Source organism: Lactobacillus delbrueckii subsp. bulgaricus (assembly GCF_046938665.1).
Lineage (GTDB): Bacteria > Bacillota > Bacilli > Lactobacillales > Lactobacillaceae > Lactobacillus > Lactobacillus delbrueckii_C.
The window spans coordinates 171252-226501 of record NZ_JBKZCD010000001.1 but is presented as its reverse complement, the minus strand read 5'-3'; the positions used below and the strand labels follow the sequence as shown (position 1 = coordinate 226501).

Sequence of the window (55250 nt, the reverse complement as noted above, 5' to 3'; positions counted from 1 at the left end):
TTTAAGATGAATGGGGCCTTCTACGCCTTCCAGCTTCTGGGTGAAGAAGCCGGCATGGGCAAGAGCCTCATGTACATGTACGCCATCGTCTGCCTTTTGAACTTCATGGCCGACCTGGCCGCCTTGATCGATGCCGCCAGCCGGGTCTTTGCCTCTGACACTTCTGAAAAGTACATGCCAAGCTGGCTCAGAAAGAAGAACAAGGATGGCCTGCCAGTCAACAGTTACGTGCTGACTTGCAGCATCACTCTCTTCCTTTTGCTTTTGTCAGGGACCTTGCCGGAAATCAACGATATCTTCAACTGGCTCTTGAACCTGAACGGGATCGTATCCCCGTACAAGACTTCCGTAGTCTTCCTGGCCTTCTTAGCCTTCCGCTACCGGCACAAGACTTTTGCCAAGGATGACTTCGTCTTCATCAGAAACAACAAGGGGGCCCTGGCGGTCGGCTGGTGGTGCTTCATCTTCACCTTCATCTGCGCGACGATGGGCTTTTTGCCGCAGGACGTTACTTTTGACAGTCCGCAGTGGATCAAGCAACTTTGGATGAACATCATCACCGTTATTGTCCTCTTCGGGACTGGTTTCCTCCTGCCATGGCTCAGAAAGCTGGAATTAAAGCACCAAGCTAAGGCTAACAGCTAATGCATAACAATAAAATAGAGTAAAGAAATAAGGAATCAGGCTAGCTGATTCCTTATTTTTGTCGTATTTGTCTTATTCAGCTTTTTCCCGCCGCATTTCCAATCTGCGCAGAAGAGGCAGAACCAGGCCGGTGCCAAAGAGGAAGAGGACAACGACAATGTTCATCCACAACTGTTTGAACCAGTGGTCAGAAAATGGCGTCCCGTTTTGCGGGAAAAAGGCCATAGTGGCGCAGATAAAAGTCAAAAGGAAGCACCACCAGCCAACGGCTAAAGCACCTTTGCGGTTCTTGATAAAGACGTATTCGTTTTGAGCGAAGGTCTTCTTTTGGTAGCGCAGAAGGATAAAGGCTAAGAAAACAACCGAGGTCTTGTAAGGAGACACGATGGTGTTGACGTTTAAGAGCCAGTTAACGAAGTCATTAATCTCTGGCAGAGTGCCGCCCAGCAACACCAGGATCAAGGTCGTGGCGGCCGTAAAGATGTAGCTGTTAATCGGCTGGCCGGACTTGGTCTTTTTCCAGAACCAGCGCGGCATGTAGTCAGCGGTCGTGTCCGCGGCCAAAAAGCGGCTGGCGGCGTCGATCAAGGCCGCGATCTGGGCCAGCAGAGAGATCAGGCAGACGATTGAGTACATGTACATCAGGCTGTTGCCCATGCCAGCTTGCTGCCCCAAGAGCTGGAAGGCGTAGTAGTCACCATTCATCTTGAAGTCGTTTGGGATATGCTTGGCGTCAAATAAAACGGCCAGGCCCAGGGTTTCAAAGATAACCATGAAGGCGGACATGAAGAAGAGCAGCCACATGGCTTTTGGAAATTCCTTGCTTGGCTTTTTCAAGCGGGTAACATAAGGAGCGGCCAGTTCTGCCCCTGACATGGCAAAGATCAGCATAGAAGCTGAGGAGAAGTAGTGCAAGCTCAGCTTAGGCTTGATGTTAGACCAGGACAGGTCGGTCGCGATATGGCCCCCGTGGGTCAAGGACCAGATGATCATGATAAAGAAGACTACGACTGAGGCAAACATGGCAATCCCGCTGTAAAGAGAAGTCTTGTCTAAAGCATCCTTGACCGTGTTGTCAAAGATGATAAAGAGCAGGATGATGGCAAAAGTCAGCAGGCTGAAGGTCATAGGGGACATCTTGTCGCCTAAAGACTTGTTGCCCAGAATTACCCAGGACAGGGAAACGACTACTGAGCTGGCGCAGTCGATCAAGTAAGGAATTGTTTGAGCCCAGTACATCCAGCCAGTCGCGTAGCCCAGCAGGTCGCTGCCGGTGCCCTGCTTGATCCAGGAGGACATCCCGCCTTCTTCATCACCGGAATAAGACAGGCCCAGCTGAGTAGCAATTAAAGTATATGGCAATTGGTAGAAGATCAGCATGAAGATCCACATGACCAGGACGAAGAGGCCGTATTCCTGGTAAGGGTAGAAGGGGTCTTCAAAACTGATGACAGTCAAGTAAACGAACATGGACAGGGTCACCCAGCCCATGTAGTGGGGACGAGTTTTTTCTTCAGTCATTCTTTTATATTCTCCGTGTCAAAAAGCGTGATATTTTTCAGCTGCTTTTTGAACACGGCGGCTTGTTGCGGCGCCTCAAGAGTGTATGAGCCGGCACTGCACCACCTCCAGATTGTGTGATACAGTTAATTTTATTATGTTTTCAGAAAAAATACTATCTTCAATTTCATCAATTCAAAAGCAAGGGGATGCTGCAAGAGCCAAATGGTCAAGGGGATGATGGTTAGGAGCAAAAGGAGGCTGGTAATTCTTAAAATCCGCCGCGTCTTTTGCCCCAGGGATCTGTCAAAGGAGTAGACCAGGCTGAAGCCGGCTAGGATGATCAAGAGGCTGTCACCCAGGAGAGGAAAAATATTGACTGTCATAGTGTACCTCAAAATTGATTTATCGATTATTTTATGAAAAATTCGCCGCCTTCGCGCCTTTTTGCTATGATTAAGTTAGCAATTTGCTAAGGAGACTAGTATGCAGAAAATTAAAGTAATGACCGTTTTCGGTACCAGACCAGAAGCCATCAAGATGGCCCCCCTGGTGCTCAAGCTGATCAGTGACGACCGCTTCCAGGCAGTTACTGTGGTTACCGCCCAGCACCGGGAAATGCTGGACCAGGTCCTGGAGATTTTTAAAATCCAGCCGGACTACGACTTAAACATCATGCAGCCCCAGCAGACCCTGGCGGACATCACCACCCGGGTTTTGACTGCTTTAAGCCAGATTATCCAGGAAGAAAAGCCGGACATCGTCCTGGTCCACGGGGACACGACGACTTCCTTTGCCGCCAGCCTGGCTGCCTTTTACCAGCAGACTCCCCTGGGCCACGTTGAAGCGGGCCTCAGAACCTGGAATAAGTATTCTCCTTTCCCGGAAGAGATGAACCGGCAACTGACCGATGTCTTGTCTGACCTCTACTTTGCCCCGACCTCTGTCAGCCGGGCCAACCTTTTAAAAGAAGGGCACCCGGAAGAAAATATTTTTGTCACGGGCAACACGGCCATCGATGCTCTGGCCCAGACCGTCCAGGCTGACTACCAGCATGAAGTCTTAGACAAAATCGGCCAGGGCAAGCGGATCATCCTGGTCACCATGCACCGGCGGGAAAACCAGGGCGAGCCGATGCGGCGGGTCTTCAAGGTGATGAAGGACGTGGTCGACCAAACAGACGACGTTGAAATTGTCTACCCGGTTCACCTCTCGCCAAGAGTCCAGGAAGCGGCCAAGGAAGTTTTAGGCGGCGACCCCCGGATTCACTTGATCAAGCCTTTGGACGTGGTCGATTTCCACAACCTGGCCAAGCGCAGCTACTTCATCATGACCGACTCTGGCGGTGTCCAGGAAGAAGCCCCGTCTTTGGGCAAGCCGGTTTTGGTCTTGCGGGACACGACCGAGCGGCCGGAAGGGGTCAAGGCCGGAACCTTGAAACTGGTCGGCACTGAAGAAGACGCGGTTAAGGCAGCCATGCTGGAGCTATTGACTGACCCAGCTGCCTACCAGCAGATGGCTGAAGCCAAGAACCCATACGGGGACGGGCAGGCCAGCGACCGGATCTTAGATGATATTGCCTGGTATTTTGCCGGCAAAAAAGGCCCCAAGCCAGCCGACTTTTCTTGATTGGCCAACTTGCACGAAGAAAAAAGCAGTGAAGCTCAGCTTCACCGCTTTTTTAATTTCTTCTCCAGCCGCCTCTTCAGGCTTTTTTCCTGCTTCTCGAAGACTGACTTGGTGGTCAGGTAGTTGAAGATGCCGACCAGGATCTGGTCGATGACCTTGACGATCAAGGCCGGCCAGCCCAGGACGGTCATCCCCAGCCACATGATCAAGGTGTCCGGCAGCAGGCTGATGATCCGGTAGGCGAAAAAGGACAGCAACTTCTGCCACAATTTGTGTTCATGGTCCACGTTCTTGGTGAAGACCGCCTTGTGGTTGAACCAGAAGGAGGCCAGGTTGGACACGATAAAGGCAATTGTGTTGTCGATGACCAAGACGGTGTGCAAAACGTCATGCATGAACATGAAGACAACCGTGTTGATCAAGGCCGCGATAAAGCCAAAGAACATGTAGACCCATAAATTGCGGTGGCGCTTGAAGATCCGCTCGCCTAAAGCCCGCCGTCGGTTAAAATCTTTATCCATTTAATTTGTCCGCCAACTCCTCAGCAGCTTGATCGATGCGCGCGATATCGTCATCATCTGGGGCGTTTTCAACCGTGAGCGGGGGAATCAGTTCCTTGGCCCCGCAGGCCAGGAAGGCCTTCTCAAAGTCAAAAACGTTCTCGCAGTAGTGTTCCTTGTAGGTCTTATCGCCAGAACCCATGACGGCAAAAGACTTGCCGGTCAAGTCCAGCTCCTTGAGCTGGTCGTAAAAGTCGGCAATTTCGTCAGTCATGGCGCCTTCCCCGTAAGTGTAGGTGATAAAGATGCACAGGTCGCTGTCTAAATAATCGCTGGCGTCAGTGAAGCTGACGTCAGAAGAATCTACTTCCAGGCCTTGGTCCAGCAGGTCTTCCTCCAGGATTTCGGCCATGTCCTCGTCGTTGCCGGTCATGCTGGCAAAAACAATCTTTGCTCTCATAAGTTAAGCTCCCAAAAAATAATTTCTAGAGTATTATACACGATTTGCCCCGGCTTGGCGAATCGGGCGCATTGCTACTTTAGCAAACTTTTAAAAAAGGTTATAATGGTGAAGACAAACTACTTCATTATGAAAGGAAAAACAAATTGATTACTATTAAATCTGTTCGTGAATTGAAGGGCATGCAGGCTTCCGGCCACTTGCTGGCGACCATGTTTGAGGCTCTGCGTGACGTGATCAAGCCAGGCATCTCCACCTGGGACATTGAAGAATTCTGCCAGGAATTCGTTTCCAGCCGGGGCGGCCGCTTGTCAGAACAAGGCTTTGAAGGCTACAAGTACGGCACCTGCATCTCTGTTAATGACGAAATTGCCCACAACATTCCCCGCAAGAATGTCTTTTTAAAGGAAGGCGACTTGGTCAAGGTTGACGTAACTTGCAACTTGAACGGCTATGAATCCGACTCTTGCACCACTTACGGGGTTGGCCAAATCTCAGAAGAAGACCAGCACTTGATGGACGTGACCAAGAAGGCCATGTACATGGGGATCGACCAAGCCGTAGTTGGCAACCGGATCGGGGACATCGGGGCTGTCATCCAGCACTATGTGGAAGATGAAGAAGGCTACGGCGACGTCCGGGAACTGATCGGCCACGGCATCCAGCCATCTATCCACGAAGACCCGGAAGTTCCGCACTGGGGCAAGGCCGGCCACGGCCTGCGCCTGCGGGAAGGGATGACCATCACCGTTGAACCAATGGTGGAAGCCGGCGGGGACTGGCGGATTTTGCAAAAGACGGTTGACGACCCGAATGACGACTGGGTCTTCTACGCTACCCCGGACGGGTCCAAGTCAGCCCAGTTCGAGCATACTTTTGCCATCACCAAGGACGGCCCGAAGATCTTGACTTTGCAAAAGCCATACGACGGCCTGGAAAAGTACATCCCGCACTTTGACGAAATGGAAGACTAGGCATGGCGGAAAAAGTTGAGCCAGGACAAAAGGGGGTCCGGCGCTTTCTTACAACTCTTTCCTCGGTCGTTTCCCAGGGGGAGATTTTTCAAAGTTCCATCGTGATTGCCTACTACATCCTGTTTTCAATTTTTCCCATCGTCATCATTGTCGGTAACGCCTTGCCCTGGTTTCACCTGGACACGGGACCGATTGCTGATTATTTGGAAATGATCTTTCCAAGTGACGTGGCCCGCTATATCATCCCGATCGTTGACACCCTGCTCAAGTCGAATTCGACCAGCTACATCTCCTTCGGTGCGATCATGGCCCTGTGGTCCATGTCCTGTATGGTGAACGCGGTCAGAATCGGGATGAACCGCCTCTATGGCGTCCACAATAAGGAACTGAAGCTGGGCTTCTGGCACTTTATCTGGAACCGGACCTTGACCGTGATCTTCAGCGCTTTGATGGTCACTATGTTCATTCTTTTAGCCCTGGTCGTGGTCTTTGGCCAGGAGGTCCTGCATTTCCTGGCTCCGTACTTTAACCTGCCCCTGGCCTGGATTGATAAGCTTTTCAGCTACCGCTGGCTGGTTTTGCTGGTCTTGATGCTGATCAGTGTTTATTATTTAAACGCTGTAGCGCCCAATGTCCACTTCAAGAAGGCTCTTTTGCCCGGGACCATCGTGACGGTAGTCGGCTGGGAAGCCTTGTCTTATCTCTTTTCCTTCTACTTGAAAAATTTTCCAGTTAAGTGGGAAAATTATGGTATAGTTGGAACTTTTATCATTTTTATGCTCTGGCTCAACCTCCTGGCCATCCTGCTACTTTTTGGCACGGCGGTCAATGTCAGTTTGGACCAGCTGCGCTATGGGCCGGCGACCTATTCTAACGGCCCTTTGGCCGAATTTATCGCCAAGCGGAGGAAAAAGTAATTTTCCTTTTTTAGGAAGATTGGTCTAGGTCTACTAGATTCTTTTCTAGAAATATGTTATTATACGCTTGCATTTAAAATGCTTTCATTAATGTGCGAAGTTAAGAAAAGAGGATGTAAATACATGAAAGTCAGAAAAGCGATCATCCCAGCTGCCGGTTTGGGAACCAGATTTTTGCCAGCAACCAAGGCCATGCCTAAGGAAATGCTGCCAATCGTTGACAAGCCAACTATTCAATTTATCGTTGAAGAAGCCATGGCTTCAGGGATTGAAGACATTCTGATCGTTACTGGCAGAAGCAAGCGGTCAATCGAAGACCACTTCGACTCAAACACGGAACTGGAAGACAACTTGACTGAAAAGCACAAGGACGAGCTGCTCAAGCTGGTCCGGGAAACGACCATGTCCAACATGAAGGTCAACCTTTACTTCACCCGCCAGCCGCATCCAAACGGCTTGGGGGATGCCGTCAACCGGGCCCGCAGCTTTATCGCCGGTGAACCTTTCGTGGTTATGCTGGGCGACGACTTGATGAGAGACAAGACGCCATTGACCAAGCAATTGATCGACTGCTACGATGAAACCCACGCTTCCACCATCGCGGTTATGAAGGTGCCGCATGAAGAAGTTAACAAGTACGGTGTCATCGACCCAATCGGTGAAACTGCTCCGGACCTGTACAACGTTAAGGCCTTTGTGGAAAAGCCAGACGTTGACAAGGCCCCAAGTGACCTGGCCATCATCGGCCGCTACCTGCTGACTCCGGAAATTTTTGACATGCTGGACAAGCAAAAGGCTGGTGCCGGTGGTGAAATCCAATTGACTGACGCTATCGACGCCTTGAACAAGACCCAACGGGTCTTCGCCCACGAATTCAAGGGCCAGCGCTTTGACGTCGGCAACAAGGAAGGCTACATGGAAACTTCCATCCAATATGGTCTCCGGCACCCGGAAACCAAGGATGCTTTGCGCAAGTACATCATTGACTTGGGCAAGAAGCTGGAAAGCGAAGGCAAGAAGAAGCCAGCCGGCAAGTAAAATACGCAAAGAAAGAAGCTGTCTGAAAAACAGGCAGCTTCTTTTTTCTACGCTTTTTTTGTTACTTGCAGACGATCTTGCCCTCAGCTGGCAGGATCTGGACCCCGTAGACGGGAATTTCTTTTTCCTGCCAGCAGAAGCTGAGGGGGATGGACTTGCTCCCCTTGCCGGTCAGCTGGCGGAATTTGGCTAAAGTCATGGGCATGGCCCCACACAAGAGCTGGCAGTCTTCCCGGGCCAAGACAAACTTGCTGAGGGGGAGGGTCTGGTCTTTGACTTGTAGGTAGAGGACATTTTGCCCGCCCAGGCCAGCCAGGAGCTGTAAAAAATCTTCGAGCAGCATGGATAAACCTTTCTTTTTTTATTGTGGTATACTGTTCATATTACTTAAAATAAAGGAACAAAGCGATAAAAAAGACAGAAACTATAGATAAAGAGGGAAAGAGGAGAGGAAACTGGTGAAAAAGAAGAATAAAAAGAAAAACAATTACCGCCTGGTCAAAATTTTAGGAGGCCTTTTGGCCGTCTTAGCCCTGGCCCTGGCCGGGGCCGGCTACTACTTTTTCAACATGGCCGTGGTGCCGGGCAAGAAAAGCTTCGTGACCAATGGGACGGTGCAGTTGACCAAGTCCACCCCCCAGTACAAGCAGAAGCTCTGGTACAAGCAGGTGACAAAGCAGCACTGGCAGCTGCGGTCGGCTAAGAACAATTATCTCCTGCGGGCCAATTATATTCCAGCCAAAAACTCGGCTAAAACCGTGATTATCCTGCACGGATACATGTCCAACAAGGAAAATATGGGGGCCTATGCCCAGCTTTTCCACTCCCTGGGCTACAATACCCTTTTGCCAGACGCGGAAGCTCATGGGCAGAGCCAGGGCAAGTATGTCGGTTACGGCTGGCTGGAGAAAAACGACGTCAAGAAGTGGGTCGAGCAAGTGATCAAGAAAAATGGCCAAAAGAGCAAGATTGTGATTTTCGGGGTCTCCATGGGCGGGGCCACGACCATGATGACTTCTGGCTTAAACTTGCCTAAGCAGGTTAAGTGCTTTATTGAAGACTGCGGCTATACTAGTGCTAAAAACGAAATCGAGCACGAAGCCCAAGCCCTTTACAATATGCCGGCCTTTCCCCGTTTTCCCCTGGTGGAAATCTTGAGCGGGATTACCAAGTTAAAAGCCGGCTACTTCTTGGCCCAGGCCTCAAGCCTTGCCCAGCTGAAGAAGAATACCCGGCCCATGCTCTTTATCCATGGCAGCAAGGATACCTTTGTCCCAACTAAAATGGTTTATAAAAATTACCGGGCCAGCCGGGGGCCAAAGCAGCTCTTGATCGTCAAAGGGGCCCAGCACGCCAAGTCCTATGAGCACAATCCGGCTTTATATGCACGCACGGTCAAGCAATTTTTAGCAAAATACGTTAAATAATCTCTTGCAAGCGTTTGCATATCATGTTATACTGAAGGCGTGGAAGAGGTAGAAAACAACTGAACAGAAGTTTTTATCTCCAGATTGTAATTATTATTCGCTGTCTCTCTTATTGAGACCATAATAAAGGCTTGAAGCTTTTAACCAAGTGGCGATACACAATAGTCTAATTCATTTCATACGCTAGCACGTAAAACTCGAACAAGTGACTGTTTTATCTTAGCCGGTATTAGCCATTGGTGAATTCTTAAAATTGAATATCGTGACTATTAATTTGATGAGCTACCTCATCCACTTGGAAAGACTGCCGAGGGCAGTTTAAAGGCGAGAAGATTCGATCTTCTCGCCTTTTCTAATGCTTATTTTCTTTTTGTGCTTCCTACTTGCGCAGGGTCAGCTTGGCGATGCACTCGCAGCGCGGGGTTTGCGGCAGCATGTCGACGTTTTCGATGACCCGGACGTCGTAAGCCTCGCCCAAAAGGACCAGGTCCTGGGCCAGGGTGGACGGGTTGCAGGAAATGTAGACGAAGCTGGCCGGCTTGACTCTGAGCAGGGTCTTGATCAAGGACTTGGCCAGGCCGGTCCGCGGCGGGTCGACGATCAAGGCATCGATTGGCAGGCCGTCTTCTTTCAAGCGGGGAAGGAGCTTTTCCACGCTGCCCTGCAGGTATTCAGCGTTTCTGACATGGTTGAGCTCAACATTGTGCTGGGCGTCCAAAACAGCTTCAGGGATGCTTTCGATCCCGACCACCTGCTTGACCTGGTCAGCGGCTAAAATACCCAGGGTGCCGACCCCGGAGTAAGCATCGATCAAGGTCATGTCCGGCGTTAAGCTGAGCAGCTTCAAGGCTTCAGAATACAGGGTAGCCGTCTGGACCGGGTTCAGCTGGAAGAAGGCCCGGGGGCTCAAGGCAAACTTCTTGCCCATGATCTCTTCCGTAATCTGGTTCTTGCCCCGGAGCTTGCTGGTCTTGTTTCCCCAGACTTGCGGATTTTGCCAGTCAGTTTCGTTTTGGTAGACGGAAACGACCTTTGGCAGGCGCATGATCTCGTCAGCCAGCTGCAGCAGATTGTCCAGCTTGTGGCCAACGGTGATCAAGGTAACCTGCATCTCCTGGCTGGCTTCTGCTTGCCGGACCACAATCGTCTTAACGCCTGGCAAGTTCCGCCGGCGGTTGGCGATCGGGACGCGGAGCTTGATAATCAAATCCCGGATGGCCCGTTCAGTTGCCTGGGTGTCCTCGCTCTGGGTCGGCATTTCCGGCAGGTCGATCAATTGGTGGGAGTTAGGCGCGTACAGACCCAGGGAAACATGGTGATTTTCCCGTTCGATCTGGTACTGGGCCTTGGCCCGGTAGTGCCACTGGTCTGGGGCCGGGATGGTGTTCTTGATCTTGTAGTTCTTGTAGCCGCGCGGGTGGTACTTTTCAAGGGCGGAGACCAGGTTGTCCTTCTTGAACTTGAGCTGGCCCGCGTAAGAGAGGTGAGCCAGTTCCAGGCCCCCGATTCTCGGGTCAACGCCGGATGGGAAGGGAACCCGGTCCGGGCTGGCTTCCTTGATCCGGACCAATTCACCTTCCAGGTATTGGGGGTGGTCCTTGACGATCTTGGCCACCACGACTTCGTCTGGCAGGGCGCCGGGGATGAAGATGATCTTGCGCTTGTAGTAGCCGATCCCTTCACCGTTGATCCCTAGCCGCTTGATGGTGATGATGAAGTGCCGCTCTTTCGGAGCGTTTTTTGAAAAATGTTTTTTCTGCATGTGAGCCTTCTTCTTTGTCTATTCTTTCTACAATAAAAATAACTGGAAACTTTGCGACATACTATTATACAGGGCTTTTTAAAAGGGGCGCAAGTTTTTCGCAGCTTTTGCGGCAATTTGCTAAGATAGAGTTGCCAGATTTGCCAAAAAGGAGGAAAAAATGGCCATTATCACGAAAGTTAGTGCACAAAAGCGGCAGGGGCGCTACAATATTTTTTTGGACCAGGAATACGCCTTTTCCGTCAGCGAGAAGACCCTGGCGGAATTTGTCCTGCTCAAGGGCCAGGAGCTCAGCCCCCAGAAGATCAATGAAATCCTGGACTATGAAGCCAGCGCCAAGGCCAGCGACCTGGCGGCCAGATACCTGTCCTACCAGCCCCGGACGGTCAAGGAAGTGACTGACTACCTCAGCCAGCATGAAATTTCCCGGTCAGCGGCTAAACGCGCCGTTAACGAGCTGACCCAGCTGGGCTACCTGGACGACGCGGCTTATGCCCGCCTTTTTGTCAAAAACAACCTCCAGGTCGGCAAGAATGGACCAGGGGCTGTCCGCCGAGACTTAAAGAAAAAGGGCGTTGACGAGGACTTAATCGAAGCTGCCCTGGCAGACGTGACTGATGAGGAATGGGCCGGGGTTGGCAAGCGCCTGGTCAAGTCGCTTTTAGGCCAGCAGGGGAAGATTGCCAAGCGGGAAGTCGACCGCAAGATGCAGACTAAACTGCTCAGCCATGGCTTCTCCGGCTCCTTAGCCCAGACCGTGACCCAGGACCTGGTTCCGGAAGCTGACGAGGACCAGGAAAGAGCGGCTCTGGCCAAGCAAGGACTTAAGGCCTACAAGCGCTTCAAGCGCTATGAGCCAGGCGTAAGGGAGCAGAAGATGCGGCAGTACCTGTATAGCCACGGCTTTTCCGGGGATGAAATCAGCGCCTTTTTGGCCGGGGAAATCATTCCTTTAGAAGAACTGGAAGAATACTAGAAAATAGAAAGAAGCAAAGAGATGCAGACAGAAATCAACGAACTTACTTTTATCGGCAAGGCCTTTCCGGACCGGATGATGGACGCAAACGGGACCTTCGCGGCCGCCAACCAGGAACTGGAAGCTGACCCGGCCTTTCAAGCCTTTGTCAAAGAGGCCGGCCTTGCCGGGCAGCGGGCGTCCTTGATCGTTTTTGGCCCGGAAAACTTCATGTACTGGTACGGGGTGCTCGCGCCTAAGGGCAGTGAAGTTAACGGCCTGCTCAAGTTTTCCCTGCCAAGCGCCCGGGTTTTCCAAAAAGAAGAGCCGGCCAACGCGGCCTACTTCGACCTGCCCCTGAACTTTGAACTGCCCCGCTTTTTGGCTGAAGCCGGCGACTTAGGCAGCAACTTCCAGGCTCAGCTGGAGGAGAATCCTAACCCTTACATCCTCCGCCAGCTGGATTTAGGCAGTAAAAAACTGACCAAGAGCCTTTACCTCCCGGTCAGTCAGAATTAGGATTAATTTCTTTCAGCGTCAATGGACAAGTTGTCGTATTCGATGTAGGCTCCCAGGCAAGTTGAGATGAACATGACCAAGATGACGAAGCCCATGGAGGTGCCGACGATCCATTCCAGGGGCAAAAGCAGGCGGATCACGATCGTGGCCAGGGTACAGAGTACAAAGTCCAAGGCAAAGTTGGCTACTTGGAGGAGCGGCCGGCGGCGGATGCTGAAGAAGCGGAGAATCTGCTGCAGGAAGCTGTCATAGATGTCTCCGGCCAGCAAATTCAAGGGCCGCTGGATGGTGGCCTTGACGGCCAACATGATGATGGCCCCGACAAAGGCCCCTACAGCCGTACGGAAGGGGTCAGTCGAGTGCAGGACCAGGGCGTTAAAGCCGATCCCGATGATGGCCAGGCTGCAGATGTAGGGGATCAAGAGCAGGAAGACGAAAACTAACATAATGCGGCGCATTTTCATGGTAAAACACCTCTTTCTACTGGGCTATTTTAACATATTACCGTAAGGTCATATGCTATAATGTAAATATTTAAGGATTTTACGAAAGAGAGTTAAGAAAATGACAAGCGACCCTGCGACCGGCAGCCTGTTTGACAAACTGAGAAGCCGTTTTTCCAGCAACGAAGAAAGCGGCAAGAACCAGCTGCAGGCAGAAATTGACCAGCTGCATGCCGGTAATGTTTTGACTGATACCGAATATTCGATGATTGAGGGCAGCATGGCTTTCCACGACAAGGTAGCCCGGGAAGTCATGGTGCCGCGGACTGACGCCTTCATGATCGACATCGAAGACGACCTGGAGGAAAACCTGGATGACATCCTCCGCCAGCCTTATTCAAGAATTCCCGTCTACCGCCAGGACAAGGACCAGATCGTGGGCGTCATCCACATCCGCACCATTCTTAGAGAGGCCCGCCAGCACGGCTTTGACCAGCTGACTTACGACCGCTTGATCTCTCCGCCCCTTTTTGCCCCGGAAACGATCGAGCTGGATGACTTGCTGGTGCAGATGCAGACCAGCCAGCAGCAATTGGCCATCCTAACTGATGAATATGGCGGGGTAACCGGCCTGGCCAGCATCGAGGACTTGCTGGAAGAAATCGTTGGCGACATTGACGACGAGGTCGACAAGGCAGAAGTTTTGGTCCGGCAGCTGAATGACCGGCAATTTGTCATTTACGGCAAGATGCCTTTGACTGACTTCAACGACCGCTTTGGCACCGACCTGGAAATGGAAGACGTTGACACCCTGGCCGGCTATATGATCACCAAACTTGGCGTGATCCCGGGCAGAGGCGAGCAGCTGGAGGTGCCCCTGGACAACGGCATGGTTTTGACGACCAGAAGAATGCGGGGGTCGCGGCTCTTAACGGTCTTATTGACCCTGCCAGAAGAAAATTACGAGGAAGAAACTGAAGAATAATGAACAAAGAACTTTTAGACAAAGTAAACAAGCGGAGGACTTTCGCGATCATTTCCCACCCCGACGCCGGTAAGACGACGATTACGGAACAAATGCTGCTCTTGGGTGGGGTGATCCGGAGTGCCGGGACCGTTAAGGCCCGCAAGACCGGGAACTACGCTACCAGTGACTGGATGGAAATCGAAAAGAAGCGTGGGATTTCCGTTACCTCATCCGTGATGCAGTTTGAATACCAGGGCAAGCGGATCAACATCCTGGATACTCCAGGCCACCAGGACTTCTCAGAAGACACCTACCGGACTTTGATGGCGGTTGACGCCGCGGTCATGGTTATCGACTCCGCCCGCGGGATCGAGCCGCAGACCAAGAAACTTTTCAAGGTCGTGCGGCAAAGAGGGATCCCGGTCTTTACCTTCATGAACAAGCTGGACCGGGACGGCCGGGAACCCCTGGACCTGGTCGCCGAACTGGAAGAAGTCCTGGGCATTGAAGGCGTGGCCATGAACTGGCCGATCGGGATGGGGCAGAGCCTGCTGGGCCTTTACGACCTGGCCAACCAGCGGGTTGAACTCTACCACCCGGAAGAAGGGCAGGACCGCTTTATTGCTTTGGAAGACGGAAAGGCGCCAGCCGGCAGTTCTTTGGCCGATGACCCGCAGTTTGAAGAAACCTTGGGTGAAATCGAGCTTTTGGAAGGGGCCGGGGCCAGCTTTGACCGGACAAAGGTTTTGGCTGGCCAGCAGACTCCGGTTTTCTTCGGGTCAGCCTTGACCAACTTCGGGGTGGAAACTTTCCTGGAACAATTCGTTGACCTGGCACCAGCGCCGGGCGAGCACGAAGTCAACGGGGATGAAGAACTGAAGCCAGATGATGACGAATTCTCCGGCTTCATCTTCAAGATTCAGGCCAACATGAACCCTCAGCACAGAGACCGGATTGCCTTTGTCCGGGTCTGCAGCGGGGAATTCAGCAAGGGCCTGGACGTGACCTTGGCCAGAACCGGCAAGCCGGTCCGCTTGAACAATGCCGTTGAATTTGAATCCAGTGCCCGGGTCCAGGTTTCTGAAGCCGTAGCCGGGGACATTGTCGGCCTCTACGACACTGGCAACTTCCAGATCGGGGACTCCATCTACGCTGGCAAGCGCAAGCTGGAATTCCCGCCGCTGCCGGAATTTACCCCGGAACTCTTTATGCGGGTTTCACCAAAGAACGTCATGAAGCAGAAGTCCTTCCACAAGGGGATGAACCAGCTGGTTCAAGAAGGGGCTGTCCAGCTCTACCGCAACTACCAGACCGACGACTACATTTTGGGGGCAGTCGGCCAGCTGCAGTTTGAAGTCTTCCAGTACCGGATGAAGAACGAATACAACTCTGAAGTTGAAATGACTTCCATCGGTCACCGGGTAGCCCGCTGGATCAACCCTGACCAGCTGGACCCGAAGATGTCTTCCAGCCGGAACCTTTTGGTCAAGGACCGCTTTGGCAATCCTCTCTTCCTCTTTGAGAACGCCTTTGCTGAACGCTGGTTCCACGACAAGTACCCGGATGTGGAACTGACGGAAAAGCTGTAACAGAGAATACGCAATAAAAATATAAGAGCAAACAAGAAAAACGATGCCGCGAGGCATCGTTTTTTTGCGCATGATTGGTTTGACTGACTAGCATTCAGTCATTTCTGTTTTGCTCTTTGGCAAAAAGTAGTAAACGAGGTCAATGACCGCTTGGGCAAACATTACCCCGGCCATCCAGTACATGGCCATCATCATCTTGTCGGTAAAGGTGTAGAAGGCGACGATGCCGTACAGTAAGACCCATAAAATCTTCAAGTAAAGGTTGTTGTTCATCATAATTCTTTTCCTCCAAATTTTTTAGTGATGGCTGGCCCCGCTGGTCGCGTCGTGGTGGCTGGCGCCAGAAGCGGCGTCGTGGTGGCCTTCATGGCCGGCTCTTGAAGCGGCAGTAACGGCTTCGACCAAGCGGCGGCTGGTTTCGGCTTCAGCCGCGTGGAAGCAGGCACCCATATCCATGTCTTCAACGTCCATCCCTGGCATGAAGACTTCACCAGGTTCAACGCCCATTTCTTCAGCAAAGGCGTTGGTGATGGTTTCCATGTCCATCAGCTTGTAGGTCTTGTCTGGATCCTTTGGGTCAACAATTTGGATCTGGGCCATCATGCCGGCATCTTCGTGTTCGATGATGTGGCAGTGGTACATGAAGACCCCGGCGTTTTGGAAGTAGACCTTCAGGCGGACAGTTTCGCCTGGGCCGACTTCAATAGTGTCCTTGTAGACATTGATTTCGTTCGGGTAAGGCTTTTGTCCGTTGCGGGAAACAACCAGGAAGTGGGCCCCGTGGATGTGGAAGGGGTGCAGCATCCCTGAAGCAGAGTTGTTGGTGTTGGTTACGTCCCAGTATTCAACTGAGTTCAAGGTCTGCTTCATGTCGATTCTGTCCATGGCGAAGCGGAGACCGTTGATCTTGTCGTGGTCGTCCATGGTTACGTGGCGGACTGGCGCTTCGCTGTTTACAGCCGGGTCGTCCGGAGTGAAGATGTTGAATGGCAGTTCACGGTCGTCTTTTTCAAAGGCGTGGATGCGGAATTCAACCAGCTTGAAGTCGTCAGTGTAGAGGCTGACAACGTCGCCTTCCTTGTAGCCGGCAAAGTCAACGATGACTTGTTGTCTTTCCCCTGGCCCAATCAAAAGCTTCTTAACGTCAATCGGGTGTCTGAGGAAGGAGTCGTCCCCGCCGATTTGCGTCATGGTCAGATCGTTTTCAAAGTGCAGGCGCCATTCCCGGCGGTCAGACCCGCCCAAGAAGAGCAGGCGGACCTTTTGGGTCGTCACGTCAACGTAAGGACGGACCACGCCGTTGATCATAGGCACTTCACCAAAGACGCCCATCGGGTCGTAGTCAGCCCGGTAGTCGAGCTGGTTGTCGTGGAAGGTCCGGTCTTGCAGGATGATTGGGAATTCGTCAACCCCGTAGTTCTTTGGAATCGGCAGGCGGGCTTCGTTGTCGTCAGTAACCACAACCCCCATGGCCAGACCCATCCAGACTTGCATGGCCGTTGACGGACATGGGTGGGCGTGCAGCCAGGTCAGAGCGGCTGGCTGCTTGACCGTAAATTCGATGTCTTTTTCTTCGCCAGGGTAAACTGGGGCGTGGCAGCCGCCGTCAGTAATTGGTCCCGGAACTTCCATGCCGTGCCAGTGGAATGAAGTGAGGACAGGCAGGCTGTTCTTCAAACGCACGTGGACTCTTTGCCCGGTCTTGACTACCAGGGTCTGGCCCAAAAGGGGAGCGTTGTAGCCCCAGGTCTTGGTCTTCTTGCCTGGCAGGATCTGGCTTTCGCCTTCCTGGGCCTCGATGGTGTAGTAGATGTCATTGCCGTCAACCTTGTCCGGCGCCAAAAGCGGGGGAACAGCCAAAGGCTGGGCCTCAACGCCAGCTGGAATGGTCAGTGGCTTGTAGCCCATGTGGTTCTTGTCAAAGTCTTTTTCAGCATAAAAGTAATCCGGATAAACTGTCATGTTCAGTGCCTCCTTATTTTTACTAAATCAACAGTTTAAAATTGCTGCTTTTTACACATTCACTTTCTTTTCTAAAAGCGCTTTCCAGTGCTCAAAGCAGATTGTAGAACTATTTTTTAATAAAAAAATTGACATAGGTCAATTTTGACAATTTTTTTGAAAAAAAGGCTGTTTTTCGCAAGTAAATCTGCAATTTTGCTAAAAAACAGGTATTTTTTGAATTTTGCTGAAAAGAATAAGGAAAGAAGACAGGGAAGAAAAAAAGAGCCCGGTAGGGCTCTTTTTGCAGGGATTACTTGTCAACGTGGATTTCGACGACCCGGCGGTGCTTGTCAACCGTAAGCTGATAGCTGGTCTGGTCGGGAATCAGCCGCTTGATTACAAATTCGAGTTCTTCCTCACGGATCTTGCGGTGGTGGTTTTCCAGAACGATCCCGATGGCGATTGGGCTTTCGGTATAAACTACGGTAGTGTTGCCTAAGGAGTAAACTTTCACGTAGTTCACGCTCGTAGTATTTAGCTGACTGTGAACTAATTCGGCATAGCTATTAGTAACATCAATTAAGTGCATAAAACTTCACCCGTTTCTATTTATCTCTGATATTCCCCTCACTTTCATTATAACGCATTCAAGAAAAAAACAAGGATCCTTTTTGGATAATCCTTGTTTTTTCTGCTCAGAGATAGTTATTTTTCTTCGCTCGCTTCAGCAGCTGGCAGGGCAGGAACTTCTTCGGAAATCGTGATTTCCCCGTCCTTTAAGTCAGCCACCAATTGCTTGGCTTCAGTGTGGTCCAGCTTGTAGTCGGCCACCTTGTCTTCAATTTCTTCCTGGATGACCCGGCGAAGCGGACGAGCGCCCATTTCCGGATCGTAGCCTTCTTCAACCAGCTTGTCCTTGGCCGTGTCAGTAACCGTGATGTGCAGGCCCTGGTCGCTGACCATGGCGTTGGTCTTGTCCAACAGAAGGTTGACGATCTGCAGGAGGTTGCCCTTGCTCAATGGGTGGAACTGGATGATGTCGTCAAAACGGTTCAAGAATTCCGGCTTGAAGTACTGGCTCATCACCTTGCGGGTTTCTTCAGCTTCATTCTTGTTGTTTTCTGCCGCGAAGCCCACGCTGGCCGTCTTGATTCCCTGGCCGGCGTTTGAGGTCATGATGATGATCGTGTCCTTGAAGGAAACAGTCCGCCCTTGTGAGTCGGTCAAGCGGCCGTCGTCAAGAATCTGCAAGAAGAGGTTCAAAACATCCGGGTGGGCCTTTTCAACTTCGTCCAAAAGGATCAAGCTGTATGGGGTGTGGCGGACCCGTTCGGTCAATTGGCCGGCTTCTTCATAGCCGACATAGCCCGGGGCAGACCCGATCAATTTGGAGACGGAGTATTGCTCCATGAATTCGGACATGTCGAAGCGGATCATGGCGTCTTCGCTGCCGAACATCTTTAAGGCCAGCTGCTTGGCCAGCTCGGTCTTGCCGACCCCGGTCGGGCCAACAAAGAGGAAGGAGCCAATTGGCCGGCCGGATTTGTTGAAGCCGATCCGGTTTCTTCTGATGGCCCGGGCCACCTTGTCAACGGCCTCGTCCTGGCCGATAACCTTAGCCTTGAGGTCGCTGGCCAGGTTGGCCAGCTGGTTTTCTTCCTGAGCCTGGATGTCACCGACCGGGATGTTGGTCTTTTCTTCCACGATCTTGTCCATGACCTTGGCCGTAATGGTCGGGGTCTTGTCCGGGTCGACGTTTTGATCCTTCAGCTTCTCGTATTTTTCAATCTGGTCGCGGTAGTAGGCCGCCTTTTCGTAGTCTTCGTTCTTTAAGGCATCCTGCTTGAGTTTCTCAGCCGCGTCGATTCTTTCCTGGATCTTTTCCTTATCGATGTAAGGGATGGTCAAGTTCATTCTTGACCCGGCTTCGTCCAGAAGGTCGATGGCCTTGTCTGGCAGGAAGCGGTCCTGGATGTAGCGGGCAGACAGCTTGACGGCGGCTTCGATGGCGTCGTCAGTGTATTTGACGTGGTGGTAGTCCTCGTAGCGCTTCTGGATCCCCTTGAGGATCTTGAATGTCTCGTCGATGCTTGGTTCCTTGACTTCAACTGGCTGGAAGCGCCGGGCCAGGGCGGAGTCCTTTTCGATTTCCCGGAATTCCTTGATGGTCGTGGCCCCGACTAACTGCAGCTCACCTCTGGCCAGAGCTGGCTTGATGATGTTGCCAGCGTCCATACCGCCCTCAGAATTGCCGGCGCCGACGATTTCGTGGATTTCATCGATAAAGAGGATGATGTCCGGCTGGCTTTGCAGTTCCTTGAGCAGCTGCTGCATTCTTTGTTCAAACTGGCCCCGGATCCCAGTCCCTTGCACCATGGAAACCATGTTGAGGGAGATGATCCGCTTGTTTTGTAACTTGGCTGGAACTGACCCGTCCACGATGTCCTGGGCCAGGCCTTCTACAACCGCGGTCTTGCCGACCCCGGCTTCCCCGATCAGGACCGGGTTGTTCTTGGTCCGCCGGTTGAGGATTTCAATTACCCGGGCGATTTCCCGGTCCCGGCCGATAACTGGATCGATCTTGCCCTTCTTGGCCAAAGCAGTCAAGTCCGTCCCGAACTGGTCAAGCAGGGACTGGCCGCCGCCATTGCCGCCCCGGCCTGGGGTTGGGCCGGATGGATTTTGGTTGTTGTCACGGTTTGCGCCATTTGACCGCCCGTTCAAAGCGTTGAAGAGGTCGTCAAAGTCACCGAAAAAGTTGTCATTATTCATTTGATTGCCTTGTTGATTCCTTAACTCTTGGTAGCATTGCTGACATAAGTCGATTTCTTTGTTTTGGCCGTTGATCTTCGTGTAAAGATGTATCGAGGCCTGCCGTTGGTGGCAGTTTTGACACAACATGTTAAAATACCGCCTTTCATCAAAGTTCTGCCTAAATTATAGGACTTAGCACTCTGATTAGTCAAGTGCTAAGTCTCGGGGGAGAAAATAGCCGGCCTTTGAGACTTCTTCCTTTAATTTTGACAAAAAATTGCGCTAAAATAATGGACAGGAGGTTGTGACATTAATATGGACTATACTGATATTTTGGAGCAATTGGTCTCAGGCGACTTGCTGGAGTACCAGATCGACCCGCAGAAGGACCCGGAAGATGCGTTTGCTTTCCAGCAAAGCCTGCGCAATTACGGAAAAAACAAGAAAATCACCGGCCGGGCTGGCCGTGGCGGGGTTATTACCTATACTTCGATAGAGAATAAGCCCAAGTATTAATGAAAACATTTACAAATTAAGTTGTATTGACCTCGAAAACATGTTATTCTTTAAGAGAAACGGTACTTTGGTACCCAATTCTTGATTTTTAAAGGAGATAATTTACGATGGAAAAGAAAGAATTTCACATTATCGCTGAAACTGGTATTCACGCTCGTCCAGCTACCTTGTTGGTACAAGCTGCTTCAAAGTTTGGTTCAGACATCAACCTGGAATACAACGGCAAGTCAGTTAACCTTAAGTCAATCATGGGCGTAATGTCATTGGGTGTTGGCCAAGGTGCAGACGTAACTATCAGCGCTGAAGGCGATGACGAAAAGGAAGCTATCGCAGCTGTTGCTGAAACTATGTCAAAAGAAGGTTTGGCTGAATAATGACTGAAACTTTGAAGGGTATCGCAGCCAGTGACGGCGTTGCTGTTGCTCCAGCCTACCTCCTGGTCGAACCGGACCTTTCTTTTGAAAAGAAGTCCGTTGCCGACGCGGAAGCTGAAGTAGCCCGCTTTGACAAGGCAGTTGCCGAATCACAAGCTGAATTGGAAAGCATCCGCAAGGTTGCCGCAGAAAGCTTGGGTGAAGAAGAAGCGCAAGTCTTTGACGCCCACTTGATGTTCCTGTCAGACCCTGAATTCACTGGCCAGATCAGCGCCAAGATCAAGAGCGACGCTGTCAACAGTGAAGCAGCTTTGGACGAAGTTGCCCAAAACTTCATCACTATCTTCCAAAGCATGACTGACAATGCCTACATGCAAGAACGTGCTGCTGACGTCCGCGACGTTTCAAAGCGGATCATGGCGCACTTGCTAGGCAAGGAACTGCCTAACTTGGCAAGCATCGACCACGAAGTAGTTCTGGTGGCTGAAGACTTGACGCCAAGTGATACGGCACAATTGAACAAGAAGTACGTTAAGGGCTTCGTAACTGACCTGGGCGGCCGGACTGCCCACTCAGCCATCATGGCCCGGTCTTTGGAAATCCCAGCTGTTGTCGGGACTGAAAAGATCACCACTTCTGTAGAAAACGGCCAAATGCTGATTGCTGACGGTTTGGATGGGGTGGCCATCGTTGAACCAAGCGAAGAACAAGTGGCTGACTACCGCAAGAAGGGCGACGACTTCGCTAAGCAAAAGGCTGAATGGCGGAAGTTGAAGGACGAACCATCAGTAACTGCTGACGGCAAGCACTTCACGATCGCTGCCAACATCGGTACTCCAGACGACCTGGCTGGCGTTTTGGAAAACGGTGCTGAAGCAGTCGGCTTGTTCAGAACTGAATTCTTGTACATGAACTCAAACGACTTCCCAACTGAAGAAGACCAGTTTGAAGCTTACAAGAAGGTTCTGGAAGGCATGAACGGCAAGCAGGTTATCATCAGAACCATGGACATCGGTGGCGACAAGCACCTGTCCTACTGGGACCTGCCAGAAGAAATGAACCCATTCCTGGGTATCCGGGCCGTTCGTCTGTCCCTGAAGAACAAGGAAATCTTCCGCACCCAGCTGCGGGCCTTGCTGAGAGCATCAGCTTACGGCAAGCTGGGGATCATGTTCCCAATGATCGGTACTTTGGACGAACTTCACCAAGCCAAGGCTGTTTTGGCTGAAGAAAAGGACAAGCTGGTCAAGGAAGGCGTCAAGGTTGGCGACGACCTGCAAGTCGGCATGATGATCGAAGTTCCGGCAGCTGCCGTTCTGGCAGACCAATTTGCCAAGGAAGTCGACTTCTTCTCAATCGGGACCAACGACTTGATCCAATACACTATGGCTGCTGACCGGGGCAACGAAAACGTTTCTTACCTCTACCAGCCATACAACCCGTCAGTTCTCCGCCTTATCAAGCACACGATCGACTCAGCTCACGAAGCTGGCATCTGGTGCGGGATGTGCGGTGAAGCAGCTGGTGACTCAATCATGTTCCCAATCCTGCTTTCCATGGGCCTGGACGAATACTCAATGAGCGCAACTTCAATTCTGCGGATCAGAAACGAAATGAAGAAGCTCTCAACTGAAGAACTCGCCAGCCTGGCTGACAAGGCAACCAAGGAATCATTGACCAACGAAGACAACATCGAACTGGTTAAGAACTTGATGGCTGACAAGTAAAGAGCAAATTAAAAGCGATTAGCGTGAGCTGACCGCTTTTTTGCTTGATTAATTAAGAAATTTAAAAGAAAGCCCATTACCCCCTTCCTTTTTGTAAGTATCCATGCTAAACTATATAGTAAGTAACGAATGTGTGTTCATGCAATCTCATTTTAAAGGAGCGTGGTAACAATGGTAGATTTATATGTTTCTCCAAGCTGCACCTCATGCCGCAAGGCAAAGCAATGGCTTGAACAACACAATATTCCCTACAAGGAAAGAAACATTATTTCAGATCCTTTGAACCGGGAAGAAATCATTCATGTTCTGAGAATGACTGAAGAAGGCACGGAAGAAATCGTGTCAACACGGTCGAAGGCTTTCCAAGAGCTGAACATCGACCTGGACGACATTTCAATGAATGAACTGATCGATTTGATTGAAAAGAACCCAAGCCTGCTGAGACGGCCAATTATTTTGGATGACCGCCGGATGCAGGTTGGCTACAATGAAGATGAAATCCGCCGCTTCCTGCCGCGCAGCGTGCGCCGGCTGGAAATGGCCCGGGCTAAGCGCCTGGCAGACCAGGATTTATAATTTCAGAATAGAAAGTTGCAGGCGTTGGCTTCTAGAAGCTAACGCTTTTGCTTTGTCGGCTTTTTAGGTTACAATAACAGTACACACAAAGGAGGGATTGAGAATGCGTGTTGAAAAGGTGAACGAGAACACGCTCCGCGTAAGCATGACCCGGGAGGATCTGAACCAGCGGGGCTTGAAGATCCTGGATTTGCTCGGCAACCGGGAAAGAGTCCAGGAATTCTTCCTGTCAGTTCTGCGCGAAGTAGACGAGGACAATGACTTTGCCAGCGATGCGCCGGTGACTTTCCAGGTCATGCCCAACGATGGCGGGATCGATCTCCTGATTACCAAGATGAATGCAGGCAGCGACCTGCCAGAAGAAATGCGGCGCTTCTTTGATCCTGAAGCCAATGGGGTCAGAGACGATATGGCGGAAGCAGTTGAGGAAGATGACTGGGCCTTTTCCGACTTGAACCCGGCTGATGACGCCAATACTGAGATGGACCCGGTGATCATGCAGGACCTGGGCAACACCGATGATGAAGACTACGAGGACTACTGGAGCTACCAGGAGACCCATGTTTTAGTCTTTGACGATATCGATGACCTCCTGGCTTTGGCGGACAGCCTCAAGGTCAGTGACCTGGCTTCCAGCGTCTACTACTACAAGCAGCAGTTTTACCTCAAGCTGGCTTTTATGGACGAGAATTACGCGGAAATCAAGCCAGCTGATGCCTGGGCGATCGCCAATGAATTTGGCCGCCAGGTGTCCGCTGACGAATTCCAGCAGGCCCAAGCCCACGGCCAGTGCCTCTTCCAGCAGGACGCGCTGGGGGCTTTGCGCCGGCAGTTTGCCAGCAAGCGGGCTTAAGAATCCAGATGATAATTTAAGGACTCCTTCGGGAGTCCTTTTATTTTTGCTTTTTTAAAAAAATCTCCCTCTTTTGGCGTACTAGTTAATGGGGGATTATTTTGTACGCAGCTTTATTAAATAAAGAACTGGTCCTGGCCGTCAGCGAGGCCGGCAAGGTCCGGGAGAACCCGGCCTATCTCAACCAGGAAGTCTACCGCTGCCCGCGCTGCCAGAAACCGGTCATCTTGGTTTTATCACAGAAGGCAGAGCCTTTTTTCAAGCACTACCAGGCTTACCGGGGGCTAGGAGAACAAGAGGAGCACCGGCAGGGGAAAATGCTCCTCAAAGCCGCTTTGACCGCGGCGGGGCTAAATGCGAAAACTGAAGTGCCACTGGCTGACGGAGCCTTGCGGGCTGACGTTTTGGCTACGCCGCTCTTGGCCTTTGAAGTCCAGTGCGCGCCCTTAAGCAAGGGGGAGTTTGCCCACCGGCATGCCCTTTACCAGGCGATTGGGATTAAGGATGTCTGGCTGGTCGGCCGCCGGCATTTTTTAGGGGAAAAGCTAAAGCAGACCCAGCTGATCTTTTTCCGGGAAAACCGGTGCTGGGGGAGTTATTATCTGGAAATCCACCAAGAGGCAGGCTTGATTAGATTGAAGTACCAAATAAGGCAGGCCCCTGTCAGCCAGACCCTGCTGTACCGGCAGGTGGACTTCGCCTTGGACGCGGAAGGGATTGCCGCTTTATGGCACTTCCGGCCCCTTTTGCCCCCTCCTTTGGCCTCTGACTGGGTCAAGGAGCGGGACTATCTGGACCAGCAGCTGAAGGAAAAGAGCAAGCTGGGCCAGAAGCTGGGGGAATTGATGTACCTGGCCGGCTATACTGTCTTTACTTTGCCCAAGGAAGCTTTTGCCACTTGGCGCAGGCCAGGGGAGAAAAGCTGGCTCTTGAAATTTTTGCAGCAAAAAACCAGCCCCTAAAGAAGAGGCTGGCTATACGAGATGCAGGTGGCTGACCGGATAATAAAGCGGAGCATTCTCCGTCAGCTGCAGCAAGGGTTCAAGGCAGCTGTCCGCGCTGTTTTGGAAAATTTGCAGGAGGTCGTCGTCGCTTAATTCACCGTCAAGCAAGAGACCGCTGTCATCGATCTGGTCGTCAAAAACCACGGTTGAAGGCAGGGCCGTGATTTGGAATTTCCTGGCCAGCTGCTGGTCCTGGGCAATGACGTCTTTAAGGCAGGCATCATTCAAAGTAGATGAAATTTTCTCTGGCTTGATATTGAGGCTTTCCAGCAATTCTTCAGCCAAGGCCGGGGAATAAGACCGCTGGCCGTCACTCAAACTTTCCTGCAACTTGAACAAAAAGCTCCTGGCCTTCTTCTTGCCATAAGCGATTTGCACGGCATAGTAAAAGCTCTGGGCGCTGATTGAGGCATTGTGATAATTGGCTAAATTGATGGAAGTGTTGAAGTTCCAGTTCCGCTTGACCATGTCGGCCTTCATGGCTTCCATGGTTACCAGGGGAATGTAATTGACGGAAATTTCAAGCTGCAGTTCTGCCGCCAATAGCCGGATGCGTTTTTCAAGCTGGTAGCAGGACAAACCTAACGGATTGATAAACAGAAAAAGTTCGAACATGGTCGACCTCCAATTTTTGTTTCATCTGCTACTTTAACAAAACTTTTACTTGAAAACAAAAGAAAAGCTTTCGCCTGCTCTTACTTGGCATGCTGGCTGGCCCGGGCAATCTTGCTCTGGTTGTTGGCGGACTTAACTGGCAGGGCAAAGCGGGTCTTGATTTCGGCCAGGGCTTCCTGGATAGCGGCCGGGGAGTCATTTTCAATTTCCATTTCCCAGTCCTGGTAGCCGTCGGGGTAGCTGGTCTGGTCTAAAGTCAGCTCGCAGCCCTTTGGCCCGTCTAAAAGGATCCGCCGGGTCTTGCTCCAGGAAAAAAGGGTCAGCTGGCTGGCTTTGTCCGGGTAATGCTCTAAAAGGTACTGGCCGACATTGCCAGTCAGGCTTGGCCGGCCCTTTTTTAAAAAGTCCTCGGCTTCAGGCAGGGTTAAATCATCATTGATTTCCAGGCTTTCATGGTAGGTCTCCTGCAGCTTCTTGACCGGAACCTTGATGGTTTCCTCGGCCCGGTCTGTAAAGCAGCGGATTCTGAGGGCACTGTGGTCTTCTTTTAGCTGCTTGTCCGGGGTGTCAAAATAGTGGTTGCTCTGTTTGAAGTCGCTCTTGACCGGGTAGGCAGCGACGATAGCCTCATAGCTGGCCTGGTCTAAAGCGACTTTGGCTTCAATTTCGCGGTTTTTGCTCATTTTTTAAGACTCCTTTGTTAGATAAAAATTAAAAAGCTTGCGTTGGTGCTTTCGCTAACATCTATGTTAAAATGAATTTGTTTGAGATGGAAGGAAAATGTCTGTGATTACTGATTGGGATACTTTTTTATGGCCATACAATGAAGCCGTAAATGAACTAAAAGTTAAATTCAGAGCTCTCCGGCAGAGTTTCTTGACCAAGGGAGAGCATTCGCCAATAGAATTCGTGGTTGGCCGGGTGAAAACGGTCGACTCCATTAAAGAGAAAATGCAGCGGCGGGTCATCAGCCCGGACGTGATCGAAACCGACATGCAGGACATTGCCGGTATCCGGATCATGTGCCAGTTTGTCGATGACATCTACCGGGTCGTTGACCTGCTCCACGCCCGCGATGACCTGGAAGTCGTCGAAGAGCGCGACTATATCCAAAATGCCAAGCCGTCCGGCTACCGGTCCTACCACATGGTGGTGGCCTACACGGTTTATCTGCCCGAGGGGTCCAAGCGCCTTTTGGCGGAAATCCAGATCCGGACTCTGGCCATGAACTTCTGGGCCACAGTTGAGCACACCTTGAACTACAAGTACCAGGGGGCCTACCCAGAAGATATTTCAGAGCGGCTCAAGCGGACGGCGGAAGCTGCCTACCAGCTGGATGAAGAGATGTCCTCGATCAGAAATGAGGTCAAGGAAGCGCAGAAGATCTTCACCAAGAACAAGGGCAAGGAAAAGTCATGAAAGTAGCTATCGTTCACAATGACCGCGTGACCACCCAGGTGGCGGTCCGGCACCTGCAGGTGCTGCTCGCGGAAAAAGGCATTTTGCAGGATCAGCAGCATCCCGACCTGGTAATTTCTGTCGGCGGTGACGGGACCTTGATCTCTGCCTTTCACAAGTATAAGCAGCAGCTGGACAAGGTCTGCTTTGCCGGCATCCACACCGGCCACCTGGGCTTTTACACCGACTGGCGGAACTACGACATGGAGAAGCTGGTTGACGCCCTGGCCAGCCATCCCGTTGAAGAAAACGAGGTGGGCTACCCGCTTTTGGACATGAAGGTAACCACCAGCTGCGGGGAGAAGCGCTTTTTGGCCTTAAATGAAGCCTCAATCAAGCGGATTTCCAAGACCATGGAAGCTGAGGTCTGGCTCGGGGGCGAGCGCTTTGAGAATTTCCGGGGCGACGGGCTTTGCGTGTCAACCCCGACCGGGTCAACGGCCTACAGCAAGTCCCTGGGCGGAGCGGTAATCCACCCCCGCCTCAAGGCCCTGCAGCTGACCGAAATTGCCTCGATCAACAACCTGGTCTTCCGGACGGTGGGCTCGCCCATCGTTATTGCCCCGGATGAGTGGATCACCATCGTACCGAAGATTTCCGACCGGGCGGTCGTGATCGTCGACGGGGAAAGGATCAGCTTGACCGACGTGCAGAAAGTAGATTATAAAATTGCGGCGGAAGAGATTCGCTTTTACCAGTATGGCCACCACCATTTTTGGGAGCGGGTCAACGACGCCTTCATTGGTGACAGATAGTGCAAGTATACAAAATGATTGTTGCGAAAAATGACCCAGGCCAGCTGAGTCATTTTTTGCTGAAAAAAGGTTTTTCCCGGCGGGCCGTCAACAACTGCAAGAACCACGGCGGGATGATGCTGGTCAACCACCACCGCCGGAATGGCAGCTACCGGCTAAAAGAAGGGGACGTGGTCCACTTTTTGATGGGCCAAGAGCCGGTCAACCCCTGGCTCAAGGTCTCCCGCCGGCCCCTGGAGATTGTTGAAGAAACGGCTGACTATTTGGTGATCAACAAGCCGGCCGGCCTTTTGTCGATTCCTTCCGGCTTTCATGCGGAAGACGCGGTAATCAACCGGGTGCTGGCTTACTTTGAAAAGCAGGGGGTCAACCCGGCCTACGTCAAGCCCCACATCGTGACCCGGCTGGACCAGGACACTTCCGGCCTGGTTCTTTTGGGCAAGAACGCCATCGCCCATGACCGCTTCAGCAAGCTGGGCAAGGATGCTTTTATCAAAAAGTACCATGCTATCGTCCATGGCAACTTCGCCGAAGGTGATTTAAGCGGCCTGATCGACAAGCCCCTGGCCCGGGTGGGGGACACGGTCAAGCGGGAGGTCAACCCAAAGGGGCAAAGGGCTTTGACTGAATACCGGGTCCTTGACCAGGTCCCGGGGGCCAGCTTGGTTGAACTCCGCCTGTTGACCGGCCGGACCCACCAGATCCGGATCCACATGGCTTCCATCGGCCATGTCCTTTACGGAGACGACCTATACGGGGCCAGGGATGCTTTTGCCCGCCAGGCCTTGAACTGCTTCTACCTGGCCTTCCCCAACCCCTTCAGCGGGGAAGAGCGGGAGATTGAGATTCCCGACCCAGGCGACATGCAGGGCTTGTGGCGGCAGCTGAAGCAAGAAGCGGAATAATAAAAAGCAAAAAAGGAGACAGGCAGGCCTGTCTCCTTTTCTTATTCATCTGTTATCTGTTTTTACGCGTTTGAGATTACTGCCCAAGCCAGGCCCCCGAGGGCACAGATGGCTAGCAGCGGCAAAACTACTGAGCTGAGCAAGGCAAAGGCCAGGCCGACCCCGATCAAAAAGATCAGAACCCGCCAGAGGGCCACGCCCATCTTCCAGCAGAGCCATAAAATAAAAAGTAAGCAAAGCAAACTTAACATGTTTATTCACCGTCCTCTAGCTTGCTATCCTTAAGCAATAATCATAGCATATTTTCGCGTGAATACAAGGATTACGCAAAGACCAGACCGCAGATGATGACGATGATCCCCAAAACAATCCGGTACCAGCCGAATGGCTTGAAGTCGTGGGTCTGCACGTACTTCAGCAGGAACTTGATCGACAGGTAGGCCACGATGAAGGACACGACCATGCCGACCAAGAGGATGGCCAGCTGGTTGCCGACAAAGACGTGGCCGGCCTTGAAGAACTTGACCAGCTTCAAAAGGGATGCCCCGAACATGGTCGGGATAGCCAGGAAGAAGGAGAACTCAGTTGCCACGTAGCGGCTTGACCCGATCAGCATGGCCCCCAGAATAGTTGCCCCGGACCGGGAAGTCCCCGGGATCATGGACAAAACCTGGAAGCAGCCGATCAGGAGGGCGGTCTTATAGCTCATCTTGTTTAAATCAGTCAAGCTCGGCTGGCGCTTGGCGTAGTAGTTTTCCAAGACGATGAAGAGGATACCGTAGATGATCAAGGTGGCAGAAATTACCTGCCAGGAGGTCATGTTTTCTTCCAGCCAGTCATTCAGCGGCAGGCCGATGATGATTGACGGCAGGACAGCCGCGATGACCTTGAACCAGATCTGCCAGGTCTGCCCTTTTTCCCGCTTGCTCTTTGACGGGGCAAAAGGATTCAGCTTGTTAAAGTAGATCACGATGACGCTCAAGATGGCCCCCAGCTGGATGACAACCATGAACATGTTGATGAAGCTGGTTGGCTGGTCTAACTTGATGATGTAGTCGGCCAGGTAGAGGTGGCCAGTTGAGGAGATCGGCAGAAATTCCGTAATCCCTTCGATGATGCCGAGAATGATGGCTTTGAAAATGTCTAGCATGTTACTAAAAAAATACTCCTAACTTAATCAGTGAATAAAACTCTGGTGCCTTCCGGAACCGCGATGTCCTTTTCCAGCGGGGTCAAGGTCCCGTCGCTTTGCCGCTGGTAGAGGGTGGCGTTGTTGCTGTTTTGGTTGGCGGCAACGACGTACTTTTCCTCCGCGTCCCAGTTGAAGTCCCGTGGGAATTCGCCAAAAGTCGACACCCGCTGGACCAGCTTCAGGGCCTGGTCCGGCAAAACGGCAAAGACGGCGATTGAATCGTGGCCGCGGTTGGACACGTAAAGGAACTTGCCGTCACTTGACAGGCGGATGGCCGCTGCCCCGTTGTGCTGGTCCCAGCTTTCCGGAATGGTTGAGTAGGTGGCCAGGGACCGGAACATCCAGTTTTCTTCGTCAAACTTGACCACGTTGACCTGGCTGGAAAGTTCGCCGGCCACGTAGAAGTACTTGCCGTCCGGTGAGAAGGCCAGGTGGCGGGTGCCGAAACCGTCTTCATTTTGGTAGCTGGCCAGGTGGGTCAGCTTTTGCCCGTCAAAGCCGTAGAAGTCGACTCTGTCTTGGCCCAGGTCGCAGGAAACCAGGTGCCCGCCCGGAGTTTCATCAAAATAGTGCGGGTGAGCGCCGGCTTGTTCCGGCCGCGGCCCTAAAGCCTTGTTTTCGTGCTTGACCTGGTCAAGCAGGGTCAGCTGCCCCTGGTCATCATAGCTGATGACGGCCAGGACCCCAGTGTGGTAGTTGGCCGTGTAGAGCAGCTTCTTTTCCTTGTTGATGCCGATGTAGGCCGGAGAAGACCCCTCGTGCAGCAGCTGGCTGACTAGCTTGCCGTTGGTAAAGGCCGCGATGCCCCCTTGGCCGTTTTCATTCTTAATAGAAAAAATGAACTGGCCGTCTTTTTGGAAATAGGTTGGCCCGCCGACTTCAACGACGTTTCTTCTTTGTTCCAGATGGGCCTGGTCACCGGAGCCGATAAAGTCAAACTGGTAGATGCCGGCTGACTCGTGCTTGGTGTAGCCGCCAATTAAAATATGCAATTTAAACCTCCTTATTTACTCCACAATAACTCTAGTTTAAATATTAAGCTTATCTTTAGCAAATGTCGATAAGAGATAGTCGTCCGTAAAGAATAATTAACAATTCTTTTCTTCTTAGCTTTAAGTTCCCGGTGAGTATGTTAGAATTTAACCAGGTGATAAAAATGAAATGGATATCTACAATTAAAGCAATCGGACCAAACGCGATCAGTGAAAAGGACCGCGTCGTAATTTTGTTTGGCCAGACGGCCAATGATGAACTGCAGGACGTTTCCGTCATCCAGGCCTTTGATGATGAACAGGCTGCCCAGGCAGTCGTTCTTAAGAAGGGCGATACGGTGACCATTGACGGGACGACCTTTTTGATCAACTATGTTGGCCCTATGGCGGTCAGCAACTTGCGGGCCTTGCAGCACGCCAGCCTCTTTTTCACTGACAAAGTGCCAAAGAAGCCAATGTCCAACGCCCTCTACCTGGACTTGCCAGAAGACCAGGAAATGCCGAAGTTCAGAGTCGACGACGAAATCGTTTACGAACACCTGTAGGCTGGATTAATGAAGAAAAGAGACACGAGCCTCTTTACGGACTGGGTGCTTAACAACCGCTTCAGCGTCGGCTTGATCAATGTGCTCTTGGCCCTGGTGATCGTGCTGGTCTTTAACAAGATTTCCTTTATCTTGAATCCGGTCAACACCTTCATCAGCGCCATCCTGCCGCCCCTTTTGGTGGCCATGGTCCAGTACTATCTGATGGAGCCGGTGGTGGACAAGCTGGAAGAGAAGTTCAAAGTGCCGCGGACGGTCACCATCATGGTGATTTTTGCCATAGTCACGGTCTTCTTGATCTGGGCCATCAATTCCCTGATTCCGGTCGTCCAGAGCCAGATCGACTCCTTAGTCAAGAACTGGCCTACGATCTGGAAGAATTCGACCAACGCGGTTGATGAGCTCCTGCACAGTCCGAAATTCAGCGGCCTGCGCGATTCTCTGCAAAAGCAGATGACTTCTTTGCAGAAGAATTTCAGCAAGAGCATGGGGTCAACCGTCTCCAGCGCCCTGGGCAATTTGACCAGCGCGGTCACCGTGGCGACAGCCGTCTTCACGACCCTGGCCACGGCTCCGTTTTTGCTCTTCTTTATGCTGAAAGACGGGCACAAACTGCGGCCTTTTCTGGTCAAGTTTGCTCCCCAGCGCTGGGAGCAGGCGACCAGCAAGCTGCTGCATGAAGTCAATCAGGCTGTGTCTTCTTACGTGATCGGCCAGGTTTCCGTGGCCATCTGCGTGGGAATCATGTTCTTCATTGGCTATACGGTCATCGGCGAACCTTACGGGGCAGCCCTGGCGATCTGTGCTGGCTTTTTGAACCTGATCCCTTACTTTGGGACCTTCATCGGTTTGATTCCGGCATTGATCATTGCTTTAGTGACTGATTTGCCGATGGTGGCCAAGGTCTTAGTGGTCTTCTTTATTGAGCAGATCATTGAAACCCGGGTCATCAGCCCGCTGGTTGTCGGCAACCGCTTGAAGATGCACCCGGCGACGACGATTATCGTCATGTTGGGGGCTGGCTCAGTCTGGGGCCTGTGGGGCGTGATCGGCGGGATTCCGATCTACGCGGTGATGAAAATCCTTTTGACCCATGTCTACCGGTACTACCGGAAGGTTTCCCACCTTTATGACGACAGTTTCCAGGATGAAGCAGACCAGGCTGGACAAGAAGAAAAGGAAAGGAAATAAATGACCAACCATATTGTTTTGTTTGAGCCGGAAATTCCCGACAACACGGGTAACATTGCCAGAACTTGCGCGGGAACCAACACGGTGCTGGACTTGATCGAGCCCTTGGGCTTCCGCCTGGATGACAAGCATCTCAAGCGGGCCGTTTTAGATTACGGCGGTGAAGTTGAAATCCGCCGCCATGACGACCTGCGGGCCTTTCTGGCTACTTTGCCGGACAATGCCGAGATGTACCTGATCTCCAAGTTCTCCAGCAAGGCTTATACTGACGTCGACTACACGGACGAAAGCAAGGACTACTACTTTGTTTTTGGCCGGGAAACGACCGGTTTGCCGGAAACCTTCATGCGGCAATACGCGGACCGCAATCTCCGCATTCCCATGTCCGACAAGATCCGGGCCTTCAACCTGTCCAATTCAGCAGCAATCGTAATTTTTGAAGCCCTGCGCCAGCAAGGCTTTCCCCACATGGAAAAATCCCACCACTATGAAAACGACAAGCTCAAGGACGACTACAACCGTCCTGGCCGCTACCAGCGGAACCTGCCTAAGCATTAGTGGCTAAAAAGAAATTTATGAGGTAAAATCATGGAATTTAACAAGCAGACCCCAATCATCGTTCGTGCCTTTCACTATGACCTGCTCGATGAGCCAGAAGAAAAGAACGAAGTCAACGTAGCCATCCGCCAGGTTGTCGCTACGGGCGAAGACGGCGTTGAAGATGCCGGCGAAGCAGGCGGCTACTACGAAGTAGCCGTTGTTTACGACGTTACGCCAGACGAAGACAACATCATCGAAATCAGCGGGGTCAACACCCAAGTCGTTCAGCTTCTGGGCTACCACGGCGACGGCCAGGACCTGGACCAGGAAACCTACCGTTTGCTCAGCCGGCCGCTGGTTGAATACATCGAAACCTTGACTTACGAAGTTAGCCAGGTTGCCTTGGATGAACCGATCAACTTGGACTTTGAACCTAATTTCTAAGGATTGAGCAGGTGAAGAAATGCCTCGAAAGAAAAGGCAGGCTAATCGTAAAAACAAAAATAAAAAGAAAACAGAAGAATCTTTGAGCTGGGTGGTTACCGGGATCGTCTTGATCCTGGTAGCCATTTTGGCGTTATTGCGCTTTGGCTGGCTGGGCAAGGAACTGGCCAACCTTTTGCGGCTCTTGATCGGGGACAGCTACCTCTTAGGCGGGACCTTCCTGGCCATTTTGGGCCTGGTCATGCTGATTTACGGGCAACCGCCCCGCTTTGGCTTTAAGCGGACAAGCGGCTTGACTTTGGCTTACCTGGGCCTTTTGTACATTTTGGCCAGTCACTTTTTCAATGTCAGAAGCGTCCACAGTGAATTTTTGCCCGCCTTCAAGAACGCGATCTTTGAAGAACTGGCCCGGGCCAATGTCACCATCAGCGTCGGCGGGGGCTGGATCGGGAGCTTCCTGTACGGGATCTTCTACCAGCTTTTAGGCCAGATTGGCGGCCTGTGCCTGGCTGTTTTGAACATAATCAGCGGGATCTTGATGTTCTTTGACGTCAAATTCCGCTCCCTGGTCGCTGCTTTTCAAAAAATCAGCCGCTCCTTCATCCAGCAAAGCAAGGACGGAGCCGGCCAGCTAAAGGAAAAGTACTCTGAATACAAGGAGCAGCAAAGAAAAGAGCCCAACAACCGGGAGAAGCTGACCGACCCTTGGCAGGATAGCGAAGAAGCCAAGCCGGAGAAAAAAGCCAGGCAAGAGAAGACAGAGAAACAGGCGGCCAAGCCTTCCTTGCCGGAAATCCAGGTGGCAGAGCAGCACCCTGACCCGCCGGTCACTCATTCACTGGAACTGGATGACCTGCCCAAGCCCCGCAGCCAGGCTGAAGATGACCAGAAGATGATTTTGGCCGACCAGCAGGTTGACCACGGTCTGGACAAGAGCACGGTCAGCTATGATGACAACTACCAGTTCCCGCCCTTGTCCCTATTAAAGGCCGTCCAGGCCAGTGACCAGTCCAGCGACAAGGATAAAATCGGGCAGAACACGGCTATTTTGGAGGAAACCTTCAAGAGCTTCGGGGTGGAAGTCAATGTTAAAAAGGCTATCTTAGGCCCGACCATCACCCGCTACGAAGTCCAGCCAGCCGTCGGGGTCAAGGTCTCCCGGATTGTCAACCTGGCCGATGACTTAGCCCTGGCCCTGGCGGCCAAGGACATCAGAATTGAGGCCCCGATTCCGGGCAAGCCTTATATCGGGATTGAAGTGCCTAACCAGAAGGCCCAGTCCGTGGCTTTTAAAGACGCCATGGAGCACCAGGACCAAAAGGCCAAGGACCATCCTTTGATGGTGCCTTTGGGCAAGGACGTGACCGGGCAGATCATCAGCGCTGACTTGACCAAGATGCCCCACCTGCTGGTGGCCGGGTCAACCGGGTCCGGTAAGTCCGTGGCCATCAACACGATCTTGACCAGCATCTTGATGAAGGCCCGGCCGGATGAAGTCAAGCTGGTTTTGATCGACCCGAAGATGGTCGAATTGTCAGTCTACAGCGGGGTTCCGCACTTGATGATCCCGGTTGTCACTGACTCCCGCCTGGCTTCCAAGGCCCTGAAAAAAGTCGTCGACGAAATGGAGCGGCGCTACAAGCTTTTTGCTGCCGGCAGCGTCCGCAATATGGGCGAATACAATCGCAAGGTGGCTGAGAACAACAAGGATACCAGCCGGCCGGTAATGGAGCCTTTGCCTTATATTCTGGTCGTTGTTGATGAATTGAGCGACTTGATGATGGTCGGCGGCCACGACGTGGAAAACTCCATCGTCCGCCTGGGCCAGATGGCCCGGGCCGCCGGTATCCACATGATCCTGGCTACCCAAAGGCCGAGCGTGGACGTCATCACCGGTTTGATCAAGGCCAACGTGCCGTCAAGAATCTCCTTTGCCGTTTCCAGCGGGGTCGACTCCCGGACTATTTTGGACCAGGTCGGCGCTGAAAAGCTGCTGGGCAGGGGGGACATGCTCTACCTGCCGATCGGAGCCTCCAAGCCTGACCGGATTCAAGGGGCCTACATCGACGTCGATGAGGTCGAAGCCGTCGTTGACTGGGTCAAGGGCCAGCAAAGTGCTGAATATGACGAGGAAATGATTCCCCAGGCCGGGGATGATGACGAGAGCAGCGATGACGACGTTGACGACGAGTACTACCAGCAGGCAGTGGACCTGGTCCGCCGCCAGCAGTCAGCCAGCACCTCCATGCTGCAGCGGCGGTTCAGAATCGGCTACAACCGGGCTGCCCGCCTAATTGACGAACTGGAAGAGCACGGGGTGGTCGGCCCGCCGGAAGGCTCCAAGCCGCGCAAGGTGCTTTTGCCGCCTGAAGGACAAGAAGAATAAAAATAATGAACGAAGAAAATATCAGCATTCAAAGCAATCAAAAATTTACCAGCGGCAACCTGGGCCTGTTCGTCCGCCTGCCGCTGACCAAGCACAACATGGCTATGGCCAGCTTGCTCTGCCGCATGCAGATGAACGAAAGCGAACTCTTTCCGGATCCCGGCCTCCAGCAGGTCGAATTGCAGCAGCGCTACTCCTTCCAGTTTGAAGCAGTGGTGCAGCTTTTTGGCAAGGAAATGGTCATTTCCTACCTGGCCAATTTCGTTGAGCCCCAGGAAATCCTGGACCCGGATTACAACTACCGGCAAATAGCAGAAACTTTTGCCGGCCTGGCCACCCGGCCCTTGATTACTCCCAGCTCTGTCCAGCTGGCCCAAAGACAGCTGGAAGAAGAATACCAAGAGCTCATGGCTGAGCCGAGCAACGCGGCTTTAAGCGCCTTTTTCAACAACTGGTACGCGGACCAACCCGATTACGCGGCCAGCTTCATCGGCTCGATTGAAGACATTACGAAAGCGACCAGCCAAGAAGTCCGCCGCTTTGCTGACGCCATCAAGACCCAGGCCAGCTGCGTTTTTGGCCATGTCTATGATGCCCGCCAGGTTAAGCGCCTTTTGCAAAAGAAGCTGCAAGAAGAAGGCTGGCCGGGCCTGGCCTTGGACTTTGGCCGCCGGGACTTATTGATTTCAGCCCCGGACTTGCGGCTTGAGAAAACAGACGAACAGGGCAAGCAGCAGGCCCAGCTTTTCCTGGGCTATGCCTACAAGGGCCAGCCCAGCCTGCAGGATTTGGCCACGGGGACAGTCTTGCGCCAATACTTGACCGGAGACCAGTCCTCCCGGCTCTTCAGTAAGGTCAGGGAGGAAAACGGGGCGGCTTACGCGGTGGAAAGCAACTGGTATGCTGACAATGCCCTCTTCCTGGTCAACGCCGGCCTGGATCCGGACAAGTTGGACTTAGCCCGGCAGATCATCGGCAAGGAGATGCAGATGGTGGCTGACGGCCGGATCAACCCGGGCCTGCTCAAGCAGAGCCGGCAGGCGCTGGCCACCCGCCACTTGCTCAACCAGGACCATGCCAGCTGGCTTTTAGCCAAAGACCTCCGCTATAAGCTCCATGCCGACTACGAGGACTTTGACATGATGGCCGCCGTCAGCCGGGTGACCAGCGGCCGGCTGGCTGACTTTGCCCAAAAGCTGTATCTGAATGAAAGCTATGTATTAAAATGATCAAACCAGAAATTATCAGAAAAGATTTCCCTTCCGGCTTCAAGGCCCAGGTGATCCGGCGCAAGGGCTTCAACCAGCGCTTTTTCGGCATCATTGTCGATTTCGGCAGCGCTGATCCCCAGCCCGTTCCCGGCCTGGCCCACTTTTTGGAGCACAAGCTTTTTGCCGCGGAAGAAGGCGACTTGTCCCTGGAATTTGAAAAAATGGGGGCCAGCGTCAATGCCTTTACCTCTTTCAATGAAACCATGTATTACGCCAGCGGGGTCAAGAATGTCGGCCCCATGATCGACCTGCTCTTCAAGCTGGTTGGCCAGCCCTACTTCACTGATGAGAATGTGGCCAAGGAAATCCCTATCATCCAGCAGGAATTAGCCATGTACCAGGATGAGCCTGACTGGATCCTGGGTGACCGGCTCCTGCGGGGCATCTATGGGGACTGCAACTTGGCCATCGACGTGGCCGGGACCAAGGAATCGATTGCCAGCGTGACTAAGGAAAAGCTCCAGGCCGCTTATGATGAAAACTACGTGGCTGCCCGCATGTCCTTTGTTGCCTGCGGGGACTTTACCGACAACCAAGTCAAGACTATTCTTAGACAGGCCAGGAAATTGTCAGACCAATACCTGCGCCCCGGCAAGCCGCAAAAAGAAGCAGACTTGGTGCCCCTTTTGGCCAGCGGGCAGGACTGGGACCTGACCGGCGGGGACGTGCCCCTGTTTACGGCGGCTATCCCTTTGCCAAACTTTAAGAAAGTTTTAGCAAGTCGGGATATGAGTCAAATTTTGCTGGAAATCATGCTAGAATCAAAGCTAGGTGCCGCCAGCCACTGGTTCGCCAGCGCCAGAAAAGCCGGTCTGGTCAGCCAGCCCCTCCAGATCAGCGTGACTTATACCCGGCAGGGGGCCTACGCGGTCTTGCTGGGGATGAGCCCGGAAGCAGACAAGCTGCTGGATCAGATCAAGGCTGAACTGGCGCCAGACAAGCTTTTTTCCCAAAAGCAGGAAATGGAAATGCGCCAGCTCTTTGAGATTCACAAAAGAAGCTGGCTGGCCCAAACCGTGCGCAGCCTGGATAATTTGTCGGGTTTTGCCGTGGAGATGGCTGAAGAAAGCCTGGATGAGGAAGACCTGTTTGCCAATGTTGAGCAGATGCAGGCCATGAATTTTGCCGACTACCGGGCCTACTGCCAGGAGCTTTGCAAGGGCGCCAGCATCAACACGGCCCGCCTGCTTGAGGAGGATGACCAATGAAGCGAGCACTGATTTTCGGGGCAACCGGCGGCATTGGCCGGGCCATTGCGGCCCGCCTGGCTGAGTCTGGCTGGTCCATGTACCTGCACTGCAACAGCAACTGGGAAGAGGCCAGCGGTTTGGCCAGGACTCTGGCGGAAAAGCATCCCTTGCAGGATTTCATGCCGATCAAGCTGAACTTTTTAGCAGGCGACGACCAGCTCAAGGATTTTGCCAGCAGCCTTTTGCCCGTCAACGCGGTCGTTTTTGCCCAAGGGATCACCAACTATGACTTCCTGGGCAGCCAAAGCTCCCAGGTCATTGACCAAATCATCAAGGTCAATTTGGAGAACCCGATCAAGCTGACCAAGCTTTTGGAAAGCCAGCTTTTAAAGCAAGAGCACAGCCGGATCGTCTACCTGGGCTCAGTTTACGGGGGCCAGGGCAGCGCTATGGAAGCAGTCTACAGCGCGACTAAAGGTGGGATCAGCCGCTTTGCCCAGGCCTATGCCCGGGAAGTTGCCGCCAGCCGCTTCACGGTTAATGTCGTGGCTCCAGGGGCGGTCAACACGGCCATGAATGCCATGTTTTCCCCGGAAACCTTAAAAGAGCTGGCAGAAGAAATTCCGGCCGGCCACCTGGCCAAGCCCAAGGAAATTGCCTACTGGGTTGACTGTCTGCTTAACCCTGAGAGCGACTACCTGACCGGGCAAACGATTTATGTCAGTGGCGGCTGGCTGGAATAGGGCGACACATCCGCGGCCATTGTGCTATAATTTATAAACGAATTTTAAAGTGATTGAAGAGGTTAATAATGTCAGGCATTGGAGAACAACTACGTAAGGCAAGAGAGGCCAAGGGCCTTTCAATTTCCGATATTGAGAAGGCTACGAAGATCCAGAGCCGCTACCTGGAAGCAATCGAAAACAACGATTTCGACAAGTTGCCAGGCGACTTTTACGTCCGGGCTTTCATCCGCCAGTACGCGCAAATCGTCGGTTTGAACGGCAAGGAATTGCTGAGCCAGTACCAAGGCGAAGTTGCAAATGAAGTCACTAGCGAAGTCAGCCAGCCGGAAGAAAGTCCGGCTCAAGAGACACCAGAAGAGGCTGAAGAAGCAGCTCCAGTAGAGCCGGTTGAAAATAAGCCGGCCAGAATCAGTGCCAGCCGGCCAGCCAAGCGGGAAGTTGCCGAAGAACCTGCCAAGGATGCCAAGTGGCGCAAGCTTGTGCCCCGCCTGGCCCTGGGCTGCGGGATCGCCCTTTTGCTTTTGATCGGGGGGATGGTCTTTGCTAACATGAAGAAGACCGGGTCAAGCAGCCAGAAGGAAAATGCTGGCTCCAGCGTCACGATCACTTCCAAGAAGTCTTCCAGCAAGAAGAGCTCATCTGCTTCTTCATCATCCAAGAAAAAGAAGACCAGCGCAATCAAGGTTGCTTCACTTGGCGGCTCAAGCTACCGGGTAACTGGCATCAAGTCCAGCACGCCATTGGTAGTCCGGTCAAGCCAGCAAAGCATCTACTACTACGTTTCCGTTGACAACGTAATCACCAACCAGGGGACCCTGCAAAGCGGTGAAAAGCACACGGAAACTGTCAAGAAGGGGCAAACTTTGATCGTTTACCTGGGGACTGACACTGGCGTGACTGTAACTGTTGGCGGCAAGAAGATTCCGTTCACTCCAATCAACGGCACGACCCGTTTGACTATCTACCTGGGTGGCAGCTCTGCTTCAGCAAGCAGTTCCGCGGCAAGCAGCACGACTACCAACACTAACACTAACACCAATACCAGCACGAGCTACAGCAGCCGGGCAAGTTCCAGCGTGCAAAGCTCAGCTTCCAGCCGGCCAGCTACTTCCAGCTCCAGCGTTCAATCAAGCTCACAAGCTTCATCCAGCGCTGCTCCAAGCAGCCAGTCATCAGCTGCGCCATCATCATCTGCCGCTTCCAGCAGCAAGCAATAAGAGAAGAATGACCATTAATTCTTAAAAGTGAGGAATTTAAAGCAATGAATTTACCAAATAAACTGACTGTTTTCCGAATCTTTTTGATTCCTGTCTTCATGATCCTGCTGATTGCCCAATGGCCAGCCGGCTCATTCACCCTGGCAGGGACTGAAATTCTGTGGAGCCGGGTGGTGGCTATGATCGTCTTTGCCGTTGCTTCAGCAACCGACTGGTTTGACGGCCACATCGCCCGCTCCCGGGGACTGGTAACCAACTTTGGTAAGTTTGCTGACCCGCTGGCCGACAAGATGCTGACCATGACGGCCTTCATCTTCATGGTGGAATTGAACCTGGCTCCGGCTTGGGTCGTAGCCATCATCGTCTGCCGGGAACTGGCTGTGACCGGCCTGCGCCTGATCGTGGTTGAAAACAACGGCAAGGTTATGGCCGCAGCCATGCCTGGCAAGATCAAGACCACCTGCCAGATGCTGTCAATCATCTTCCTGCTCTTTGGTGACATCTTCCACCTGGGCACCATCCTGCTCTACCTGGCCTTGATCTTCACGATCTACTCCGGCTACGACTACTTCCATTCTTCATGGGACGTCTTCAAGGGCTCAATGTAAGCATTTAGAAAATCACTATTCTTTTAAAAATGAGTATCAGCGAGGTACTCATTTTTTATTTTTTTAAGTCAGATTAAGGAAAAAAGGGCTTTTTTCTTGTACTAGTAAGTGGAGGGGAAATAATTTGAACGTTAGTTCGGATTTTTCTTGCTTTTTACCTGGCCTTCAAAGTATAATGTTTATTAGTAAGTTTCCAGGAGGGAAAAAATTTGGCTAAAGATGAAAAACAAGCGGCTCTTGAAGCGGCTTTAAAGAAAATTGAAAAGAACTTCGGTAAAGGCGCGGTCATGCGGATGGGCGAGAAGGTCGACACCCAGATCTCGACTGTTCCGTCAGGCTCACTGGCCCTGGACGCGGCCCTGGGCGTGGGCGGCTACCCGCGGGGCCGGATCGTGGAAATCTACGGGCCGGAATCTTCCGGTAAGACGACCGTTGCCCTGCACGCCGTAGCTGAAGTGCAGAAGCGGGGCGGCACGGCGGCCTACATCGACGCGGAAAACGCCATGGACCCGGCTTACGCTGAAGCCTTGGGCGTGGACATCGACCAATTGATCCTGTCTCAGCCAAACACTGGGGAAGAAGGGCTGCAAATCGCGGACACCTTGATCTCCAGCGGGGCCATTGACATCGTCGTGGTCGACTCCGTTGCCGCCCTGGTGCCGCGGGCCGAAATCGAAGGTGAAATGGGTGACTCCCACGTCGGCCTCCAGGCCCGCCTGATGAGCCAGGCCTTGCGCAAGCTCTCCGGGACGATTGCCAAGACCAAGACCATTGCCATCTTCATCAACCAGATCCGGGAAAAGGTCGGCGTCATGTTTGGTAATCCCGAAACCACCCCAGGTGGGCGGGCGCTGAAGTTCTACTCAACCATCCGGCTGGAAGTCCGCCGGGCGGAACAGATCAAGCAGTCTACCAACGTTATCGGTAACCGGGTCAAGATCAAGGTGGTCAAGAACAAGGTTGCTCCGCCATTCAAGGTAGCTGAAGTCGACATCATGTACGGGCAGGGGATCTCCCAGTCCGGCGAACTGCTGGATATGGCTGCTGACCAGGACATCGTCGACAAGGCCGGGGCCTGGTACTCCTACCACGGTGAAAAGATCGGCCAGGGCCGGGAAAACGCCAAGAAGTACCTGGAAGAACACCCGGACGTTTACGAGGACATCCAAACCCAGGTCCGCAAGGCTTACGGGATCGATGCTGAATCTCTGGAAGAAAAGGAAAATCCGGAGAAGGTCAAGGAGCAGCGGGCTAAGAAGGCAGCTGCTAGCGAAGAGAAGCCAGCCGAGCCGGCAAGTCCGGAAAAGACTGATAAATAGGCCATTTTTGGCCAAGAGAAAGATTGCCAAGAGAAGTCTGGCAATCTTTTTTGTTTCCGCAAATGCAGCTAAGGAATTGACTTGACCAAAAATGTAACATATGATTAGTAATGTGTGAATAATTCTAAATACAAAGGCGACGTAACTCATGATGAATAATACTATATTTCTTCTCGCAACAGTCGCTGTAATTTTTCTTATTTCACTTGTCGTGGGATGCCTGATTGGTTATGCCATCCGGAAGAATGCCTGGGAGACCAAGGCGGAAAACGCCCGGCAGAGCGGAGAGGCAATTTTGGCCAAGGCGAAAGCCGAAGTCGAAGTCGCCAAGGCCGAGGTCCAGGCGCAGAAGCAGGCCGCTGAAGCCGTTAAGCGGGATGCTGAGACGGAGAAGAAGGCCAAGATCCTGGAGGCCCAGGAAGAAATCAGGGATTACCGGCAGAAGGTTGAAGACGAGCTGAACGGGCGCCGCGATGAAGCGGCCCGCAAGGAAAACCGCCTTCAGCAGAAAGAAGATACCCTGGATCACCGCAGCAGTCTGCTCGATGACCGGGAGAAACAACTCACACAAAGGAAAGACCAAATCAAACAGCAGGAAGAAAAAGCCGCTGGTTTGCTGGAAGAAGCGCACGGGCTGGTCGAGAAGCAGAATGACAAGCTGCTGGAAATCTCCCGCTTAGACGAAGAAGAGGCCAAGAAGATTGTTCTGGCCCAGGTCTCCGACCACCTAACCAAGGAGAAGGCGGAGCTGATTCGGGCTAACGAGGAAGAAATCAGTGCCAGAGCCGACCGCTTTGCCCACCAAATCATCGTGGATGCCATCCAAAGCAGCGCGGCGGATACGGTCGCGGAAACGACCGTGTCAGTCGTAGACCTGCCAAACGATGACATGAAGGGGCGGATCATCGGCCGCGAAGGCCGGAATATCCGCTCTTTTGAAGCCATGACTGGGGTGGACTTGATCATTGACGATACGCCAAAGACGGTTACCTTGAGCGGTTTTGACTCCATCAGACGGGAAGTTGCCAAGCGGGCCCTGCAGAAACTGATCAAGGATGGGCGGATTCATCCGGCCCGGATCGAAGAGATGGTTGACAAGGCGCGCAAGGAAGTCAACGACGATATTTACGAGGCTGGTGAAAGTGCCTTGATGGAACTGGGCATCCACCGGATGAACCCGGAACTGGTCAAGATCCTGGGCCGGCTGAAGTACCGGACTTCCTATGGCCAGAACGTGCTGGCGCACTCGATTGAAGTCGGGAAGCTGGCCGGGACCATGGCAGCTGAACTTGGTTTGGATGAAAAATTAGCGGTTCGCGCGGGATTATTACACGATATTGGCAAGGCAATCGACCATGATATCGAAGGCTCCCACGTAGAAATCGGTGTTGAATTGACCCGGAAATACCATGAACCGGACCTGGTGGTCAACGCGATCGCTGCCCACCACGGTGACGTGCCGAAGCTCTCCTTCATCGCTGACCTGGTCGTGGCGGCGGACACGATTTCCTCCGCCCGGCCTGGGGCAAGAAGCGAAAGCTTGGAGAACTACATCCGCCGTTTGACGGAACTGGAAGACATTGCTGGCAGCTATGACGGCGTCAAGCAGGCATATGCCATCCAGGCCGGCCGGGAAGTCCGCGTAATGGTTGAGCCAGGCAAGATCTCAGATGATGAGACCACGGTTTTGGCCCACGAAATCCGGGACAGGGTCGAGAAAGAACTCGATTACCCGGGCAATATCAAGATCACCGTAATACGGGAGAAACGTGCCGTGGCAGTTGCCAAATAAAGCAGAAAGTCCAGATTGAATTCTGGACTTTTTTGTTAGCATTTGGCAAATCGCCTTAAAGCCCGGTATAATTAACTCAACTAGACTCAGAAAGCAGAATTTCATGTTTAAGATTATCGTTGACCTTTTTTTACTGGTGATCATCCAAGTAGCGATCACGCCTTTCATCCGGCGCCTGGCCTTTGTCCTGGGGGCGGTGGACAATCCTAACGCCCGCCGGGTCAACAAGAAACCCATGCCGACTATCGGGGGGCTGGGGATTTTCGTGACTTACAATATCGGGACCTTCATCTTGCTCAGAGAGCAGTTCCCGACCCACGAGCTCTTTGCCCTTTTGCTGGCGTCCAGCGTGATCGTCTTGACCGGGATGATCGATGATATTTTAGAACTCAAGCCCGGGCAAAAAATGGGCGGGATCTTCATCGCGGCCATGATTACCTACTTTTTGGCCGAAATCCGGATGACCGAGCTGAATATTCCTTTTACCGGCCAGACCATCAATTTGCCCTGGTATCTCAGCCTGCCGATTACCATCTTCTGGATCCTGGCCTTGACCAACGCGGTCAACTTGATTGACGGCTTAGACGGGCTGGCGGCCGGTGTGTCCTGCATCTCGCTTTTGACCATGGGGATTGTCGGCTACTTCTTCTTGCGTAACCAGGGCCTGTACGTGCCGATCGCCTGCTTTATGCTGGCGGCCTGCCTCCTGGGCTTTTTGCCTTACAACTTCAACCCGGCCAAGATCTTTTTAGGGGACACCGGGGCCCTCTACTTGGGCTTCATGATCTCGGTTTTAGCCTTAAAGGGCTTGAAGAACGTGACCTTTATTTCTTTGCTGGTGCCGGTGATCATCTTGGGTGTGCCGATCTCTGATACGGTCTATGCCATGATCCGCCGCAAGCTGAACAAGAAGCCGATTTCCCAGGCGGACAAGCACCACCTCCACCACCAGCTGATGAACTTGGGCTTGACCCAAAGGCAGACGGTGCTGGTGATTTACGCCCTGTCCTTGATCTTCTCCTTCGTGTCCATGCTCTTCCTCTTGTCGCCGATCTGGGCCATGGCCCTCTTGCTGGTCGGCCTCTTGATCGCCGTTGAGCTCTTCGTGGAATCGATCGGCCTTTTAGGGGAAAAATACAAGCCCCTCAGCCACTTGATTAACCGCCTGGTTTTACATAGCACCCACACTAAGGAGCCGGACGTTGAAGTCTGGCACCAGGGCGAGGCCAAGCCCCAGAAGTGGCAGGAGCGGTCCAAGGGGGGGCACAAGCCTGCTGAGAACAATAGCGGTAAAAAACAATAAAGCTGAACAGACAAAAGAAAATGACCAAGCAGAAATGCTTGGTCATTTTTGGTTAGAATCTTTTTTCTCCGCTTTTAACGGGAATTTCGTTATAGCGCTGGTCCCCCTTGATTAGGTCCGGTTCCCCGTTCAAGAGCTCGGTTAGATCGCTGATAAAGGGGTCAATCTGGTCCAGGTCCAGGTAGATGGAAATGGTGATGTTTACGCCATATTCAGTGCCGGCAACGAAGACCTCTTTTTCCTTAAGGAAGTGGTCAACCTTGTCATAGCGGTTGTAGGGGATGGTAAAAATCAATTCCTGCTGCTTAACCCGCTTGACGATGCCGATGGCTTCAGCTGCTTCGCTGACGCTGGAAGAGTATGCCCGGATGAGGCCGCCGGCCCCTAATTTGATTCCGCCGAAATACCGGGTCACGACGACGGCGACATTCTTCAGGCCCATTAATTGCAGGGTCTTTAATTCCGGCACCCCGGCCGTACCGGCTGGTTCGCCGTTGTCGCTGCTTTTGACCCGGTCGTCATTAAGGCCCAAGGTGTAGGCATAGGTGTTGTGGGTGGCGTCATGGTACTTTTTGCTGGTCGCGGCAATAAAGTCCCGGGCCTCTTCCTCATCCTGGACCCGGGCAAGGGTCGCGATGAAGCGGCTCTTCTTGATGACCAGCTCATGCTGGCCGTTTTCTTTGATTGTTAAAAAATCTGCTTCTTTTGACAAAAAATCATCCCTTTTTGGTGTATTAGTTAGTGGAGGCGAAAAAAATGACAGAAGAAAAAGAATCTCTGGCCGGCCGCCAATGGCTGGTTGACAAAGTGGATAATAGCATAAAAGAGGGGCAGACGGCAATTCCCGCCATCGAAAATGGCATCTGCCAGCGCTGTGGCAGCTCCTGCTGGGCGCGCTTGCCGTCGGGCTTTTTGTATTGCCGTGCTTGCGTGGGCCTGGGCCGGCTGGATGAGGGCAAGCTTTTGGTCCGCCAGGCGGCTGGCAGTCATTACCCGGCCAGGGCGGGGATGACCTGGACAGGGCAGCTGCAAGAGCGGCAGGAGGGTGTGAGCCGCTTTTTATTGGAGAAATTTGCCGTTAAAGAAGACTGCCTGGTTGAGGCCGTGACCGGAGCGGGGAAGACGGAGATGATTTTTCCCTTATTGGCTGAGGCTTTCAGCCGCGGCTGCCGGGTAGCCATTGCCACGCCCAGAATCGACGTGGTCAATGAGCTTTACCCCCGCCTAGCAGCAGCCTTCGGGGAGGTGGAGATCGGCAAGTACCATGGCCGGGAGGAAAAGGAAGCGGCCAATGAGCAGCTGGTCATCTGTACGACCCACCAGCTGCTGAAGTACTACCAGGCCTTTGACCTTTTGATCATCGATGAGATCGACTCCTTCCCATATGCCGGCAATCCCCAGCTGCATTTTGCCGCGGGCAATGCCGTTAAAAAAACGGGCAGCCGGGTCTTTTTGACGGCTACTCCGCCTGAGGACCTGCTAAAAGCGGCCAGGCAGGGGAAACTGGCCATCGTCAGGCTCAACCGCCGCTTTCACGGCTATCCCTTGCCCGTGCCCCGGCTGGACCTGTACGTCAAGCCCTTTTTGACCAAGGGCCGCCTGCATCCAAAATTAGCCCGGCGGATCAAAATGGCGGCCAAAAGCGGCCACCCCCTCCTGGTCTTTTTGCCCAGAATCGCCCAGATGCCCCAGTATTTTGCCGCTGTCAAAAGGCTCCTGCCCAACTTGCGCCTGGCAACCGTCTATGCCCAGGACCCGGACCGGCTGGAGAAGGTGGAAAAATTCCGTAAAGGCGACCTGGACCTGCTTTTGACGACCACAATCTTGGAGCGGGGGGTGACCTTTAAGCATGTCTGGGTGATCATCGTGGCCGCTGATGATGAGATTTATTCTGCCGCCAGCCTGGTCCAGATTGCCGGCCGGGTGGGCAGAGACAAGCAGGATCCGGACGGGCTGGTGCTTTTTTGCTACCGGCGCTACAGCCGGCAGATCAGAAGCGCGGTCAAGCAGATTAAGGAGATGAACCGGGGATGAGTCTTTGCCTTTTTTGCGACCAGCCTTTTACCGGAGATTTGGACATGAGGCGCCTGCTTTTGCCGGGCAAAAGCAAGACTTCCTGCCTGTGTCCATCCTGCCGCCAGCAGTTTGACCAGATCGGCCCCGCCTTTTGCCCCCAGTGCGGCCGCCAGCAGGATAGGGGGGAAATCTGCCAGGACTGCCAGAAGTGGCGGCGGATCTACCAGGGGAATTTTTTGCGCAACCAGGCCGTCTACTGCTATAACCAGGCCTTTCATGACCTGATGGTCCGCTACAAGCGCTACGGGGACTACCTGCTCTGCCAAGTTTTGCAGGAATTGGCCGCCCCCGCTGTTAAAAAATTAGCAGCCGACTACTACGTCCCGGTCCCGACTTCACCTGAGCACCGGAAAAAGCGGGGCTATGACACGGTCTGGGAAATTTTTAATCCCCTTTTGCCCTTAACGCCCCTTTTAGCTAAAAAGGCTGGGGCTGGAGCCCAGGGGGAAAAGGACAAAAAAGCCCGGATGCAGGCCAAGCAAAATTTCTTTTTAAATCCGGAATTTAGGGGTACAATAACAGGCAAGATCATCCTTTTGGATGACATTTACACCACAGGCCGAACACTTTACCATGCGCGCGACGCGATTGAAACGGCTTTTCCTGAATGCCAGGTCGAAAGTTTTTCAATTAGTCGCTAAATATTTTCACAAAGCGCTTTCAAGTTTGGTATAATATGAGTGTAAAGAAACCGCGCAAGCGGGAAAGGAGATAATTATTATGTTAAAGTACAATGTTCGTGGCGAAAATATTGAAGTCACTGAAGCTTTGAGAGACTATGTTGAAAAGCGCTTGACCAAGTTGGAAAAGTACTTTGATCTGAGCCAGGACGTAATCGCTCATGTAAATCTGAAGGTATACCGTGACCACTCAGCTAAGGTTGAAGTAACCATTCCGCTTCCATACCTGGTTTTGAGAGCTGAAGAAACTACGGATGACATGTACCGCAGCATTGACTTTGTTTCCGAAAAGCTTGAACGCCAAATCAGAAAGTACAAGACCCGCGTCAACCGCAAGAGCCGTGAAAAGGGCGTTGAAGAATTCTTCATCCCTGAAGAAGCTCCGGTTGAAGAGGAGAAGGAAGAAAAGGCCCCAATGTTCAAGATTGTCCGCAACAAGCGGGTTAACTTGAAGCCAATGGACCCAGAAGAAGCCATCTTGCAAATGGACATGCTGGAACACGACTTCTTCGTCTTCCAAGACGCTGAAACCAACGGCACCAGCGTGGTTTACCGCCGCAACGACGGCAGCTACGGCTTGATTGAAACTAACGAATAGTTTCGCCGCTTATCCAACTGAATACTAAGGCTACAAGCCAGGCAGGGCACGATGATTATTGTGCCCTGCTTATTTTTGTAGATTATTTTAATTTTTGGCATTTACATGTTAAAATTATTCTGTGATTTTAGACTAAATATCAGAATTAAGGACGATTAGATGGCAAACATTTTAAAGAAGTTATACAACGCTGATAAAAGAGAACTTAAGCGTTTTGAAAAAATTGCTGACCAAGTAGAGTCATACGCTGACCAAATGGCCGCTCTCTCTGACGAAGAATTGCAGGCCAAGACGCCGGAATTCCGGAGCCGGATTGAAAAGGGCGAAAGCTTAGACGACCTGCTGCCGGAAGCCTTTGCCGTATCCCGGGAAGCTTCCAAGCGGGTTCTGGGCCTGTACCCATTCCGCGTGCAGATCCTCGGCGGGATTGCCCTGCACCGGGGCAACATTGCCGAAATGATGACCGGTGAAGGTAAGACCTTGACGGCCACCATGCCGGTTTACCTCAACGCTTTGTCTGGCAAGGGCGTGCACGTTGTTACTGTCAACGAATACCTGTCCAGCCGTGACGAAACTGAAATGGGCCAGCTTTACCGCTGGCTGGGCCTGACGGTCGGCTTGAACGTCAGCACCATGTCCCCGGAAGAAAAGCGGGAAGCTTACGCCTGCGACGTAACTTACTCAACCAACTCTGAACTGGGCTTTGACTACCTCCGGGACAACATGGTTGTCTACAAGGAACAAATGGTGCAGCGGCCGCTTAACTACGCCATCATCGACGAAGTTGACTCCATCTTGATCGACGAAGCGCGGACGCCTTTGATCATTTCCGGTGAAGCTGAACAAGCCAACGCCGACTACGTCCGGGCTGACCGCTTTGTCAAGAAGCTGGTGGAAGACAAGAGCGACAATGACGCCGATGACGATGAAGACCACGGCGACTACAAGATCGACTGGCCAACCAAGACTATTTCCCTGACCAGAACCGGGATCCAGAAGGCCTGCGACCACTTTGGCCTCAAGAACCTTTACGACGTTGAAAACCAGAAGCTGGTTCACCACATCGACCAAGCCCTGCGGGCCAACTACATCATGCTCAAGGACATCGACTACGTTGTCCAAGACGGTGAAGTCCTGATCGTTGACTCCTTTACCGGCCGTGTTATGGAAGGCCGCCGCTACTCAGACGGCCTGCACCAGGCCATCGAAGCCAAGGAAGGGGTCAAGATCCAGGAAGAATCCCAGACCCAGGCCACGATTACTTACCAGAACTACTTCAGAATGTACCAGAAGCTGTCCGGGATGACCGGTACGGCCAAGACTGAAGAAGAAGAATTCCGTGAAATCTACAACATGGAAGTCATCACCATCCCGACCAACCGGCCAGTTATCAGACAGGACATGCCCGACCTGCTCTACCCGACCCTGGACTCCAAGTTCAAGGCCGTGGTTGACGAAATCAAGGAGCGGCACGCCAAGGGCCAGCCAATCCTGGTCGGCACGGTGGCCATTGAATCTTCTGAACGCTTGAGCCACATGCTGGACAAGGAACACATCCCGCACGCTGTCTTGAACGCCAAGAACCACGCCAAGGAAGCAGCCATCATCATGAATGCCGGCCAAAGAGGGGCAGTTACGATTGCCACCAACATGGCCGGGCGTGGGACTGACATCAAGCTGGGGCCTGGCGTCAAGGAACTGGGCGGTTTGGCCGTAATCGGGACTGAAAGACACGAATCCCGCCGTATCGACAACCAGCTGCGGGGCCGGTCCGGCCGGCAGGGTGACCCGGGTTACACCCGCTTCTACCTGTCCTTGGAAGACGACTTGATGAAGCGCTTCGGGGGCGACCGGGTCAAGGACTTCCTTGACCGCCTGTCCGACAATGACGACGACAAGGTCATCGAAAGCCGCTTGATCACCCGCCAGGTTGAATCAGCCCAAAAGCGGGTTGAAGGGAACAACTACGACACCCGGAAGCAGACCCTGCAATACGACGACGTTATGCGGATCCAGCGTGAAATCATCTACAAGGAACGGATGCAGGTTATCGATGAGCAGCAGTCTTTGAAGAGTGTCTTGCTGCCGATGATTCACCGGACTATCGACCACCAAGTGGACATGTTCACCCAAGGCGACCGGTCGACTTGGCGCCTGGACTCCTTGCGCGACTTTATCGTGTCCAGCCTGGCCAGTGAAGAATACGTTGATTCAGAAATCGACTTCAAGACCTTCACGCCAGATGCCCTTAAGCAGCAGCTTTACCAATTGGTTGAAGACAACTACCAGGAAAAGGAAGCTGCCCTGGCTGATCCGGAACAAATGCTGGAATTTGAAAAGGTGGTTATCCTCCGCGTAGTTGACGAACACTGGACCAACCACATTGACGCCATGGACCAATTGCGGCAGTCAATCGGCCTGCGGGGCTACGGCCAGCTGAACCCGCTGGTTGAATACCAGGACTCCGGCTACAACATGTTTGAAGAAATGATCAGCGACATCGAGTTTGACGTGACTCGCCTCTTCATGAAGGCTCAGATCAGAAACAACTTGAGTCGGTAATAAATCAGCAAAGAGGGGGCGGGAGCCCCCTCTTTTTGGTTATAATTGTAGTGAACAAAAAAGATTATTTTTAGCAAAGGAAAAAGACAATGGAAATCAGTGAAATTCAAAATGCTTTAGACGAGTTGCGGACCCGGCTTAACCATTTCAGGGGGTCTCTTTGACTTCGATAATATCAGCGAAAGCATTGAAATCAACGAAGCCAAGATGGCGGAACCGGGCTTTTGGGACAATCAGGAAAAGGCCCAGAAATTGATCAGTGAGACCAACCTGCTCAAGGAAAAGCGGGACTCCTTCCTGGCTCTGGAAAAAGACCTGACCGATGAAGAAACGGCCCTGGAATTGCTGCGCCTGGAAGCAGACGCAGACCTGCAAAAGGACACCGAAGACCAGCTGGCCAAGCTGCAGGAAGAGTTCCACCAGTATGAACTGAACCTGCTCTTGTCGGGCGAGTACGATGACCATAATGCCTTGATGGAAATCCACCCGGGGGCCGGCGGCACTGAAGCCATGGACTGGGGGAACATGCTGCTCCGGATGTACCAGCGCTATTGCGACTCCCGCGGCCTTAAGTTTGAAGTCAACAACTTTGAACCAGGTGATGAAGCCGGCTTAAAGAGCGTCAGCGTCCGGATTTCCGGCAAGAATGCCTATGGGCTGCTGAAGTCTGAACATGGCGTTCACCGCCTGGTCCGGATTTCGCCTTTTGACTCAGCCAAAAGACGGCATACTTCTTTTGCCTCGGTTGAAGTTATCCCCGAAGTCGATGACTCCATTGAAATCGACATTGACCCTAAGGACCTCAGAATTGACGTCTACCGGTCATCCGGGGCGGGCGGCCAGCACATTAACAAGACTTCCAGTGCCGTTCGGATTACCCACATCCCAACCGGGATCGTGACGACTTCCCAGGCCCAGCGGTCCCAGTTCCAGAACCGGGACACGGCCATGAATGAAATGCGGGCTAAGCTTTTCCACCTGGAAGAAGAAAAGAAGCGCAAGGAAAAGGCGGCCTTGAAGGGTGAGCAATTGGACATTGCCTGGGGATCGCAGATCCGGTCTTACGTCTTCCACCCATACAGCATGGTCAAAGACCACCGGACCGGCTATGAAACCGCCGATGTGGGCGGGGTGATGGACGGGAAGCTGGATCCCTTCATCTACGCCTACCTGCAGTGGCGTTTGAGCCAGGAGAATCCAGAATAAGAGGAAAAATATGTCATTTACCACGATAGTGCTGCTGGTTTTGGCGGCGGTAGTCGCCCTGGCCCTGCTCTCGGTTTTCTTCAAGGCCTTGATTGCCTTGTTGCCGGTGGGCCTGGTCGTAATTTTGCTTTTATGGCTCTACTACCGCTTTTACTGGCGGAAGAAATACAAGCTGCCCAGCCGGCCGGAGCCCGACTGGTTCAAGCCAGGCCAGGCAGATCCGGAGCGGCCGCGGAAACAGGCGCAAGATGTGACAGTGCGAGATGTTGATGATAGTGAGGCACATGATGACGAACACGGTAAAACTAACTGAGCTCATTAATGACAATTCCAACCTGCGGGTTCTGCAGGGACAGGAATGCGTGGCTGGCAAGAAGATTTCGGTTTCCGACGTTTACCGGCCGGGACTGGAATTGAGCGGCTACTTTGACTTTTACCCGGCTGACCGGGTCCAGCTTCTGGGCAGAACGGAAATTTCCTACGCTGCCCGGCTGGACCACGACCTGCGCCGGAAAGTTTTTGAAAAAATCTGCCAGAAAGAAACACCCTGCCTGCTGGTTTCCCGCAACCTGCCGGTGCCAGTTGAACTGAAGGAGGCGGCAGAAGCAGCCGGGACTCCGATCTTGATTTCCAACGACGCCACGACCTACTTGATGAGCATGATCACCCAGTACCTGGCCGTCAAGCTGGCGGAAAGAAGCAGCGTTCACGGGGTCCTGGTTGAAGTCTTCGGGATGGGGGTCCTCTTGACCGGGGAATCCGGGGTCGGCAAGTCCGAAACCGCCCTGGCCCTGGTGCAGCACGGCCACCGCTTGATCGCTGACGACCGGGTGGATGTCTACCAAAGAGACCACGAGACCGTGATTGGGGAAGCTCCTCGTATTTTGAAGCACTTGATGGAAATCCGGGGGATCGGGATCATTGACGTCCTCAAGCTCTTCGGGATTGGGGCCATCAAGGATGAAACTGAGATCTCCCTGGTCATCAACCTGACCAACTGGGACTCCAAGGCCAACTATGACCGTCTGGGCTTCCAGGAAAATACCCGAATCATCTGCGGGATCGCGGTTCCCCAGGTCACTATTCCGGTCAAGGTCGGCCGGAACATGGAAAACATCGTGGAAGTGGCCGTCATGAACTTCAGAGCTAAGGCCATGGGCTTTGACGCGGCCAAGACTTTTGATGAAAACCTAACCAGTCTGATCGCGGAAAATACGGAAGAAGAAAAGCGGGGTGAAGACGACTAGTGACTTTAGCATTGAATCCAATCGCCTTCAGTATTGGGGACATTCATGTCCGCTGGTACGGAATCATCATCGCCTGCGGGATCCTGCTGGCCACCTTCATGTCGATCAGAGAAGGGCAAAGACGGCAGATCATGAGCGATGACTTCATCGACCTGCTCTTGTGGGGCGTGCCGATCGGCTTTATCGGGGCCCGGATCTACTATGTCATTTTTGAATGGAGCTACTTCTCCCAGCACCCGGATGAAATTATCGCCATCTGGAACGGAGGGATTGCTATTTACGGGGGCTTGATCGCCGGGGCGATCGTCCTTTTGGTCTTCTGCTACCGGCGCTTCTTGCCGCCATTTCTGGTCCTGGACATCGTGGCGCCGGGCGTAATGGCGGCCCAGGTCCTAGGCCGGTGGGGCAATTTTATGAACCAGGAGGCCCACGGAGCCAAGTGCAGCCTGCAGTATCTGCAAAATCTCCACTTGCCCCAGTTCATCATCGATCAGATGTACATTAATGGCAGCTACTACAAGCCGACTTTTTTGTATGAATCTTTCTTTAACCTGATCGGTCTGATCATCATCCTCTCCCTGCGCCACAAGAAGCACCTTTTTAAGCAGGGGGAAGTCTTCATGCTTTACCTGGCCTGGTACTCCGTGGTCCGCTTTTTCGTGGAAGGGATGCGGACGGACAGCCTCTACATCTTTGGCGTCATCCGGGTTTCCCAGGCCCTCAGCCTCCTGCTTTTAATTGCAGTTGTTATTTTATTTGTCTACCGGCGTGTCAAAGTCAAGCCAAAGTGGTATCTTGAAGGAAGCGGGTTAAAATATCCATACGAGAGGTAGAAAAAATGACAAAAATTTCCGTTTTAGGCGCCGGCTCCTGGGGGTCAGTCCTGGCCTCCATGCTGGCTGACAACGGCCATGATGTGGCCCTTTACGCCCACCGGCAAGTTATTGCTGATGAGATTAACCAAGACCACACTAACCTGCACTACATGAAGGACTGGACCTTGAACCCCAGCGTTTGGGCCAGCACCGACATGGGGCAGGTTCTGAAAGACTGTGACGTTATCCTGTTCGCCGTGCCGACCAGCGCGATCCGGTCAGTAGCCAAAGCAGTCCGGCAGGTCTTGGACAAAAATGGCCGCCAGCCTTACCTGGTTTCGGCCACCAAGGGGATTGAGCCGGGGACTAAAAAGCTGGTTTTGCAGATTTTTAAAGATGAAATCTACCCGGACGGCTTTGACAAGATGATCGTCCTGTCCGGTCCCAGCCACGCGGAAAACACCGCCCAAAAGGACCTGACGGCCATTACCCTGGCTTCAACCAGTCTGGACAACGCGGCCAAG

The 55250-nt window shown here is 52.7% G+C and carries 58 protein-coding genes (2 of these 58 cut by a window edge); 41 read left to right on the top strand and 17 right to left on the bottom strand.

All coding sequences use genetic code 11. From position 1 onward, the window contains the following. Positions 1-645 carry the end of an APC family permease gene (locus ACLUXO_RS01130; RefSeq protein WP_412135977.1) on the top strand. It extends 810 nt beyond the left edge of the window, so 645 of the gene's 1455 nt are visible here — the last part of the coding sequence; the start codon falls outside the window, past its left edge; its stop codon occupies positions 643-645. 72 nt (positions 646-717) lie between these two features. Here ACLUXO_RS01130 and ACLUXO_RS01125 read toward each other — a convergent pair whose 3' ends face one another. Both ACLUXO_RS01125 and ACLUXO_RS01120 read right to left on the bottom strand, forming a co-directional pair. Beyond that, positions 718-2166, bottom strand: coding sequence for an APC family permease (locus tag ACLUXO_RS01125; protein WP_412135976.1), 1449 nt, complete (start codon positions 2164-2166; stop codon positions 718-720). 134 nt (positions 2167-2300) lie between these two features. Beyond that, positions 2301-2531, bottom strand: a complete 231-nt coding sequence (locus tag ACLUXO_RS01120) for a hypothetical protein (protein ID WP_412135975.1) — start codon at positions 2529-2531, stop codon at positions 2301-2303. 100 nt (positions 2532-2631) lie between these two features. Between ACLUXO_RS01120 and wecB the strand changes: the two genes are divergently transcribed. Continuing rightward, on the top strand, positions 2632-3774 hold the full coding sequence (gene wecB, locus ACLUXO_RS01115) for a non-hydrolyzing UDP-N-acetylglucosamine 2-epimerase (protein WP_002877971.1): 1143 nt from the start codon (positions 2632-2634) through the stop codon (positions 3772-3774). Between the two features lie 41 nt (positions 3775-3815). Here the strand turns inward: wecB and ACLUXO_RS01110 are convergent, their stop codons facing one another. After that, positions 3816-4295, bottom strand: a complete 480-nt coding sequence (locus tag ACLUXO_RS01110; RefSeq protein WP_412135974.1) for a GtrA family protein — start codon at positions 4293-4295, stop codon at positions 3816-3818. Continuing rightward, complete coding sequence (locus ACLUXO_RS01105) at positions 4288-4734, bottom strand: flavodoxin (protein WP_412135973.1); 447 nt, start codon at positions 4732-4734, stop codon at positions 4288-4290. Before ACLUXO_RS01105 ends, ACLUXO_RS01110 begins: the two co-directional genes overlap by 8 nt. Positions 4735-4880: 146 nt before the next feature. On the opposite strand from ACLUXO_RS01105, the gene map reads away from it, so the two are divergent. The 3 genes from map to galU all read left to right on the top strand — a co-directional run bounded on the left by map (position 4881) and on the right by galU (position 7663). After that, the gene (gene map, locus ACLUXO_RS01100; protein ID WP_003612256.1) at positions 4881-5708 is read left to right on the top strand and encodes a type I methionyl aminopeptidase; all 828 of its coding nucleotides are present in this window, start codon (positions 4881-4883) and stop codon (positions 5706-5708) included. A gap of 2 nt (positions 5709-5710) precedes the next feature. Continuing rightward, on the top strand, positions 5711-6625 hold the full coding sequence (locus ACLUXO_RS01095; RefSeq protein WP_412135972.1) for a YihY/virulence factor BrkB family protein: 915 nt from the start codon (positions 5711-5713) through the stop codon (positions 6623-6625). A 123-nt stretch (positions 6626-6748) separates the two neighbouring features. Continuing rightward, entirely contained in the window at positions 6749-7663 is a 915-nt protein-coding gene (galU, locus tag ACLUXO_RS01090) for a UTP--glucose-1-phosphate uridylyltransferase GalU (protein ID WP_412135971.1), read from the top strand. Positions 7664-7724: 61 nt separating this feature from the next. Here the strand turns inward: galU and ACLUXO_RS01085 are convergent, their stop codons facing one another. Further along, positions 7725-8006, bottom strand: coding sequence for a hypothetical protein (locus ACLUXO_RS01085; protein ID WP_412135970.1), 282 nt, complete (start codon positions 8004-8006; stop codon positions 7725-7727). Between the two features lie 115 nt (positions 8007-8121). Between ACLUXO_RS01085 and ACLUXO_RS01080 the strand changes: the two genes are divergently transcribed. Next, complete coding sequence (locus ACLUXO_RS01080) at positions 8122-9090, top strand: alpha/beta hydrolase (protein WP_412135969.1); 969 nt, start codon at positions 8122-8124, stop codon at positions 9088-9090. 379 nt (positions 9091-9469) lie between these two features. Here the strand turns inward: ACLUXO_RS01080 and rlmD are convergent, their stop codons facing one another. Then, positions 9470-10852: a 23S rRNA (uracil(1939)-C(5))-methyltransferase RlmD gene (gene rlmD, locus ACLUXO_RS01075; RefSeq protein WP_412135968.1), complete on the bottom strand. Its 1383-nt coding sequence runs from the start codon at positions 10850-10852 to the stop codon at positions 9470-9472. A 160-nt stretch (positions 10853-11012) separates the two neighbouring features. On the opposite strand from rlmD, the gene recX reads away from it, so the two are divergent. Then, the gene (gene recX, locus ACLUXO_RS01070; protein WP_412135967.1) at positions 11013-11828 is read left to right on the top strand and encodes a recombination regulator RecX; all 816 of its coding nucleotides are present in this window, start codon (positions 11013-11015) and stop codon (positions 11826-11828) included. A 21-nt stretch (positions 11829-11849) separates the two neighbouring features. Then, positions 11850-12326, top strand: a complete 477-nt coding sequence (locus tag ACLUXO_RS01065; protein WP_412135966.1) for a hypothetical protein — start codon at positions 11850-11852, stop codon at positions 12324-12326. Between the two features lie 2 nt (positions 12327-12328). Here the strand turns inward: ACLUXO_RS01065 and ACLUXO_RS01060 are convergent, their stop codons facing one another. Continuing rightward, a complete protein-coding gene (locus ACLUXO_RS01060) occupies positions 12329-12790 on the bottom strand; it encodes a hypothetical protein (protein ID WP_412135965.1) in 462 nt (153 codons plus the stop codon). A gap of 100 nt (positions 12791-12890) precedes the next feature. Here ACLUXO_RS01060 and ACLUXO_RS01055 point away from each other — a divergent pair, with 100 nt between their 5' ends. Then, entirely contained in the window at positions 12891-13754 is an 864-nt protein-coding gene (locus tag ACLUXO_RS01055) for a hemolysin family protein (RefSeq protein WP_412135964.1), read from the top strand. Beyond that, positions 13754-15325, top strand: a complete 1572-nt coding sequence (locus ACLUXO_RS01050; protein ID WP_412135963.1) for a peptide chain release factor 3 — start codon at positions 13754-13756, stop codon at positions 15323-15325. Before ACLUXO_RS01055 ends, ACLUXO_RS01050 begins: the two co-directional genes overlap by 1 nt. Positions 15326-15412: 87 nt before the next feature. On the opposite strand, the gene ACLUXO_RS01045 is transcribed toward ACLUXO_RS01050, so the two are convergent. The 4 genes from ACLUXO_RS01045 to ACLUXO_RS01030 all read right to left on the bottom strand — a co-directional run bounded on the left by ACLUXO_RS01045 (position 15413) and on the right by ACLUXO_RS01030 (position 20170). Continuing rightward, positions 15413-15601, bottom strand: a complete 189-nt coding sequence (locus ACLUXO_RS01045) for a hypothetical protein (RefSeq protein WP_270447458.1) — start codon at positions 15599-15601, stop codon at positions 15413-15415. Between the two features lie 21 nt (positions 15602-15622). Next, on the bottom strand, positions 15623-17287 hold the full coding sequence (locus tag ACLUXO_RS01040; protein ID WP_412135962.1) for a multicopper oxidase family protein: 1665 nt from the start codon (positions 17285-17287) through the stop codon (positions 15623-15625). Positions 17288-17579: 292 nt separating this feature from the next. Beyond that, on the bottom strand, positions 17580-17858 hold the full coding sequence (locus ACLUXO_RS01035) for a DUF1827 family protein (protein ID WP_003617207.1): 279 nt from the start codon (positions 17856-17858) through the stop codon (positions 17580-17582). 116 nt (positions 17859-17974) lie between these two features. Beyond that, the gene (locus ACLUXO_RS01030; RefSeq protein ID WP_412135961.1) at positions 17975-20170 is read right to left on the bottom strand and encodes an ATP-dependent Clp protease ATP-binding subunit; all 2196 of its coding nucleotides are present in this window, start codon (positions 20168-20170) and stop codon (positions 17975-17977) included. A gap of 168 nt (positions 20171-20338) precedes the next feature. On the opposite strand from ACLUXO_RS01030, the gene ACLUXO_RS01025 reads away from it, so the two are divergent. The 6 genes from ACLUXO_RS01025 to ACLUXO_RS01000 all read left to right on the top strand — a co-directional run bounded on the left by ACLUXO_RS01025 (position 20339) and on the right by ACLUXO_RS01000 (position 25031). After that, entirely contained in the window at positions 20339-20539 is a 201-nt protein-coding gene (locus ACLUXO_RS01025) for a hypothetical protein (protein WP_296225879.1), read from the top strand. Positions 20540-20646: 107 nt separating this feature from the next. Beyond that, the gene (locus tag ACLUXO_RS01020; protein ID WP_003614073.1) at positions 20647-20913 is read left to right on the top strand and encodes a phosphocarrier protein HPr; all 267 of its coding nucleotides are present in this window, start codon (positions 20647-20649) and stop codon (positions 20911-20913) included. After that, on the top strand, positions 20913-22640 hold the full coding sequence (gene ptsP, locus ACLUXO_RS01015) for a phosphoenolpyruvate--protein phosphotransferase (protein ID WP_412135960.1): 1728 nt from the start codon (positions 20913-20915) through the stop codon (positions 22638-22640). The genes ACLUXO_RS01020 and ptsP overlap by 1 nt, the downstream gene beginning before the upstream one ends. A 171-nt stretch (positions 22641-22811) precedes the next feature. Further along, a complete protein-coding gene (gene spxA, locus ACLUXO_RS01010; RefSeq protein WP_270447465.1) occupies positions 22812-23216 on the top strand; it encodes a transcriptional regulator SpxA in 405 nt (134 codons plus the stop codon). Between the two features lie 103 nt (positions 23217-23319). Further along, the gene (locus tag ACLUXO_RS01005; protein ID WP_412135959.1) at positions 23320-24069 is read left to right on the top strand and encodes an adaptor protein MecA; all 750 of its coding nucleotides are present in this window, start codon (positions 23320-23322) and stop codon (positions 24067-24069) included. Positions 24070-24170: 101 nt separating this feature from the next. Then, the gene (locus ACLUXO_RS01000; RefSeq protein ID WP_412135958.1) at positions 24171-25031 is read left to right on the top strand and encodes a competence protein CoiA; all 861 of its coding nucleotides are present in this window, start codon (positions 24171-24173) and stop codon (positions 25029-25031) included. Between the two features lie 12 nt (positions 25032-25043). Here the strand turns inward: ACLUXO_RS01000 and ACLUXO_RS00995 are convergent, their stop codons facing one another. Further along, positions 25044-25688, bottom strand: coding sequence for a DsbA family protein (locus ACLUXO_RS00995; RefSeq protein ID WP_412135957.1), 645 nt, complete (start codon positions 25686-25688; stop codon positions 25044-25046). Between the two features lie 80 nt (positions 25689-25768). Beyond that, the gene (locus tag ACLUXO_RS00990) at positions 25769-26371 is read right to left on the bottom strand and encodes a CYTH domain-containing protein (RefSeq protein ID WP_412135956.1); all 603 of its coding nucleotides are present in this window, start codon (positions 26369-26371) and stop codon (positions 25769-25771) included. 103 nt (positions 26372-26474) lie between these two features. Here ACLUXO_RS00990 and ACLUXO_RS00985 point away from each other — a divergent pair, with 103 nt between their 5' ends. The 3 genes from ACLUXO_RS00985 to ACLUXO_RS00975 are packed head-to-tail and all read left to right on the top strand — an operon-like array spanning position 26475 to position 28806. Then, positions 26475-27107: a GTP pyrophosphokinase gene (locus tag ACLUXO_RS00985; RefSeq protein WP_412135955.1), complete on the top strand. Its 633-nt coding sequence runs from the start codon at positions 26475-26477 to the stop codon at positions 27105-27107. Then, a complete protein-coding gene (locus ACLUXO_RS00980) occupies positions 27104-27901 on the top strand; it encodes an NAD kinase (RefSeq protein ID WP_412135954.1) in 798 nt (265 codons plus the stop codon). The genes ACLUXO_RS00985 and ACLUXO_RS00980 overlap by 4 nt, the downstream gene beginning before the upstream one ends. 14 nt (positions 27902-27915) lie before the next feature. Next, a complete protein-coding gene (locus tag ACLUXO_RS00975; RefSeq protein ID WP_412136030.1) occupies positions 27916-28806 on the top strand; it encodes an RluA family pseudouridine synthase in 891 nt (296 codons plus the stop codon). Between the two features lie 62 nt (positions 28807-28868). Here ACLUXO_RS00975 and ACLUXO_RS00970 read toward each other — a convergent pair whose 3' ends face one another. The 3 genes from ACLUXO_RS00970 to ACLUXO_RS00960 form a co-directional block, all read right to left on the bottom strand. Beyond that, complete coding sequence (locus ACLUXO_RS00970) at positions 28869-29057, bottom strand: hypothetical protein (protein ID WP_002877046.1); 189 nt, start codon at positions 29055-29057, stop codon at positions 28869-28871. Positions 29058-29128: 71 nt separating this feature from the next. Next, a complete protein-coding gene (locus ACLUXO_RS00965; protein WP_412135953.1) occupies positions 29129-29956 on the bottom strand; it encodes an undecaprenyl-diphosphate phosphatase in 828 nt (275 codons plus the stop codon). A 23-nt stretch (positions 29957-29979) separates the two neighbouring features. Next, positions 29980-30990 carry a lactonase family protein gene (locus ACLUXO_RS00960; RefSeq protein WP_412135952.1) on the bottom strand — a complete coding sequence of 337 codons (1011 nt, stop codon included), beginning with the start codon at positions 30988-30990 and terminating at the stop codon, positions 29980-29982. Between the two features lie 164 nt (positions 30991-31154). Between ACLUXO_RS00960 and ACLUXO_RS00955 the strand changes: the two genes are divergently transcribed. The 13 genes from ACLUXO_RS00955 (at position 31155) to ACLUXO_RS00895 (ending at position 45542) form a co-directional block, all read left to right on the top strand. Further along, positions 31155-31535 (top strand): PTS glucitol/sorbitol transporter subunit IIA, encoded by a 381-nt coding sequence (locus ACLUXO_RS00955; RefSeq protein ID WP_412135951.1) that lies wholly within the window; start codon positions 31155-31157, stop codon positions 31533-31535. Between the two features lie 9 nt (positions 31536-31544). After that, complete coding sequence (locus ACLUXO_RS00950) at positions 31545-32726, top strand: AI-2E family transporter (protein ID WP_412135950.1); 1182 nt, start codon at positions 31545-31547, stop codon at positions 32724-32726. Then, positions 32727-33284 (top strand): tRNA (cytidine(34)-2'-O)-methyltransferase, encoded by a 558-nt coding sequence (locus ACLUXO_RS00945; protein ID WP_003618887.1) that lies wholly within the window; start codon positions 32727-32729, stop codon positions 33282-33284. It abuts the gene before it with no gap. A gap of 30 nt (positions 33285-33314) precedes the next feature. Beyond that, the gene (locus tag ACLUXO_RS00940) at positions 33315-33710 is read left to right on the top strand and encodes a DUF1149 family protein (protein ID WP_002877037.1); all 396 of its coding nucleotides are present in this window, start codon (positions 33315-33317) and stop codon (positions 33708-33710) included. Between the two features lie 19 nt (positions 33711-33729). After that, complete coding sequence (locus ACLUXO_RS00935) at positions 33730-36096, top strand: DNA translocase FtsK (protein WP_412135949.1); 2367 nt, start codon at positions 33730-33732, stop codon at positions 36094-36096. A 5-nt stretch (positions 36097-36101) separates the two neighbouring features. Beyond that, a complete protein-coding gene (locus ACLUXO_RS00930; RefSeq protein WP_412135948.1) occupies positions 36102-37325 on the top strand; it encodes a M16 family metallopeptidase in 1224 nt (407 codons plus the stop codon). After that, positions 37322-38575 (top strand): M16 family metallopeptidase, encoded by a 1254-nt coding sequence (locus tag ACLUXO_RS00925; protein ID WP_412135947.1) that lies wholly within the window; start codon positions 37322-37324, stop codon positions 38573-38575. Before ACLUXO_RS00930 ends, ACLUXO_RS00925 begins: the two co-directional genes overlap by 4 nt. After that, the gene (gene ymfI / locus ACLUXO_RS00920) at positions 38572-39300 is read left to right on the top strand and encodes an elongation factor P 5-aminopentanone reductase (RefSeq protein ID WP_412135946.1); all 729 of its coding nucleotides are present in this window, start codon (positions 38572-38574) and stop codon (positions 39298-39300) included. The genes ACLUXO_RS00925 and ymfI overlap by 4 nt, the downstream gene beginning before the upstream one ends. Before the next feature lie 68 nt (positions 39301-39368). Continuing rightward, complete coding sequence (locus tag ACLUXO_RS00915; RefSeq protein WP_412135945.1) at positions 39369-40520, top strand: helix-turn-helix domain-containing protein; 1152 nt, start codon at positions 39369-39371, stop codon at positions 40518-40520. A 44-nt stretch (positions 40521-40564) separates the two neighbouring features. Next, positions 40565-41128: a CDP-diacylglycerol--glycerol-3-phosphate 3-phosphatidyltransferase gene (gene pgsA / locus ACLUXO_RS00910; protein WP_270447493.1), complete on the top strand. Its 564-nt coding sequence runs from the start codon at positions 40565-40567 to the stop codon at positions 41126-41128. A gap of 209 nt (positions 41129-41337) precedes the next feature. Next, positions 41338-42447 carry a recombinase RecA gene (gene recA, locus ACLUXO_RS00905; RefSeq protein ID WP_412135944.1) on the top strand — a complete coding sequence of 370 codons (1110 nt, stop codon included), beginning with the start codon at positions 41338-41340 and terminating at the stop codon, positions 42445-42447. 148 nt (positions 42448-42595) lie between these two features. Beyond that, complete coding sequence (rny, locus tag ACLUXO_RS00900; protein ID WP_412135943.1) at positions 42596-44239, top strand: ribonuclease Y; 1644 nt, start codon at positions 42596-42598, stop codon at positions 44237-44239. Between the two features lie 103 nt (positions 44240-44342). Next, positions 44343-45542, top strand: a complete 1200-nt coding sequence (locus ACLUXO_RS00895) for a glycosyltransferase family 4 protein (RefSeq protein ID WP_412135942.1) — start codon at positions 44343-44345, stop codon at positions 45540-45542. A gap of 52 nt (positions 45543-45594) precedes the next feature. Here the strand turns inward: ACLUXO_RS00895 and ACLUXO_RS00890 are convergent, their stop codons facing one another. Continuing rightward, a complete protein-coding gene (locus ACLUXO_RS00890; protein WP_412135941.1) occupies positions 45595-46254 on the bottom strand; it encodes a YigZ family protein in 660 nt (219 codons plus the stop codon). A gap of 44 nt (positions 46255-46298) precedes the next feature. Here ACLUXO_RS00890 and ACLUXO_RS00885 point away from each other — a divergent pair, with 44 nt between their 5' ends. The 9 genes from ACLUXO_RS00885 to ACLUXO_RS00845 all read left to right on the top strand — a co-directional run. After that, positions 46299-47576, top strand: a complete 1278-nt coding sequence (locus ACLUXO_RS00885) for a DEAD/DEAH box helicase (RefSeq protein ID WP_412135940.1) — start codon at positions 46299-46301, stop codon at positions 47574-47576. Next, complete coding sequence (locus tag ACLUXO_RS00880) at positions 47573-48259, top strand: ComF family protein (protein WP_412135939.1); 687 nt, start codon at positions 47573-47575, stop codon at positions 48257-48259. Before ACLUXO_RS00885 ends, ACLUXO_RS00880 begins: the two co-directional genes overlap by 4 nt. 79 nt (positions 48260-48338) lie before the next feature. Beyond that, positions 48339-48896: a ribosome hibernation-promoting factor, HPF/YfiA family gene (gene hpf / locus ACLUXO_RS00875; RefSeq protein ID WP_003614803.1), complete on the top strand. Its 558-nt coding sequence runs from the start codon at positions 48339-48341 to the stop codon at positions 48894-48896. Between the two features lie 159 nt (positions 48897-49055). Next, entirely contained in the window at positions 49056-51458 is a 2403-nt protein-coding gene (gene secA / locus ACLUXO_RS00870; protein ID WP_412135938.1) for a preprotein translocase subunit SecA, read from the top strand. A gap of 89 nt (positions 51459-51547) precedes the next feature. Next, a protein-coding gene (prfB, locus tag ACLUXO_RS00865; protein ID WP_164976362.1) for a peptide chain release factor 2 occupies positions 51548-52664 on the top strand; the annotation gives its coding sequence in 2 pieces (ribosomal slippage) (positions 51548-51619 and positions 51621-52664; 1116 coding nt in all). A 10-nt stretch (positions 52665-52674) separates the two neighbouring features. After that, positions 52675-52977, top strand: coding sequence for a hypothetical protein (locus tag ACLUXO_RS00860; RefSeq protein ID WP_412135937.1), 303 nt, complete (start codon positions 52675-52677; stop codon positions 52975-52977). Next, the gene (hprK, locus tag ACLUXO_RS00855; protein ID WP_412135936.1) at positions 52952-53911 is read left to right on the top strand and encodes an HPr(Ser) kinase/phosphatase; all 960 of its coding nucleotides are present in this window, start codon (positions 52952-52954) and stop codon (positions 53909-53911) included. The genes ACLUXO_RS00860 and hprK overlap by 26 nt, the downstream gene beginning before the upstream one ends. Then, positions 53911-54744, top strand: a complete 834-nt coding sequence (lgt, locus tag ACLUXO_RS00850) for a prolipoprotein diacylglyceryl transferase (RefSeq protein WP_412135935.1) — start codon at positions 53911-53913, stop codon at positions 54742-54744. The genes hprK and lgt overlap by 1 nt, the downstream gene beginning before the upstream one ends. A 5-nt stretch (positions 54745-54749) precedes the next feature. Further along, positions 54750-55250, top strand: the 5' end (the start) of a protein-coding gene (locus tag ACLUXO_RS00845; RefSeq protein WP_412135934.1) for an NAD(P)H-dependent glycerol-3-phosphate dehydrogenase. It continues 516 nt past the right edge of the window; the window shows 501 of its 1017 coding nt (coding positions 1-501); its start codon is at positions 54750-54752; its stop codon lies beyond the right edge, outside the window.

Excerpts from the sequence above, each read along its gene's own strand:
- ACLUXO_RS01125 (WP_412135976.1), bottom strand. The coding sequence starts at position 2,166 with ATGACTGAAGAAAAAACTCGTCCCCACTACATGGGCTGGGTGACCCTG.
- ACLUXO_RS01120 (WP_412135975.1), bottom strand. The coding sequence starts at position 2,531 with ATGACAGTCAATATTTTTCCTCTCCTGGGTGACAGCCTCTTGATCATC.
- wecB (WP_002877971.1), top strand. The coding sequence starts at position 2,632 with ATGCAGAAAATTAAAGTAATGACCGTTTTCGGTACCAGACCAGAAGCC.
- ACLUXO_RS01110 (WP_412135974.1), bottom strand. The coding sequence starts at position 4,295 with ATGGATAAAGATTTTAACCGACGGCGGGCTTTAGGCGAGCGGATCTTC.
- ACLUXO_RS01105 (WP_412135973.1), bottom strand. The coding sequence starts at position 4,734 with ATGAGAGCAAAGATTGTTTTTGCCAGCATGACCGGCAACGACGAGGAC.
- ACLUXO_RS01095 (WP_412135972.1), top strand. The coding sequence starts at position 5,711 with ATGGCGGAAAAAGTTGAGCCAGGACAAAAGGGGGTCCGGCGCTTTCTT.
- galU (WP_412135971.1), top strand. The coding sequence starts at position 6,749 with ATGAAAGTCAGAAAAGCGATCATCCCAGCTGCCGGTTTGGGAACCAGA.
- ACLUXO_RS01085 (WP_412135970.1), bottom strand. The coding sequence starts at position 8,006 with ATGCTGCTCGAAGATTTTTTACAGCTCCTGGCTGGCCTGGGCGGGCAA.
- rlmD (WP_412135968.1), bottom strand. The coding sequence starts at position 10,852 with ATGCAGAAAAAACATTTTTCAAAAAACGCTCCGAAAGAGCGGCACTTC.
- recX (WP_412135967.1), top strand. The coding sequence starts at position 11,013 with ATGGCCATTATCACGAAAGTTAGTGCACAAAAGCGGCAGGGGCGCTAC.
- ACLUXO_RS01065 (WP_412135966.1), top strand. The coding sequence starts at position 11,850 with ATGCAGACAGAAATCAACGAACTTACTTTTATCGGCAAGGCCTTTCCG.
- ACLUXO_RS01060 (WP_412135965.1), bottom strand. The coding sequence starts at position 12,790 with ATGAAAATGCGCCGCATTATGTTAGTTTTCGTCTTCCTGCTCTTGATC.
- ACLUXO_RS01055 (WP_412135964.1), top strand. The coding sequence starts at position 12,891 with ATGACAAGCGACCCTGCGACCGGCAGCCTGTTTGACAAACTGAGAAGC.
- ACLUXO_RS01050 (WP_412135963.1), top strand. The coding sequence starts at position 13,754 with ATGAACAAAGAACTTTTAGACAAAGTAAACAAGCGGAGGACTTTCGCG.
- ACLUXO_RS01045 (WP_270447458.1), bottom strand. The coding sequence starts at position 15,601 with ATGATGAACAACAACCTTTACTTGAAGATTTTATGGGTCTTACTGTAC.
- ACLUXO_RS01040 (WP_412135962.1), bottom strand. The coding sequence starts at position 17,287 with ATGACAGTTTATCCGGATTACTTTTATGCTGAAAAAGACTTTGACAAG.
- ACLUXO_RS01035 (WP_003617207.1), bottom strand. The coding sequence starts at position 17,858 with ATGCACTTAATTGATGTTACTAATAGCTATGCCGAATTAGTTCACAGT.
- ACLUXO_RS01030 (WP_412135961.1), bottom strand. The coding sequence starts at position 20,170 with ATGTTGTGTCAAAACTGCCACCAACGGCAGGCCTCGATACATCTTTAC.
- ACLUXO_RS01025 (WP_296225879.1), top strand. The coding sequence starts at position 20,339 with ATGGACTATACTGATATTTTGGAGCAATTGGTCTCAGGCGACTTGCTG.
- ACLUXO_RS01020 (WP_003614073.1), top strand. The coding sequence starts at position 20,647 with ATGGAAAAGAAAGAATTTCACATTATCGCTGAAACTGGTATTCACGCT.
- ptsP (WP_412135960.1), top strand. The coding sequence starts at position 20,913 with ATGACTGAAACTTTGAAGGGTATCGCAGCCAGTGACGGCGTTGCTGTT.
- spxA (WP_270447465.1), top strand. The coding sequence starts at position 22,812 with ATGGTAGATTTATATGTTTCTCCAAGCTGCACCTCATGCCGCAAGGCA.
- ACLUXO_RS01005 (WP_412135959.1), top strand. The coding sequence starts at position 23,320 with ATGCGTGTTGAAAAGGTGAACGAGAACACGCTCCGCGTAAGCATGACC.
- ACLUXO_RS00995 (WP_412135957.1), bottom strand. The coding sequence starts at position 25,688 with ATGTTCGAACTTTTTCTGTTTATCAATCCGTTAGGTTTGTCCTGCTAC.
- ACLUXO_RS00990 (WP_412135956.1), bottom strand. The coding sequence starts at position 26,371 with ATGAGCAAAAACCGCGAAATTGAAGCCAAAGTCGCTTTAGACCAGGCC.
- ACLUXO_RS00980 (WP_412135954.1), top strand. The coding sequence starts at position 27,104 with ATGAAAGTAGCTATCGTTCACAATGACCGCGTGACCACCCAGGTGGCG.
- ACLUXO_RS00975 (WP_412136030.1), top strand. The coding sequence starts at position 27,916 with ATGATTGTTGCGAAAAATGACCCAGGCCAGCTGAGTCATTTTTTGCTG.
- ACLUXO_RS00970 (WP_002877046.1), bottom strand. The coding sequence starts at position 29,057 with ATGTTAAGTTTGCTTTGCTTACTTTTTATTTTATGGCTCTGCTGGAAG.
- ACLUXO_RS00965 (WP_412135953.1), bottom strand. The coding sequence starts at position 29,956 with ATGCTAGACATTTTCAAAGCCATCATTCTCGGCATCATCGAAGGGATT.
- ACLUXO_RS00955 (WP_412135951.1), top strand. The coding sequence starts at position 31,155 with ATGAAATGGATATCTACAATTAAAGCAATCGGACCAAACGCGATCAGT.
- ACLUXO_RS00950 (WP_412135950.1), top strand. The coding sequence starts at position 31,545 with ATGAAGAAAAGAGACACGAGCCTCTTTACGGACTGGGTGCTTAACAAC.
- ACLUXO_RS00945 (WP_003618887.1), top strand. The coding sequence starts at position 32,727 with ATGACCAACCATATTGTTTTGTTTGAGCCGGAAATTCCCGACAACACG.
- ACLUXO_RS00940 (WP_002877037.1), top strand. The coding sequence starts at position 33,315 with ATGGAATTTAACAAGCAGACCCCAATCATCGTTCGTGCCTTTCACTAT.
- ACLUXO_RS00935 (WP_412135949.1), top strand. The coding sequence starts at position 33,730 with ATGCCTCGAAAGAAAAGGCAGGCTAATCGTAAAAACAAAAATAAAAAG.
- ACLUXO_RS00930 (WP_412135948.1), top strand. The coding sequence starts at position 36,102 with ATGAACGAAGAAAATATCAGCATTCAAAGCAATCAAAAATTTACCAGC.
- ACLUXO_RS00925 (WP_412135947.1), top strand. The coding sequence starts at position 37,322 with ATGATCAAACCAGAAATTATCAGAAAAGATTTCCCTTCCGGCTTCAAG.
- ymfI (WP_412135946.1), top strand. The coding sequence starts at position 38,572 with ATGAAGCGAGCACTGATTTTCGGGGCAACCGGCGGCATTGGCCGGGCC.
- ACLUXO_RS00915 (WP_412135945.1), top strand. The coding sequence starts at position 39,369 with ATGTCAGGCATTGGAGAACAACTACGTAAGGCAAGAGAGGCCAAGGGC.
- pgsA (WP_270447493.1), top strand. The coding sequence starts at position 40,565 with ATGAATTTACCAAATAAACTGACTGTTTTCCGAATCTTTTTGATTCCT.
- rny (WP_412135943.1), top strand. The coding sequence starts at position 42,596 with ATGATGAATAATACTATATTTCTTCTCGCAACAGTCGCTGTAATTTTT.
- ACLUXO_RS00895 (WP_412135942.1), top strand. The coding sequence starts at position 44,343 with ATGTTTAAGATTATCGTTGACCTTTTTTTACTGGTGATCATCCAAGTA.
- ACLUXO_RS00885 (WP_412135940.1), top strand. The coding sequence starts at position 46,299 with ATGACAGAAGAAAAAGAATCTCTGGCCGGCCGCCAATGGCTGGTTGAC.
- ACLUXO_RS00880 (WP_412135939.1), top strand. The coding sequence starts at position 47,573 with ATGAGTCTTTGCCTTTTTTGCGACCAGCCTTTTACCGGAGATTTGGAC.
- hpf (WP_003614803.1), top strand. The coding sequence starts at position 48,339 with ATGTTAAAGTACAATGTTCGTGGCGAAAATATTGAAGTCACTGAAGCT.
- secA (WP_412135938.1), top strand. The coding sequence starts at position 49,056 with ATGGCAAACATTTTAAAGAAGTTATACAACGCTGATAAAAGAGAACTT.
- ACLUXO_RS00860 (WP_412135937.1), top strand. The coding sequence starts at position 52,675 with ATGTCATTTACCACGATAGTGCTGCTGGTTTTGGCGGCGGTAGTCGCC.
- hprK (WP_412135936.1), top strand. The coding sequence starts at position 52,952 with ATGACGAACACGGTAAAACTAACTGAGCTCATTAATGACAATTCCAAC.